We start from the raw sequence: 57,671 nt of genomic DNA, 5'->3' as shown, positions 1-57,671 counted from the left end.
AATCGCTTCCCCCCCTCCTTGCTATGGTTGACCCTTGGTGCCTTCGCCATCGGCATGACCGAATTCGTCATTATGGGACTTCTGCCCAATGTAGCCCATGATCTTCATGTTACGATTCCGCAAGCCGGGCAGTTAATCACCAGTTACGCGCTTGGTGTGGCCATTGGCGCACCTGTGCTTACCGTATTAACCCATAAGGTACCGCAGAAAAAGCTGCTATGCCTCCTAATGACCATATTCATTTTAGGCAATCTTTTTTCCGTCATTGCTCCCAATTACGAACTTCTGATTGCGGCCCGTATGGCTACTGCATTATCGCACGGAACCTTTTTGGGAGCCGGTTCCCTGATCGCTGCCAGACTGGTTCGTCCTGACAAGCGCGCGGGTGCTATTTCTATGGTGCTGACCGGTTTGACCGTGGCGAACATTATTGGCGTGCCCTTTGGTACCTTTATCGGACAACAGCTCGGCTGGCGTGCTTCCTTTGGAGCCATTGTGGTCATCGGCTTGATTTCTCTCTTTGGTATCATTCGCTACATTCCGGTGATTCATCAGGACAAGCCTTCCAGTCTCAAACAAGAAGTCAAAAGCCTGTTTAATCCAAAAGTGCTACTGATGCTGCTCACAGGTGCAGTCGGTTGTGGTAGCCTGTTCACTGTCTTTACGTACATTACGCCTTTGCTTACGGATATTAGTGGCTTTGCCGAGCATAGCATTACCTGGATTCTCGTCCTGTTTGGCCTAGGGGTAACGATCGGCAACATCGTTGGCGGCAAGCTCGCAGATTGGAAACTACTTCCATCCCTGATCGCAAACTATGCTGTGCTGGCTATTATTTTGGCCATTCTGACATTTACGCTTCAAAGCAAGGTATTGGCCGTCATCACGGTCTTTATCTGGGGCATTGCTGCGTTCGGCATCATGCCGGGTATTCAGGTTCGCATCATGAATCTGGCCTATGAGGCTCCTTTACTTGCCTCTACCTCCAGCCATTCCGCATTAAATCTGGGCAACGCAGGCGGTGCTTTTATCGGGGGAGTTGTTATTAATCAAATGGGGCTAGCCGCTATTCCATGGGTTGCATCGCTAATCACTGTCGGCGGTCTGCTACTCATGATAGTTAGCTACATTGAGGATCGCAAGACGGCTCATACTGAAGCGATAGCGGAGATACAGACATAGAATCATTTAGCAAGTTGGACGTAAACGATTGGTTCATTTTTCATAGATTGAGAGATATTGTCCACTCTCTTCTTCTAAATTCCTCATAGTATGACATTGTAATACAAATTTATGAGGAAAGAAGTGTGTATGATGAGCCTTTTTTTTACAAACAACACGAGTAATACCATCTATGCCGCCTATGCTTATCCTAGTTCCGACTGTCATCCCACCAATTATTCTAAAATGGGCTGGTATCGGATAGAAACTGGTGATACGAGAGAAGTATGGAGCGGTTCTGTCGGGGGAACCACATTCTATTATTATGCTGAAGATCACTCCAATTCGTGGCGTGGTACGTACCGCACACGGCTTCCGAGAAGCACTAGCAGTGATTTTCATTGGTGTTGGAACTATAGTAGCGGATCATCCAGACGAGTGGGGATGCGTAGACTTTCCATTGACTCATCTGTAGACAGTTACACTGTCGAGTTCGGCAGAACCAGCCAACTGTCAACAAAGACAACTCATAAAGCATTACCTTCTAAATCGGAGGACTCCGGCATTCGCAGAATTCCGAGAAGACCGGCTCGCTTTAAAAAAGGAACCCCGGTTCCAGTAAAGTCCAAACGATAAGTCAAAGAACCGTAACCCGCATGATGGATATTTGAAAAAAAGTGACCACCTTGCGGGTTATTTTTATTTCACTCTGGACATTCAGACGCTTGTTGCAACCACAGTGTTTTGCCTCGCCGTTCAGCTTAACCAATGATCAAAAAAGTCCCGATAGCCCTGCTTCATCACCTGACTTGAAAACTTTTCCATAGCGTATGCCTGATTTTCTGTAGAAACCCGACGCGGTGAGGCGGCAGCCATATTGACCAGCTCGAACCAGTTTTTCTCATTCCCTGAAAAAGAATGCGTAGAGCTGATATGTCCATAGCAAGGATGCTCTGGCTTCACGACGATTTTACCCATAGCCAGCGCTTCGGTCAGTGGCATCGCGAACGTATCGAATTTGGAGCAGCTCCAATACACCTTTGCCGTGTTCATCAGTGCAAACACCTCATCTTGCGTCAACGCAAATTGAAGTTTAACATTGTCCGGGATATCGTACTTCTTCATACTTTCCTTGTAGCGTTCACCGCCAAATACCATATAGACATCCTTGTCAGGATTATGCCTCGCATACTCCAGCACCAAATCCGGACGTCGGTTCTCCTCATCTCTACCAATCCACATCACCCGGTTCTCTACCACTTGCGAGGGATCAAAATGCTTTTCCACCAGCCGCTCATTAAATCCGATCGGGATGACTGTCACGTCGGTTACGCCAAACTTCGAAGCCATCTCCTGCTTGAGAAAGGCAGTCTGTACGATAGCCTTGTCCACGATCTGATAAAAAGGCTTCATCATCTCGTAGCCTGTAAGTGCCGGATCAGGAAAACTATGCGGAAAAAGCACGCTGTTTTTAAAAAACATGTTCAAATAGGTAAAGCCAGATACCGTATAAATAACGTGCTCAATCTGCTGCTCATGGAGTTGGTCCAGTACGACGTCATAGTTGACCAAGTCGCCCTTTTCGTGCTCATAGCCCGGAAGCCAGTCATGGCTGCTCACATGGCGCTCTGGTGATACAAATACGATGTCCACCCCCAATTCCAACCCGATCTGCTTCAGACGTTCTGCAAAAATACGAGGACCCTGTGCTTCAGCAAATTGTATTTTTCTCATGACCAAACCGACTTTTTTCATGGATTTATTTCCCACCTTCTTTTACTAACTAAATACAGTCTATGTCTTAAGCTACTATCTACATTGTTGGGCTTGTCCCCAATCCATCATCGCTGCACATTGGTTCAAACAGGCTAACGTTTCATCCAACTGGGACTCTAATTGCTCTTTTGACCATTTATCGCCGTTTCTATGCAGGTTCGTTCCAATCCTTTGCAAATCACTTGTGATTAACAACAGCATCCAGAGCGAAAATACCACCGCAAACATGCCATATTCCAGCATAAATGCCGTTCGATCCACTCTTATCCCCAACAGCTCCAGCTGCTCCACGTATGTGTCCAGTATACGAATACGCAATTCGGACGTCATCCGTCGGGGAAACAACGGATGGGACATGTCGATCAGGTGATATACATCCCACAGCGGTGTGTTCAGATGAGCATGCTCCCAATCCAGTACCATAAGCCGTTCCCCGCTCAGCGCATAGTTCCCCGGATGAAGATCACCATGAGACAGTACTAGCTGCTGTGAAAAAGATAAATGCTCCAGCTGTACATACATACGCTGCATCTGTTGCTTAGATAATCCCAGTGAGCTGCAAAGCTTTAACACATCCGGCTTGCGCGTGTATAGCTCGGAAACCATCTCCTGAATGAGTGGCTTCGGTCCCCGCAGCGGCATTCCAGCAAAACGATCCGTCGGCAAAGCATGCCACCATGCAACAAGTCCAATAGCCCGTAACAGGGTTTCGTCTGCGTGTAGATGATGTAACGGACCAAGGTCCTCAAAAACCATCCATTCTCCTCCGCCATCCGCGTCTGCGTCAGACCAGGCTAGCAATCGGGGATAGATTGGTGATAACGCAGGAAGCACATGCTCGTACACCCATCTCTCCCGCCCCTCCTGATCATCGTTGGTTAGAGGTTTGAATATATAACTTTCAGAGGAAGACACGTAAAAACGTTCCACATGCCGACCATTCGTACCTGTATATAAAATTTCACGATTCCGCGCCAGCGTATCATTCAAAGTGCCGTCAACATTCACATATTGATGAAAAGGATTCATAGCTACCCAACTTTTTTGTATAAAATGTAATAGCACGATCATATCACAGTCCTCGTTCCGAACGAAGTCCAGATCATCTTGGGGAAACTCGCCGTACCAAAAAAGAGGCTTGTCCAATCAGATCACAAGACCTGTTGGACAGCCCCTTATCATATCTCTACTCCTATCTTACTCCGATTAATATTGAGTATTGCCGGACTCGCTCGTATTACTGGATTTAAAGCCTTTGAACAATTGTTTCACATTGTGATAACGAGTGTTCGTAATTTTAGCTTTGCTGTTAGGACCGTCCGATCTCAGAATTGAATCCTTAACGTTGGAAATATCCGAGTTATCCAAAGTCATATTCACTCTGAATGTAGAGCCCCCAAGTTGGCGAACCAACTTTCCGATATCATCGGCTCTAAAGTTCTTAATGTTAATCGTGCCTTCGGCATTAATTTGGAATACTTTATCGTACGCATGGAACGCTCCACCGCCCGTAATGTTTACCGTGCCTGGCTCTTTAAGCGTCAAGGCATCTTCACCTACATCCTCCCACGTTACGTTGGAAATAGTTCCGTTGCCATACACATGTACACCATCCGCAGCAGGGGCAGCGATGATCACATTTTTCAAAGTTGCATTATTTTCAAGCTTGAAAATAGGCTTTTGAGCCTCTTTCTGGCTTCCGTCTCCCAAGGTATCGGGATCAGCCACTACAGTCTTGCCTTTACCATCGTATACTTCTCCAGCTTTAACAAGTATGGTCTTATGAACGACTTCTGGAGCTGCATGTGCAGAATAATTGCCGACAAATAAAGCGACCAACATTCCTGATAAAGCGATACTGATTCCCTTTTTCAATACTTTAGCTGTGTTTGTTTTCATTTCAATTCATCCCTCTCGTAGATATTTTTTTATTCTTGTCAATTCTTCGTTGACTAGAGCGCGTAGACCGTATCACCACCTTCGTACAATGAACCCATTGACCGATACACGTCTAAAAGTCGTTATTTAACTATTTGCATATGTATACTTGGTTTTTGGTTCAAAGCAATTTTGTCTCCTAATTAATATAAAGCACAAATTGTAAATAGAGCGATTACATTTACAATTTGCATAACTCTATTATAATCATACTTCCAGTAATTTCAATATATTTTCCGCCAAAATATGTCCTTTTTTTCAATTAAGTACACAATATTGCCTCTTTTATACTTGTACAAGTTTATTTTTTGACAATTTACGCATCAAATTACTGAGTATCTAGTCTCTAATGCGTGCTCTATGTCACTACAATGGTAATCAGAACCTTATTTCGTTCTATACCTCATTTTTGATGTAGTCTATACTATTGAATGACACGTTTGATGAACGTATAATGTATTTAGTGCTTTGAAGCGTCACATCTCAACATTACTGGTGAGAAAAGAGTGGTTATCGTGCAAAACAATAGTGAGATTCCATTAAAAGAACAAAATATTGTGCTCATCGGCTTTATGGGTGTAGGCAAAACAACGATCGGTTCCCATCTAGCGCGCAAGCTGTATCGCGATTTCGTGGATATTGACCAGGAGATTGAACGAGAATACAACATGCCAACAACAGAGATTTTCAAAACTTATGGAGAGAAGCGTTTCCGTGAGATTGAAAAAGAGCATATTTTGAAGCTATGCAGCAACACACGCCTCAAAATCATTTCCGTTGGCGGTGGTGCATTTTTACAGGAAGAGGTGAAGCAAGCTTGTTTGGCTTCATCGATTGTTTTCTTCTTGGATTTAAATTGGGATTCCTGGAAAGATCGGCTCAAGATGCTGATTGACACCCGTCCCAATCTACAAAACAAGACTTTAGGGGAAATTGAGGATCTCTTCCGTTCCAGACAGGACATTTACGCGGTGAATCACTCCAAGATCGATACGGATCAGTTGGATGCGGAAGAAGTCGCAGACTATATTATTCAAACGCTGAATCTAGGTTGGGAGTTGTATGAACCTACTCGGGGATTGAATTAAGAGTTACACAAAAAGGAGGGCTCGCATGCTTACCGCATGGGGGCCTTCCTTTTTGGTTCACTGCGGATATATTACTGACTAGCGAGTAATGCCTATCCATCTTTTAAGAATGGTTATGCAGCACCGTCAATATCTCTCTCAGTTCAGTGACAGGAATCTGCCCCGGTGCGGAAGCTTTCTTAGCAGCACCAAAGGTCAGAGCCGAACCAAACACTTCTCCGGTCAGGCGGCTCACAACACCTTTCCCCGCCATCGACATCGTAATAATCGGCCGATCTGCATGCTCTTCTGCCATGGTACGCGTGGCATCCAGCAAAGTGAGCACATCGGCTGTATTGGTTGGCATCACTGCTATCTTAGGCAGATCGCCTCCCAATTCCTGCGCCTTACGTAACCGGGACACAATCTCCTCCTTCGACGGCGTCTTATGAAAATCATGATTAGATATAATCACATATACGTTATGCTTATGTGCTGCTTCTACCAGCGTCTTCACATCAGCTTCCTCATTAAAAAGCTCTACATCAATAAGTTCGACTTGCCCCGTTTCGGCTACTGTACGGTTCAATTCCACATAACTCGCTGCACTGATTTCCTTTTCTCCGCCTTCCCGAGCGCTACGGAACGTAAATACGAGCGGAACATTTGCTAAAATAGACCGAATTTCATGTAAGGCAGCTTTAACCTTTTCCAGATCCTCCACATGCTCGAAAAAATCGACTCTCCACTCCACGATATCCAGGTCGAGCGTACGTAAATAAGTGGCCTCTTCCTTCAACTGCTCCAACGTTTCTCCCACCATGGGCACACAAATTTTTGGCGCTCCTTCACCGATCAGAACATCTTTCACCTTTACGATTTTAGCCATCTCTATCTCACTCCCAAATTACAGTTTCAAGTCGAACATGTACAATAATTCATAGTATAACGCATTCTGAATAAGCATGCAGATGATTAGGTCCAGTCGTCATTTATTTGGTATCAAGTACGATTTTAGGGGACAATTTGCGACTTGCTGGAAAAACTAAACTGTACCGAAAATTAACAAACACCGCTAGTACGATCCCTAGCACATTCACAATAATAGCTAGCATAAAAACACTCGATATCTGAGAATGTTTCAAAAGAAAGCCTGTAAACACAGGAATGACCGTGTATGACAGCGAGGTTGCTGTATACACAAACCCGGTAATCTGTCCTTTTCGTTGACTAAAAAATTCACTCATTACGGTTAATGTCAGCTGAAGTACACCTGATATTGAAAACCCAATGACACTCGCACAAATAATGGCCGCCGCCCCTGACTTGAATAGGAGAAGCGCTCCAAAAGCCAACAGGGAAATACATGGATAAATAAGAATAATGTGAACAGGTTTAACCCATTTTCTTAACACAATTACCAATACAAACACGGAAATCAGTGAACCGACATTGTAATAAACTAATAATCTGAGAGACTCTGATTGGGTCATACCGATAAACTGTTGTCCAAAAGTAGGCAACCATAATTGCACAATATAAAGCAAGGTAGGTCCGGTAAATCCGAGCAAGATAAGGCATACTCCTTCCTGCCAAAACCGCGGCTTACTCCGATCATTTGCCTCCAATTTTCCCGCTTGCTCAACGCTCGATACAGAAGTATCACCAACTGGCTCCTTGGGTGACTGAACCCGCATGTCTGGAAACTTCATTCTGAACAAGTAGATTGCATTCAAAGTAAATATGAGGGCTGGTAAAAAGAAAGAGAATCCGTAGAAAATGTCGTGATTCATAAAAAAGATAATCATTAACGGTAAAAATGCCGCCCCGATGGATATAAAACCTCTTACCAACACTGTAGCCGAACCAGAGGATTGGGGAAAAGCTTCGATCAGCGCTGGATAAGTACCTGAATCAAGAAAAGAATTCGCTACGCCTGCCAGCACAGCCAGTACGATCGCCATCTCAAAGCTGGGACTTAGCGGTATACCGACCAAGAATACAGCCATTAGTAGCCCTGCTACCACAATAAACGGCTTACGACCATAACGATCGGAGAGCACCCCGGATATGTACAGCGTAAACAGCCTGCCAAATCCCATCGCAGAAACCAAGAGACTGATGCCCGTCTGATCTGTATGCAAATGCTCTGTTAAAAAGGACATGTGGGACGCCAGCATAATATTAAACATGCCGAACAAAAGATAGTTTACATAAAGGCCTGTCGCCACTGGAAAAGAAGAACGTTTCATCATGAATTCACCTGCTTTTGTAAGTAAGTCTTGTAGTATTAAAAATGTGAATCATTTCACATTACCTGTGTCGATGATGAAGTATAGAACACATTTTAAGATTTATCAAGTTTAAATATTGCGGGACCCCAACCTAGACGCGCTGATGCGTTTTCAGATAAAACTCCTTGCCGTAGCTTAGTGCAAAGTTCCGAAAGTCCACTACTGCCGGGGATAAATATCTATTTTTGATGCTGGCCAGGTAGATAAAACGCTCGTATTCTGGATTTACAATAGGCAATGTTTTGACGTTAAAATAATCTAACGATGAAATTCGAGGCATAACCCCAATTCCGTAATTGACAGACACCAGCCCTGCCATTGCTGTATCCTCTTCAATCTCGCAAATAATCTGTGGCGTGACGCCCGCTTTGACAAACAAATTCTCAATAATGGGCCGAACCCCACTCTTTTTGTTGAAGAAGATCACCGGATAATCCGCTGTATCCTTGAGATCAATTTGGTCTAGAGTCGCCAGTGGATGATCAGGCGAAACAATGACAACCAGTTCCTGCTGAGCCAACGGAATAAACTCCACATCCGGTTCATTTTCCATGTGAGAGCAGAACGCCACATCATAATGTTCCTGCTTCAGCCCCTTGATAATATCGTTCGTATTCCCTTGGTGAAACGAAAAGGAGATATCTTTACGGGCATCTAGAGCTGAAAAGGCCTGAATGATCGCTGGAATGAAGTGTGAGCCTAACGTGTAAATGAACGCCAAATCTATATTTCCATGGCTTGGACTCACTAGCTCCCGTAAATTGTGTTCTCCCTTTTCTAATTCATCCATCGCGTGCTCCACATACTTCAGGAAAAATCGTCCGTATTTGTTTAACCGAATATTTCTCCCCTGCTTCTCGAACAGATGAACTCCCAAATCTTTTTCTAATTCTGAAATCGCATGACTTAAACTGGGCTGAGTAATACATAGTCGCATAGCTGCCTGGGTAAAATGCTCCATCTCAGCAAGTACACGAAAATATTGTAAGTGCTTCAGGTTCATAATTATGTAATCTCCTTCTTTAATTCATATTTTAAATTATAGACCCAAACTATGAAAAACGATAGAAATATGCATTGGATTTATAATAACACTCCTTATATAATAATGACATAGAAAGAATGTGAATAATTTCACTTATCTGTAGGCGTAATGCAATACCGCTGGACGATGCCTACCTAGGCCATTGATCTAAAATTTAAGTTGGGAGTTACACTTATGAAAAATCCTTATATCAGAATGGCAGCAGGGCTTTACATCAACTATTTTCTTCTGGGTATGATCAATGTTATTCTCTCGTCGAATATGAGCTTCCTGACCGTCCAATTGAACACGGATAAAGCAGCCATCGGCTATCTGGTGTCCGCGATTGGGATCGGTAAGCTGCTCGCTCTCGGGGTAGCCGGAAAAATGTCAGACAAATACGGAAGAAAACCACTCATTGTTATTGCATCATTTGCTTATTTAATCTTTCTGATTGGCATTCCGCTTGCACCTAACTATTCGCTGGCATTCGTGTTTGCCATTATCGCAGGGCTTTGCAACTCTATGATGGATTCAGGAACGTATCCTGCATTAATTGAAGGCTTTGGAAAAAAAGCTGGATCTGCAACTGTACTGGTCAAAGCATCCATCTCTATCGGTGCTATTGTGATTCCGTTCATGATTGCATTCTTTATTAATCACGATATGTTCTATGGATATTCCTTCTTTATTCCAGCAGGGATTTATCTGCTGAACGGTATCTTCTTATCGATGACAGCTTTCCCCAACCACAAAGCTGAGGAACAAAAGGCTCCAACCGAGGCTGCTCAATCCACAGATACTTTCCGCAGCGAGCCTAAGTTTTGGCAAGAAGGTTTATCTCTGATTATTATCGGTTTTACTTCTACTGTATTGTTCATGATCGTGCAGCTATGGCTTCCTACCTTTGGACAAGAGGCCCTGGGCATGGACAAAGCCAGTGCCATTAAACTGCTGAGCTACTATAGTATAGGTTCATTGGTTTCCGTTATTTTGTTAGCAGTGGTACTTGGTAAATTCATTAAACCGATTACTGTCATGATTGTATATCCGCTTATTGCCCTACTTTCTTTGTTGGCTTTAATTACATGGCACAATCCTGTCGCTACTTTGATCAGTTCATTCTTGATCGGCTTGTCTACCGCAGGCATATTCCAAATTGCCCTCACGGTTATGACGGAATTTTTCCGCAAGAACAAAGGCACTACGACTTCTCTCGTGAACATAGCAGCCAGTCTTTCGTTCATCCTGATGCCTTTGGCTACCGGGGGCATGTCCAAAAGTTTGGGAATTACCTCGGTATTCATTCTGGATATTGCGATTGCTGTAGTCAGTATTTTGCTGGCCGTGTTTGTTGCTTATCGATATAAAAAAGTATTTCATTAAACTACACAGATTACTTGGAGGCTTATATCATGAAAAATGCTGGACGTATTGACGGAAGAACACAACTAATCGGACTGCTTGCTACACCAATCGGACACTCTTTGTCCCCGGCTATGCATAATCTTGCGTTTGAAAAGCTGGGCCTGAATAATGCGTATATGGCCTTTGAAGTAGGAAATGAACAACTTGAAGAAGTGGTACGGGGGATGCGCGCTCTGAACATACGCGGTTATAACGTGTCTATGCCTAATAAAACAGCTATTCTACAGTATCTTGACGAGCTGGACGACAGCGCTAAATTTACAGGTGCCGTCAACACCGTCGTGAACACAGATGGTAAACTGAAAGGCTACAGTACAGATGGATCTGGTTATGTTCGTAACTTGCGTGAACACGGCATTGACCTGAAAGGCAAGAAAATGACACTTGTGGGCTCTGGCGGCGCAGCTACACCGATTGCTATTGAAGCGGCTCAAGCAGGTCTGGCTGAAATTTCAATCTTTGCCCGTAACGATCAGTTCTTTGCTCGTGCAGAAGAGAATGTCCGTATTATTAATGAAGATATGAAACACACCCAAGTTAAGGCGAATATCTATCCATTGGAAAATCAAGAACAGCTACGTGAAGAGATCCGCACAAGTCACATTCTCGCTAACGGTACAGGTGTTGGTATGAAACCACTGGAAGGCAAAAGTGTGATTGAAGATGTGTCCATGCTTCGTTCCGACCTGATCGTAACCGATGTAGTGTACAGCCCAGCTAAATCCAAGTTGATGGAACAAGCCGAATCCGTAGGTGCAACTGCCATTAACGGTCTGGGCATGATGCTGTGGCAGGGCGCACTTGCCTTCGAACTGTGGACAGGCCAAGAAATGCCAGTCGCTTATATTAAAGAACAGCTTTTTGCTGACAAGCTGTAAACATAAAGCTACTAACAAACGCATCAAGCAATGAATTCCTTCTATTATATACTCATTTATGTACTCAAAAGACTATGCTCGGCGAATGAACACTTCTGCCTGGCATAGTCTTTTTATTAATCCTTATAAGGGTCAAATTCATTAGCCCCAGCCATGCATACCCCAATGGGCTTCAGTTCATGCATAACTTCCACGGTCTCGGAATGAGCGTCCAGTACCTCGCGCAGTTTACGGTAGACGAACGGGCTTTCATCTGTACCGGCTCCGCGCAGCTCGACACTATAGTTCAGAACGGCCTCCTTCATCTGTATGTCCGTGATTTGTCCACCACTCCGTGTGCGGGTTTTCCAATTCATTTTACCAGCTGCCTGGGTACGACTCATAATACGACCTGCCCCATGAACTGTACTATAGTAGGAATCCCGATTTTCTACCGAATCTTTTCCGCGTACAATCACCGAAATATCGCCCATGCTTCCTCCAATAAAGCCCATCTGGCCAGGTGCCGAGGGAGTAGCGCCTTTACGGACCACAATGGTGTCACGCCCATCATGCTGTTCTTTCCATGCGTAATTATGGTGGTTATGCACAGTAAAGTCCGCTTCGGTCCCCATAATACCAAGCACTTGTTCTATCACATAGTCACGTCCCGCATACGCATAGCGTCCGGCAAGGCGCATCGCACGGTAGTACATATCCCCCAACTCACTGTTCATATCCAGCAGCACAGGCGGCTGATCCATATGCTCTCCCGGCGCCTTTCCGAGAAACTCTCGTCCAGCGGCCAAATTTAGAAACCCACTTGCTGTTTTGTGTCCAAAGCCCCGGCTGCCGAAATGATTGGCAATCCAGACCTGTCCTGTCGCTTCCTCGACGAATACATCAACAAAATGATTACCACTCCCTACTGTACCCAGCTGTTCTCTCGCCAAGGACTTCAGTTTGTCATGTTCTTGTTTCCCAATCGCCGCATATACTGCCCAATCCGGGTCATCGAACAGCTCATGGTCTATCTGAATTGCATTCACACGACCTACGCCAAACGAAATATGACATGCAACCTCATCCATCACGGCTGAAATACGCGGCATAATATCTGCTGCAAACAGCTTGGTTCTTACCGCCTTATTTCCGCAACCGATATCATACCCGACACCTGAAGGCGAAATTTGTCCGTCATACACCATCACACCGCCAATCGGCTGACTGTAGCCTTTATGATGATCTGCCATCAGCAGCGCTTGAATTACATTACCGTTTTCGGCACATGTACGAGCTTGAGATAATGCCCCTGGATCAGGTGCTCCCCATACGCGTACTCCATTGATTTCTTGATAAGCCATCGTCGTTTCATCCTCCTGTAAGTCACTCCATGTTTAAACTTGTAAAGTCGTTAATTGCATTATGTACGTTTTACCAGCTTCCGAACAGGGCGTAAGTATTACAAGTACAATAGTAGATATCCCCTAAGAAAATGAAAAAGGATACCCATGCAGCCAACCAGACTGTAGGATATCCTTTTATGATCATTTAGAAACTATTAAATCAATTATACTAATCTTTTTTGATGATTCCGAATTGATCCACAATAAAAGGCTTGGCATCATTTTTGTTTTGATCAATTTCATACGTTACGGCTGTAAGTTTGTTTCCGTCTATGGTGATGCCAACAAAATTCTGTACCTGTCCACGTGTTGGTCTACGATTGTCACTCGGATCTGGGCCATATACTGCCGCATGATTCTCTTCAGCTAATTCAAAGAGATTATAGTACTTATCTCCAAGTTTTTCACTTGGGTTTTTGTAGTAGACTTTGGGGCCAGCGGTTGCTGGGATGACATAGATACTTCCATCTGGATTCACACTATATTCAATCGTCTTATCATTTAATGTATCTTTTAATTTTGTTGGCGTTGTTGCTTTACCCTCTTGGTTGATTGGTTTCGTACGAGCGTAAATATGATCGTGCCCTTGCACAACAAAGTCGATATCAAGTTCGGCCATTAGTGGAGCGATTTGGTTACGAACTCCATTCTTATCCATGATGTCAGAATCTGTTGCATGATTAGAGGTAGTGTAAGGACCTTTATGAATGTTAACAATGATCCACTTTGCACCTGCCCTTTTGGCTGCCGCCGCATCTTTCTTTAACCATTCGACTTGAGCTTCAGAAAAATTGGCATATTTCTCTGAGTCCTCATTGGAGTTCAGTACGATAAAGTGAGCATTGCTGTAATCATAAGAGTAGTACGCTCCTGTTTTAGTAGCGGAACCAGAAGGTTCGTTAATATTAAAGTGATCATAAAAAGCGTAGTTCTCATCCTCGTGATTACCCGCTGAAGGAACAATGGTTGTATTCAAAAGGCTTTTTTGTGAATGCCCCAGCAGCCAGTTCCACTGCTCTTCTTTGGTACCCGTATCTACGATATCTCCGTTGTGGACTACAAACTGAGCATTACCTACAGTTTGAAGTGCTTTTTCGAGCGTCTGTGAAGACAATATGGCTTCATCTTCGCTTTTTGCTTGTGTATCAGCTAGATCAATGAAGGTAAATTCACCGCTCTTAGGAGCCGTTTGAAACGTACCTGTTTCGCTCCATATCCCGCGCGCTGCATCACCCACACGATAATAATAAGCTGTGTCCGCTTGAAGACCTGTAGCTACAGCTTTATGGACAAGCTCTTCTGCAGAATTGGTCGATGGAGAGGAAGTGCCTTCAAATGTAAGAGCACTCGTATAATCAGCTTCAGAAGCCGTTTTCTTGATTACTTGAACAGTGCTGTTCGTGAAAAGTTTTGAAGTATACCAAGTAAATCCTTTGGAGACTTTTGTGTCTCCATAAAATGTAGCTGTAACTTTACTAATCCCTTGATCTGTGTTCCCTGGTGACTCAGCATGGACAGGTAAGGCTGACATGCCAGTAATCAAACCTAGTGCAAGAGCAACAGACATAGATGTTGCTGACCACTTTTGAAACTTCTTAAACATGTGTACACTCCTCTTTGCAGTTAATATGTAAAAGTTATAACTATAATCATAACAATCAAATGTTAATACGTTGTTTTTGGAAATATAGTACTTTGTAAAAATGAGGTTATGAGTGACCTAGCGATTGAGGAGCAATGATAGCAGCTTATAAGAAAATGAAAAAGGATATCCATGCAGCCAAACAGACTGTAGGATATCCTCTTCAACTATAACACTCATATTAGACGGCTCTGCTATGCCATGTGTGGACTTGGCTTACTGTGCCGCTGAATGCGTACGCTTAAAATCTTCCTTCACCGCAACCAGTAGTGTTTCATTCACCAGTAGCTCCAAGCCTGACAAGGCTAACGCCTTGGCTCCAATCACTAAGGCTTCCTCACCCTTCTCAGAGCCAGCCGCTTCCCTGAATTCCACCGTATGAGCGATGAGATCATCCGGACCGATCTTAATGTAAGCATGTGCAGTCGGGATAACATGGCTTACATTTCCCGCATCCGTCGAACCCAGTCCGGCACGAGGGCCACGATCCAACTGTTCTCCCAGCGCTTCCAGTTCACGACCTACTACCTCATCCAGGGTATCGTTCAGAATGAAATCACGCACTTCATTTTGAAAACGTTCGATTTTCACAGTGGCTCCTGTTGCCAAAGCAGCAGCATCTGCGATATGGCGAACTTTCGTGGAAACCTCCTCTGTGCGCTGCCAAGTACTTGCCCGAATGAAAAAGCGTGCCGACGCATAGTCCGGAATGATATTGGGCGCGTCTCCTCCATGCGTAATGATGCCATGAATACGCACATCGGTCGGCAGTTGCTGACGCAAAGCATTGATACCGCTGAACAACTGCAGCACCGCATCGAGCGCATTGATTCCCTGCTCTGGTGATCCTGCGGCGTGAGCCGCTTTGCCGTAAAAATGAAAATCTAGCGGATCAACTGCCAGACTTGGTGAGGTCAGCCGGGTCACACCGGATGGATGAACCATCAGTGCAGCATCAATCCCTTCGAACAGCCCGTGCTTCACGAAGCTGCCTTTTGCACTGCCATTAGGACCGCCTTCTTCCGCTGGTGTACCGAACACATACACCTCACCTCCCGTTTCGTCGATCACCTGCGCCAAGGCGATGGCTGCTGCCGTGCTTGCGGTTCCGATAATATTGTGGCCACAAGCATGGCCCAGACCGGGCAATGCATCATATTCAGCCAAGTATCCGATTTTCGGACCTGGTCTAGCAGAAGCCTTACGCGCAACAAATCCGGTTTCGTGTCCCGCTACATTACGAGTTACCTCAAACCCCGCTTGCTCCAAAATGCCCGTCAGTGCCTGGGAAGCCTGAAATTCTTGATTGCCGATTTCGGGATTAGCATGAATAAACCGGCTCGTTTCCGTGTAAAGCTGACGAGACTCCTCAATTTCCTTAATAATCCGCTGTCTATGTGTATCGACCGTATTCGTTGTACTCATCGCAATCTCTCCTCGTTTCGAAAATAGATTAGTATGCTTCCAACCCTACTTCTGTTCAACATTCTTATTTCTTTTGCGCTTTAACATCTGCTACCAGCTTATCCAATGTGGCCTGTAGCTCTTCGGCAGACTGGTCTACCACGACGTTAGCTCCTTTGGAATCCTGTTTTACCGCCTCGGCTACATCAGCATCATGGTACAAATCCACGATCGTTTTGTAAGTCGCATTATCCTTATCCTCCGCCCGGGCAGCAAACACGTTCACATATGGCTTCGCTTCTTCGCTGCTTGCATCATCCTTGTAGATGGCTCCATCCAGCTTGAGCCCGGCATCTGTAGCAACACCGCTGTTCACAGCTGAAGCGGCTACATCAGACAAGACGCGCGGCGTCTGCTGGGCGACAACTGGGACAATCTCCAGCTTTTTAGGATTCCCTTCGATTTCATCCGTGGTCGGATACAGGCCCGCATCCTGCTTCAACTTAATCAGCCCTGCAGACTGGAGAAGTTTTAAAGCCCGTCCCTGATTGGAGGGATCATCCGGTATAGCAATTTTGGAGCCGTCAGGAATATCCGATACGTTTTTGAATTTTTCAGAGTACAGTGCCATCGGAGCGATAATCGTTGCACCAATAGGGACGATATTCACATCATTTTCTACATTAAACTGACTGAGAAAGGCCAAATGTTGAAAGGAGTTCAAATCTACCTCTTTATTGGCGAGCGCCTTATTGGGTAATGTATAATCCGAGAAACTGATCAGCTCAATTTCAATATTTTTGGCCTCTGCTTTCTTCTTGAGCACATCCCAATACGTGTCCTCAGATCCTGAAACCCCGATTTTAACATGTACTTTTTCATTTGCATTTGAGCCCGAACCGTTAGCTGAGCAAGCAGATAGAACCGCTACACTAAGAATAGCCAGTAAACCCAAGCGAAATATTTTTTTCATTTTCATTTCCCCTTTAATCGTTATGTATAATACTCTGTTCCCATTAGCGCCGTAGAAATTTACGAGACAAGTAATTCCCCGCATATTGGGCGACCTGTACAAAAAGGATCAGCAAAACAATCGTGACAATCATGACCGAAGTATCGAATCGTTGATAACCATAGGTCATTGCCAGGTTCCCAAGGCCTCCTCCGCCCACCGTACCAGCCATGGCAGAGAAATCAATCAAGGCCACGGTAATAAACGTCAACCCTAGAATCAAAGGTCCCAGCGCTTCCCGAATCAACACACCCGTGATGATCTGAAATGGAGTCGCTCCCAGTGCCTTGGCAGCTTCTATCATGCCCGGATCAATGGAGACCAGATTATTTTCCACAATTCTCGCTACAGCAAAGGCCGCTACAATAGTCATTGGGAAAATAGCCGCCGAGGTTCCAATCGTGGTTCCCATGATTAAACGCGTAAACGGGCTAATCGCCACTAAAAAAATGATAAACGGAATCGGGCGAATGATATTAATCAGCAAATTCAGAAACATAAACACAAATTTGTTTTCAAACAAGCTCCCTTTACGTGTCACATACAGTACTAAACCAATCATAAGCCCCAGAATACTGGCAAAAATCAGCGTGACAACAACCATCAAAAGCGTTTCCCCTGTAGCCTCCACTACCTTGAGCCAAAATGTATCCCAATTAACTCTCATGATCGACGACCTCCCTGACCTCCACCGTCGTTCGTAGTTCCTCCACGACCTTGTTAACTTCATTGTCTGCACCGATTAACTCGACAATTAAGCTTCCGAACAGCGCTCCCTGTAGCTCATTAATACTTCCATATACAATGTTGTAATCCAGATTATGCTTCCGTGTCGCTCTAGAAAGCACCGGTTCACTGGTCGCCCCACCCCGAAAAACAAGTCTGTACAATCGGCCAGCGTGATGCTCCCGAATCTTGCTCAGCAGTTTGGGTGAAAGCTGATCATTCAGTACAGAGCGAATAAAATTTTTCGTCGTCTTCGTCTGTGGATTGGCAAATACATCGAACACACTGCCCTGCTCAATCACCCTACCATTCTCCATCACCGCCACACGATCACAAATACTGCGAATCACATTCATTTCATGGGTAATGAGCAAGATCGTAATCTGGTACTCTTCATTTACTTTTTTCAGCAGCCTCAATATATCTTCTGTCGTTTCCGGATCGAGGGCCGAGGTCGCTTCATCACAGATGAGAATATCGGGCGAATTCGCCAGTGCTCTGGCAATGCCGACCCGTTGCTTTTGCCCTCCAGATAACTGCTCCGGATAGGAATCCGCTTTATCCTCCAATCCAACAAATTGCAGCAGTTCCTTAACACGAGCATCTATCTGTGCCTTGGGCAGTTTAGCCAGTTTTAGAGGATAAGCCAGATTCCCATATACAGTACGAGAGTTAAACAAATTAAAGGTTTGGAATACCATCCCGATCCGTCTTCTTAAATTTCTTAGTTCCTTGGGTCGTATCTGAGTAACATCCTGATCATTAACGACAATTCGTCCCTCTGAGGGGCGTTCCAGTAAATTCACAAGCCGCAGCAGCGTACTTTTACCTGCACCGCTAAAGCCAATCACGCCGAAAATTTCTCCTTTTTCAACCGATAACGAAACCTTTTCGAGTGCATTTACCTTACGATTGGGTAAGGTAAATATTTTGCTAACTTGTTCAAACTTTATCAAACTGCTTCCTCCTTACGTCTACAATGTATGTATTCCTCCATCCCATTTAAGTAATCCGGTGGATTTAATCGGATTTACACCCTAAAAAAACTCCCTAATCTTCGTTTGACCGAAAGTGGGATTATTTAACTGTATATTGCATTGTTAACACCTTAAGACAAGAAGGAGAATCTGTCAATAAAAAATGAATATAGCCTTCTGACTCCTGTCATCACAATTGCTTACACTTTTAGGGCTACAAAGCCAAATAAGGCTAACCGTATATTTGCAAAGTTTGCAAAATCGGCAGCCCTTTGTGCATTTTAATCTTGATCATTCCACTGACTAATGTGTAGAAGTATTTTTCAAATCTGCTTCATAACGAAGGCCGAATTGTTGTCTTGCCTCCTCCATCACTTCAGCGACTGTAAGTGAACACTCCAAGGAGTTAATGGAACTGTTGCGTTCACCACTCTTGATCAAATCAATAAATTCCTGAATTTCATAATACATTGGCTCACGCGTCTGAGCTTTGGTCAGATCTTCAATCGTGCCGTCCCGATAATGAATTTTCACCTCATAGGGCTGACTGATTTTGTCGATCACCATCGTTCCATTCTCACCCTGAATTTCAGCAGGCAGATAGGAATCTGTAATTTTGGAATACATGACCGTAGCATCCATATCAGGATACTTCATCACGATACTGCCCTCGCCATCGACACCAGAGGATAAAAGTACACCAACCGCCCGAACCTCCTCAGGTTTGCCGAACAAAGTCACCATAGGATACAAACAATACACTCCAAGGTCCATCAAGGAACCATTGGAAAAGGCCGGATTAAACGCATTCAATACCTTACCTTGCTTAAAAGCATCAAAGCGTGAGGAGTATTGACAGTAGCTTGCAAAATAACGCCGAACCCGGCCTATTTTATACATATGATCCTTTATTATTTTAAAGTTAGGCATAAGTGTGGATTTAACGGCCTCCATCAGCAGAACATCGTTGTTGCGCGCGGCTTCGATCATGCTCTTCACCTCTGCTGTATTAGACGCAAAAGGTTTCTCACACAACACGTGCTTTCCGTGATTCATACATAAGATCGCCTGCTCCGCATGTAAGGAATTGGGGCTGGCAATATATACGGCATCGACCTGATCACTTGCGGCCATTTGCGCCAGGTCTGTAAAAACCTCCGGCTGGCTGTTATATTTGTCAGCAAAAGCTTTGCCCTTATCCTCTGTGCGTGAGTACACCGCCGTCAGGGAAAATTCGTCCGTCTCCATCGCAGCTTGAATAAACCTCTCTGTTATCCAGTTGGTTCCAACAATACCAAAACGCATCACAGTATCCCATCCTTCCCGTGAGTCATTACAATTCATATGTACCTATTCTCGCATTCCAGCCTAAACTTGTCCACTATACCGTTAGTCATATCTCATGCTTTAACATGTTCATTCGACAAAAAAAGACTGTAGTCTATCAGCATAATTTATACTGATTGTACCACAGTCCCTGTTATTTATTTGGGGTTATATCTCTATTTTTTTGATATTACTTTTCCTACTTCTTCCAAAATGGCATCCATGGAAGCTGGGTCGTGTACATCATATTCATCAATGTTCAGACGCAGTACAGGACAGGCATCAAATTCGTTGATCCAATTGGAATATCTGCGATGCATTTGCTCCCAATAAGAACGCTCGGTCTGGATCTCCATCTCGCGACCGCGCTCCTCAATCCGACTCAGTATGGAGGGCAAGCTGCCTTCCAAATAGATCAACACATCAGGGTGCGGGAAAAACGGTGTCATCACCATCGCCTCAAACAGGCTAGTATACGTTTCATAATCGGTAGGGTTCATCGTTCCCTGATCGGCATGCATTTTCGCAAAAATGCCTGTGTCCTCATAAATAGAACGATCCTGCACAAAACCTCCACCAGACAAGAAAATATTCTTTTGTTCCTTGAAGCGTTCCGCGAGAAAATAAATTTGCAAATGAAAGCTCCATCTTTCGAAATCGTGATAAAATTTCTCCAGATAGGGATTATGATCGACCTGCTCCAAAGAGGTTTTAAAACCAAGGCGTCCGGCCAAAGCACCAGTCAGCGTGGATTTACCTACACCCACTGTACCCGCTACCGTAATCAGGGCATTCGCAGGAATGTTGTAATTATTCACTATATAAGCTCCTTTACATCGGAAACAATTTGTTTAAATTGTGCCTGGTTTTCTACAAAATCAATTTCATTCCCGTTCACGGTCAATATACGAGGGGAAGGGGACTTTTCAGCGAGAAACTGAATGCCTTTATCATAATCTATGATTAATTGCTCCAGATAGGCGGGGTCCATCTCCTGTTCAAAAGAGCGTGCACGCTTGCGAATTCTCCCCAGCAAGGTATCCAAATCTGCTTTAATATAAATGATAATGTCTGGCTTAGGCATATCATCCGTGAGCAGATGATAGATTTGACGATATTTTTCGAGCTTCACACCCTTAAGCGTACGTTCAGCAAAAATCAAATTCTTGTAGATATGATAATCAGAAATAACGGGCTGAGCTTTCTCGATATATTGCAGACCAGTATCCTCCAACTGCTTATACCGATTGCAGAGAAAGAACATTTCCAGCTGAAAACTCCACTCATCTATATTTTGATAAAATTTATCGAGAAATGGGTTCTCCTCGACAATCTCTTTGATTATCGGCAAATGTAGCTCGGTTGAAAGCATCGAAGCCAACGTCGTTTTACCTGCTCCGATTGGCCCTTCAACGGCTATAAATGGGGCTTGTTTCATGCAGTTCTGCTCCTCCTTGTACTCCAGTCCATCCTGTGGACAACTATCCTATTGTATCACAAGGTAGTACGCTAAAGGCATACCAAATCTATGGATAATACAAAAAAACAGAGCGCTACATTTTGCTTCATAGCGTCCCTGTTTCTCACTTAAACCAACCTTTTTCATTAAAACGTGTAATCGCCTCGATCCGGTTACTGACACCCAGCTTATCGAGAATGACTGAAATATAATTGCGCACCGTCCCTGTCGTTAAATACAGTTCACCAGCAATCTCTTTTGTATTCTTTCCGTCAGCAATAAGCGCCAAAACGGTCTTTTCACGCTCTGTTAGCGGGTTGACTTCGGCATAAGCATCATCGACCAGTTCTGGAGCGTAAATACGTCGACCTGCCATAATACTTCGAATGGAGGAAGCCAGCTCTTCACTGGGACTGTCCTTGAGCAGATAACCGTGTGTCCCCGCCTTGATCGCTCGTTCAAAATACCCGGGGCGAGCAAACGTAGTTAAAATCAGTACCTTGCAGTTCAAGGCTTTGAGTTCCTCAGCCGCATCCAATCCGCTCTTAATCGGCATTTCGATGTCCATAATGCATATATCCGGCTGGTGCAGCTTCACCAGTTCTATAGCTTCTTCCCCGTTGCTTGCTTTTCCGACTACTTTCATGTCCTCTTCCAAGTCTAGCAGGGAGGCTAGAGCACCCAACAGCATACGCTGGTCTTCTGCAATAACAATTCGAATCATGGCCCCACCTCCTCATTCGGCTTTTCAGGGATATTGGGCACTTTAATGACCAAGGTCGTTCCCTGATCTGAGCGCAGCTCCATACATCCGTTCACGAATTCGAGCCTTTCCTTCATTCCTTGCAGGCCATTTCCACGAAGGGTTCCATTTTCTCTCGTAGCACCGACTCCATTATCCTGAATCCGAAGAGTTAGTTCCTTACGAGACGGCTCAATAGTGATGGAGCAAGCGGTGGCTCCACTGTGCTTAACCACATTTGTCACTGCTTCCTTCATACACATACTAAGTACATTTTCATTCATTAATGATGTATGCTCCAGCTTCGGGTCGCCCTCCAAGGTCAATTCAATGTGAGCAGCCTTTAAGATCTGCCGAATACGTAACAGCTCATCCTCTAGTCGCATACCTCGCATTTGAGTAACCATTTCCCGCACCTCTTTTAACGCGCTTCTCGCCGTGAGACGAACATCGTTAATTTCAGCATGAGCACGCTCCGGGTACTGATCCATCAGTTTGCCCGCCAAATCGCTCTTCAGCCCGATGAGTGACAGCTTCTGACCTAAGGTATCGTGCAGGTCACGCGCAATTCTTTGCCGTTCCTCCAGCTTAATCAATTCCGATATTTTCTTATTGGCATCCTCTAATTGGACTTGGAGCCGATCGCTTTTGTTGCGATTAAAATTCGTAATCGGAAGGAGAATCACACCGATCAGATTGAGCAGGATAAAAGGAATCTGTTTAATAAAAACGGGATTCTGAGATACAAAACCGTAATTGATCAATCCAATCGTAATAACCATTAAAATGATATACAGCGTCGTAAATGCAGCCTTACTTTTAATATTACCGATCAGATAGGCGATAAATATGGAAAAATACATATAGCTAAACAGCAGTGTCATGGTAATCGATATGGCAATCTGTACACTGGTCCAAAAGTATATGAGCCAGCCTTTTGAGACAAAAGCCAGTACATAACATGCAAAGAATACCAAGATAATAGCAGTACCCAGAATAATATGACTTGTAGATGAAGAGCTAAAGTAGTAAAAGGGCAGGATATAAAAGACGACCCACACATAAGGACTAAGCCCTGTATTTCTTTGGAAAATCTGATACCACTTTTGCATTCTGCCACCCTCTTCTACTTCACATGACTTATATCCCTTATCTTATCATACCACTGTTTCGTCTGCTCGAAAGCACCAAAGGTAAAGCCTTTCCTGTGAACCGCAAATGAACACTTTGATTAGAAGCCGTCCATTTTGCGGGAACTGATCTCAAACTTAAGCCATTCGCTGTACACTCCACCCACTGCACCAGATCGTGCTTTGAAATGGGACTGGTCTATATTTCTGATCAGCTCGTTCATGAATTATACATACCTAACGTTATTAAATTTCTTTTCTATATCTTTAGCAAATTTTCCGCCCTCATCGGCTAAATGTTTTCTCATAAAGAATCCACCAAAACCATTTATCCATGCTGCAAAAGCCAGTAGCCGAGATGGAAAGTCCGCTCCAATCGTACAACTAAATTCGCAAGAGTTGTTATCAATAGGCGTGACCTTCATTTCCCATGGAACTCCAACGATGGCGGGTATCCATCGCCATATATATGCTTCTGTCTTGTCAGAGTAGAAACGCAAATGATCCTTTGTGTGCTCTTTTAATTGATAGTGCTGAACAATCATCTCATTCCCCATATTTTCCACATTAACCATATAGAATTCACCATCTTCAAAATAACTGCCCATTGCCTTGTGAGCTTTTGAAAATGATTCATATTCAGCTGGAGTCATCTCAGTTACCCATTTGTACAAATCCACATTTTTAGCTGCAATCTGCAATTTAAATTTCTTTGTCATTCTCATCTTCATTATCCTTCTTTCCTGTAATTTTTCTTGTGAGTTCATCGTGCCAATTCATAATCATTTGAAAATATTCTTTGCCAAACATCAACGTCGCGTGCTCATATACGCCCATCTCATGAACGTGCTTCTCTTCTATCAAGGCAAGCTTGTTATATTCACTGGCGACAGTAGTTTGAAAGCTGGCAATCAAACGAACAACCTCAATGTCGTCAAGATATTTATAGAAGAAAAGCTTACTCAAATACTCATAATTAAAAGGGGAAAAAGTACATGGTGTTTTTAACCATTCTATAAATTCACTCTTCCCTTTTTCCGTAATACCATATGATTTTTTGAATCTGCCTTCCTCTACCACTTCTTCATACTTGATAAGCTCCCCCTTTTCCATTTTTTTCAGCATAGGATATATGCTTCCGAAGCTGGCATCAATAAAGTTGGAAGTGCTTATCGTCATCTTCTGCTTGATTTCATATCCTGTCATATCCTTTTCGCAGAGGAACCCAAGTATTACATAAATCAACATAAAATCTATTCCTTCTTTCCTGGCATAGTGAATTATCCTTCTGAAATCAAAGGGAACTTATCTCTGTTTACATGTAGCTAATTTATATATATATAATCGAGATATATCGTTTCGATATATAGAATGTAAAGGTTGACAATCGATTTGTCAATAGCGCTTGCTAAAACAAAGAATGAAAGTACTGCATTTTCAATATAAACAAAAAAATCTAAAAGGATGTTATCCCTTTAGATTTCTAAAAGTAAACTGCAATTTTTCAACATCTCTTCAGAAGAGTTTTGTACAAAGTTATTTTCTTTCTGTGCTTACAACAGGTGTAGGGATGGGTTTCGTAACTGCAACACGTTTGCTGAGGAGCGGCCTCACTTGTTTAAAGGTCAAAAAGGTTTTCGTATTTTCATCCCAAAGTCGGAACTTCAAAGATTGCAGACTGCTACTTACTGTGATCGTGGTCGCCTTTTGAAGTAACGGTGTCGCTTCATGTGCTTTCTCCAAATTGTAATTTGGCACTTTAGGACTCAAGTGATGAACGTGATGAAATCCGATATTGCCCGTAATCCATTGCAATACTTTAGGAAGCTTGTAGTAAGAACTGCCTTCTACGGCCGCATTAATATAGCTCCACTCTTCATCGTGCTCAAAATACGAATCCTCAAATTGGTGTTGTACATAGAACAGCCAGATTCCCAACATACCAGATACAAAAAAGATAGGTGCCTGTACGAGAAGGAAGGCCTGCCATCCAATAGCCCATGACAACAGTGCGTACAATACAACGATGGATATATTCGTCACATAGGTGTTCATTTTTTCCTTGCGTTTGGCTGTCTTGATATTAAACCGATAGGAAATCAAAAAAGTATAGATCGGACCTAGTCCAAACATAACCCAAGGATTTCGATATATGTGATAGGCCAGCCGTGTCCATGTGGAAGCCTCTGTGTACTCTTCTACCGTAAGCACCCACATGTCACCTGTGCCTCTTTTATCCAGATTACTGCTGGTTGCATGGTGGATTGCGTGACTATTTTTCCATTGGTGATAAGGACAGAGCGTAATAATACCTGTAATCGTTCCCACAATGTCGTTCAGCTTGCGGCTTTTGAAGAAGGATTGATGACCACAATCATGAAAAATAATAAATGTCCGTACCACAAACCCCGATGCAACAATGGCAATTGGAAGTGTCAGCCAGTACGAAACCGACAGACTAAGATAAGCAGCATACCACAATAGGATCAGTGGACCCAAGGTATTGATGAGTTGCAGAACGCTGGATTTTGTGTTTATTTTCTCGTAGGGAGCCATATTTTTTTTCAATTGGGCTAATGGGAGTTGTGTCATACTCATTATGATCCTCCTTTAAAATGACGCCTATACCTTGATCCTGTTAGGCGTACATGTTGATCTAATCTCAGTATAAGGTAAAGCCTCTAGGCGCTGTAGTCATAAACGTCAGCTCGGGTATATGACATTTGTCATATAGACAAGTAACACAACCCGTTTTCCAAATGTTCGCGGGTTTCTTTTCTGATGATTATTTGTTAAAATATAAGGTATAATAACGCTGTATGTGACTGGCGAAGTCAGTGGAATGAACCACGAGGGAGCATACAAAAAAAGCGTACCGTTCGCCTGGGAGAAGTATTTGCAGAGGATTCGTCTGTCTTGACGACCTTGTGCAAATACTTTTTTTTCGTTTTAAGACCATGACACCCTGTTGATAAATCATGCGATAAATTCAGAGGAGGCTCGGACTATGGCTATAATCATGAAATCCAAAGAAGCAGCAGAGCAAGTATATGCAACGATCCGTTCACAGGTAGAAAAAATGAAGCAGCAAGGACACCGTCCCCATCTGGCGACCCTATTGGTAGAAGGCGATCCGGCATCTGCATACTATGCCCGGACCAAGCAAAAAATAGCGGAGAAGCTGGGCATCTCATTTCATCTCCATACTTTTGATCGTCATGTTAGCGAAGCCGAGCTACTGCACCTGATCGGCAGTCTGAACGATGCATCCCATGTACATGGCATTATGCTGGAACTGCCGCTTCCCCAACATCTTTCTGCCTCCGTTATTAAACAATCCATCGCCCCCTACAAGGATATTGATGGAATAACACCTGATAACAAGCTGGCTACCGTAACAGGTGACGCCGGACTATATCCCGCAACACCTCAAGCCTGTATCGAGCTGCTCAAGCATTACGGTCACACCTTGGCAGGCAAAAATGTCACGCTCGTGGGCATCGGGCAGACAGTGGGACTTCCCCTTTTCCACATGTTGCAAAGAGAAAATGCCACCGTTACCGCCTGTCATGCAGGTACGCGTGATATTGCAGAGCATCTGAGCCATGCAGACATTGCCTTCGTCGCAGTCGGATGCCCTGATGTGATTACGCAGGATATGGTCCATCCCGGTCTGATTCTCGTGGATGCAGGAATTAACGAGACACTGGAAGGAAAAATCGTGGGTGACGCTGCTTCAAACGTGGGTGAAAAGGTACATGCCATTTCTCCGGTTCCCGGCGGTGTTGGCACCTTAACGACTGCGATTTTGTACAAAAATCTGCTCAAAGCGATACATCTGCAACACTACTCCAGAGAGGTGGTCTATTCATGAGTGAACTGTCTTGGAACAATTCCATCGGACATTTTCTGAAAGAGACTGCAAGTGCAGCGCCTACCCCCGGCGGAGGAAGTGTATCCGCACTAGCTGCGGCACTAGGCGCGGCTATGACCTCCATGACCGCCAACCTTTCACAAGGAGAAAAATATGCGCACATCCATGAAAAAATCACGGACGTCATTAGCAGCATGGGAAGATTGTCTACACATTGTGAGGAACTAATGGTCGCAGACATCCAATCCTTTGAACAGTACATGACCGCGCTGCGTTTGCCCAAGGAAACAGACGAAGAAAAGCGCTATCGTACCCATTCCCTACAGACAGCGGTGATCGCTGCCATTGAGGTACCCATGCGCCTGCTGGAAGTATGCCGGGACGGATTGTCGCAAGCCTACAACATTGTGGAAATGTCCAATAAAAATGTGATTTCAGATCTTGGCATCGGCGCGATCCTGTTCGAAGCAGCAGCTCAATCTGCCCTGCTTACCGTCGACATTAACCTTGCTTCGCTGAAAGACTTGGATGTCAAATACTCCTATGAAACCAAGACAGCCGCACTCATCCGTGAAATCGGACAAATCAAAGAACAAACCTTGTTGATGGTACGCAGTCGAATAGCGAATTAGTCTGCTCATAACCGTGTTTAACCTGTTCTAACCAACATATTTCTGCTTACTCGTTAAAAGAAATAGCCTCCAAATCCATCTCTAATCGTGGGTTTGGAGGTTATTTTATTGAAATTCATACATTTTGGAAAACTTTTCTATATTATATACGTCTATGGATAGGGGGATATTCTCGAAGGTATCATTTTTTATCTTATACACATTGATCAAGAAATGAGGAAAATCGTATGAAAAGACGGACTCTATTACTCAGTATAATCACGTTATTGTTATTCAGTTCTAACGCGTGGGCGAACGAAAAGGAGTCTACATCCCATATTCGTTCCTATGATTCTGGGAGTCTGATTCAATCCGATGGAAGCTTGTGGCTGTGGGGCTATAATCAATCCGTACCGACTCGTGTAGAGGGTAAGTCGGACGTTGTAAAAACATTTTCTAATATCATCAACGAGGGCGATCTGGTATTTTCCTTACAAGACCACTCTGCTTGGTATGTGCCTAGAAATAATATTGCTGAATCCGTGAAATTCGTTCCTCTGGAAGGATTACAGAACCTCGCAGCTGTAAGTAGTTTGAATGATCATGTGCTCGCTCTGAGCAGCGAAGGCAGCATATCTTCCGCTGATCGACTCGACAATGGAAACATCTCTAGTCCTTTTCAAACCCTATCTGGCCTCGACGAGGTTGCCAATATAGATAGTTACTATGAGGAAAGACCGGATTATGAGGAACGCTGGATATTTCTAAAGAAAGACGGCAGTGTGTGGAAAAATACAAAAGCCTTGCAGGGCTTCGAACCTATTTCATCATTAAAAGATATTACGGCAATCGCTAAAAACATAGCCTTAAAAAAAGATGGCACCGTGTGGACGTGGCCCAAAGAATTTGATAAAAATGTAACTCCGTCCGAAACTCTATCCGTATCGCAAATTCAAGCCTTATCGGGCATCAAGACAATCAAGGCCGATAGGTATTCCAATCTCGCGATTGATCAGCAAAGTCGACTTTGGTTCTGGGGTGCTACAGTTACAGGTTACTCAGATAATACAACCTATCACAACGAAAATACCCCTGTACTATTAACAGGAGTAAAGGATGTTAAAGACGCCTTTTTCGCCGAACGCTCCATACTTGCCCTAACCACTGCTGGGAATGTATATGTTGCGTCTCTAGATGGTGAAAAGTTACCATCCAATGCCCCCTTTACATTACTTGCTAAAAATATTCAAAACATCAAAGCAGGTCCACGGCACGTAATCATGCAAAAAGCAGATGGCGCCCTATGGGGCTGGGGTGTCAACAAACACGCGCAGCTCGGTATAGGGGACTATGAGTTTCTTTATAGTTCACCAGTTCCTGTACAAAAACCGATTCTTGTCCGTCTCAATGGTTCGCCTGTCCCTCTGAGTAATGGTGCCATTACCCGCAACGGGCAGGCTTTTATTCCCCTTCGTTCTGTTTTTGACAAACTGGGGGCCGAGATCGCTTATGATTTCAACAGCAAAATAGCGAATATGAATCAGTCTAAGACAGAAGACCATCCTGTCTCTCTAGAAGTAAATTTCAAAACCAGCCAAACAAAAGTGAACGGTAAAGCCGTAAAACTCACCAATCCGCCCTTCATGGTGAATGGAATTGGTTATCTTCCACTAAGGCTACTCAGCGAAACGCTGGGGGCCAAGGTAGATTGGATACAAAAAGAAGATACTATTGAAATTACAACGAAATAGTAAATAAAAACCAGTCCAAACATGATTCGTGTTGGACTGGTTTTTTATGCTATATACTGCGTGTATTATGCGACTTCCCATCTGTTTTGGACAATTCGTCACAACGCAGAATCTCACACCTATTGTTTAACTTTATTCTCTTTTTCTCTTTCGACCAGCATATCTACGATCATATCAATTTGCCCGGTAATAGCGATTGGATCATAGCGATAATACGTATCAAAATCGTTAAAGAACACTCTATTGTTCTTCACCGCAGGAAGATTCCCCCACACAGCGGACGATTTCAGTTGCTTGAGCGCGTCACCCTTTTTCTCCGGGTCATACGTAGTCAGGAACATATAATCTGCGTCATACTGTGGCAATACCTCCATCGAAAGCTGCACCGTTTGTTCCTTGGAGTTAGCTGTTTTCTTTGGCATATTCAGTTTAAGCGCATTGTACACGGCTTGTCCGCCCCGCCCCGCATTGTCGCCAAAGATCCAAAGTGCGTGCTTGTCCGTCAGCTCATACAGACCGAAAGTTGCCTTTTCGTCAATCACACCTTTAAGACGTACGCGACCTTCAGCGGCCTTTTTATCAAATGCAGCAATAAATTGCTCAGCCTTCTCCTTTTCCCCGGTGATATCTCCGAACAGCTTGACCGTATCATAGATATTAGTCGTCGTACCGTACGGAATGTACAGGGTAGGTGCGATTTTAGACAAAGCCTCATAATTCGTATCCTTCATAACCACGATCAGATCGGGTTTGAGTTCCAGCGTCTTTTCCAAATTGGTCGGATCACCCACCTCTTTGGTTCCTTTTTCCTTCAGCAAATCGGTCAGAAAAGGATTTTGAAACGCAGTCGGCTCCACACCCACCACGTTAGCACCCACGGACAGCAATTCTCCACCGTAAAAATCCGTTACAATGCGCTGTGGCTTCGCAGGAATTTGAATATCCCCTTTAACCGTTTTAAAGCTTCTAGTCTCTCCAGTAGAAGCCGACTCTTGCTTATCTCCTGAAGATGAAGCCGGATTACTTCCATTATTATTTCCGCCGCAAGCGCTGATGAATACAGACAATACAAGTAACATAGCTGTTATCATAAAATACGATTTTCTTTTCAACTGATTAGCCCCCTATATATTGTGAAGATGATCTTCCCGATACACATGATAATGATTATCAATATCGTAAGAAATATATCAAGCGTCGTCCTTACTGTCAACTGAAAAACGAACTTTGCATCATTTCACTTTAAAAATGAAAAGACCTGCCAAAATGATGGCCAGGTCTTCTTTGTGGAGCCGTCTCAAAACCTACACATTTGGGCTAGGTTGCTGGAGGCTGCTTTCTGGTGATCGCTGTTTTGTTTTATATTCTTCTCCCCAATCCTTCATCAGGTTAATAATCGGGATCAGCGTTTTTCCAAATTCAGTTAGAGAGTATTCGACCTTAGGAGGAACCTGTTGGTAGACTTCACGGTGAACGACTCCGTCCTCTTCCAGCTCGCGCAATTGGAGTGTCAGCATACGCTGAGTAATTCCCGGACAGATCCGCCGAAAATCACTAAATCGCTTAGTCCCATACATGAGATGATATAAAATAATCCCTTTCCATTTGCCCCCAATCACGTCCAGCGTGTACTCAACAGGACACGCCTGATCATTTCCAGCGGTACATTCCCCAAAGCCGCCTTTCCGATTGCGCATAGGCTTTTCTCCTCCTTGGTATCATTTTATATACTACAGCACATTAATGTGCGTACTTCAAAAACAATCATGTATATTCTAATATTAAGCATGTTACTTGGTAAGCGTCAATTTTAATCACATCCATAAGGAGTGGAATAACGATGGAAACCTTAACTACTACTAAAGATCAAATCTTATCTGCATACGAGTTCAGACATGCAACGAAGGAATTTGATAGCCATAAGAAAATTAGCGATTCTGACTTCGACTTTATTCTTGAAACAGGCCGTTTATCCCCGAGTTCGTTTGGCTTTGAACCCTGGAAATTTGTTGTCGTTCAGAGTAACGCTATGCGTGAGAAGCTGCTGCCTTACTCTTGGGGGGCCCAAAAACAACTGCCAACAGCCAGCCATTTTGTACTCATCCTCTCTAGACTTCCTGAAGATATGGTAGCCTCATCCGATTATATCAAGAGTATGATGGAGAACGTGCAGCAATTACCCGCTGAAGTGATTCAAGGCAGAGAGAAAGTGTATGATGCCTTTCTAAAGTCAGATTTTGGGCTGGAGGAAAATAAAAGAGCCTTGTTCGAGTGGGGCTGCCGACAAACCTACATCGCACTGGGCAACATGATGACTGCCGCAGCTCAAATCGGCATTGATTCCTGCCCTATCGAAGGTTTTAATAAACAGGAAATCGAACGCATCCTCTCCGAGGAAGGCATTATGGATGCCGAGCATTTCGGTATTTCTTGTATGGTGGCATTTGGATACCGTCTCAACGAACCGCGTGGCAAAACTCGGCGATCTGTAGATCAGGTTATTGAATGGGTGTAAAACCTTTTTTCTAAAACAAAGGGGCGTCCCGCAACCATTTCCATGGCTGTTGGGACACCCCCTTTTCATAAAACCTCAAGTCTTAAAAATTCTGTCATTCCAAACCCTTACTTATAAGTTACTTCTTCCGCGAAATAGATTTCCTTTAAACGATCCTTTACGCGCTGAATTTCATCTGCTGTTAACGGAGCTGTAGGATGCAGCTTAAAGTTCCTTCCAGTGACATAGCTTACATCTGTGTTCTTACCCAGATTGTAGGCCATCTTCGGAACCGGATTTCGGGTATAGTCAGTAAAGTCAATAATGGACCATGCCGCATCTCCATCCTCCTTGGATAAAATAATCCGCTGTGAGGCGTTTTCAGTCCACAAGTAACGCAGATTGGCTGGTGAATTATTGGAGTCCATAACTGCCTTAAAACCTGAGCCTCTAAACATGAGTGAAAACTCCGTATGATCATTACTCAATCCAGCTATCGATTCATAAATCTGTTTCAGCCCGTCCACGCCCACAATCTCAACCTCACGGTCAACAGGGAAGTGCTTCACAAAGTTTTCCCATATTTGAGACATGTTATGGTTTTTGGCAAGCCAGTTGACATCCAAAATAATGGACATGTAATTTACTGTATTCAAACGTTGATACGGGTTATCTAAATATTGCTGTGCTATATACAGTTGTGGTGCCGCATCCGTTTCCGTCACATATGGATCACCTGGATGGAGAGTCCAGCGTGAAGAATCTTTGGTATAACGCGACCCGATGGGATCAATCGAAATCGAGTTCATAAATACGATACCGCTATTATTTGTAAGCCCCTGTGCCGGAACAATCGGATTATCCTTATGGGACCAGTAAGGCATCAAAGGTGAACCCTCACCATACATGTTGTTCACATTATACTGTGTAGCCGACCACCCCATCGCTGAGGTAATCTTAAAATGATCCTTAAGCCATTGGGCCTGCTCAGGATTCACCGTAAAGCCGGTCAATGATTTAGGCAGATACTTCCGATATTGGTCTGTATCCATACTTTCAAACACCGAAGGTGATCCCAACGAACCAGATTGGTGCAGCTCATTGAGGGCATTATAACGATACATATACAACCACTCGTTCATCTGTGCTTCCCATTCAGGAAGATCAAACAGATTATTCGGATACCCATCCAAAATCCCGACTTCATCGCCATACTGATCCACGTATTCCAAAACCTTTTTAAGCTGCGGACGATTTGATTCCACAAAAATAAATCTATTTTCCATGGCCCACGTCACTTTTAAGTTGGTACCAAAGTGATCCATCAGCAATTGACGCGACTGCTCAATTTGCTCTACCGTGGTCGTACTGCCCGCATCTTTTCCCTGTAGCATCATGGAGATAGCAAAATATTGCTTTTTGCGTGCTCCTGGTACTACAGTTAACTCGGCATCGGATATGAAGTGAATTCCCTGAGAGGGTGATTCAACCTCAATCTTGAATGGAATGACAGAGTTCAATGCAGGAATCAGATGCAGGTTGGCAATATGTCCATCCTCGTCAAATATCCCTCTGGAATCCTCTATACGAAGCTTCAAGTCTGACGGCAATAGACCGGACGGTATGACCTCTCCCTTTGCATTTTGAAATACATAGGGCATGCTCCAGGCTGTAGGGTCTAGAGTAGTGGCCTGTGAAATGGTGTACGTCGCCAAGTATACGGACCTGATTACACTCGGGTCCTCTACCGGAGGAGTCTTCCCTTTCACGATCAGCTTGGTCTGTGCTTTAAGTACCCGATAAGGTTTAGCAATGGTGACTTCCATCTCTACAGGAATATAACCATCAGCAGCAGGTATATTTTCGGAATGCGCAATTTTCCCATGTTCATCAAATACACCTAATGTATCACTAAATGTGTAGGTGACACTTGTGACGCTAACAGCGGGAATGCTTACCAAGTGCCCTTTATTGTAGAGATCAAAGGACAGCTGATACGAAGGATACGTTTCCGGTTGATTGACCAACTCGGGCGCCTTGATTACTACCTCATCCACCACGAAATCCGACGAATGATCCGGTGGTTCTGACGGAGTCACTGGCGGTATGATTGGTGGTATCACTGGCGGTGTCACTGGTGGTATCACCGGTGGTTTGGGACTAGGTTCTGGTCGTATAATTGGCGGTTCCGGCTTCGGCTCTGTTGGTGTTACCGGAGATACCGGTGGATCGGGTCTTGGACTATGGCTTTTAGGCTCTTCGATCTCCGGATTCGCACGCTGGTGACTGATTTCCGGCGCCAGGTCGACCACGATCTTCTTCGATTCCGTTGGACTGGCTGGCTGATTCGTCATTGCAGTTCCATTTCCTAATGATTCCAGCAGACGCTTAGCACGTTCTCTCAGACCGTCACCGCCTAGCCATATCCGATATGCTACCAGTGTAGCATCCTGCCGTCTCACAGACTCTTTGGGATGGAAATAATGATTCGTATCCCCCTCGATCAGCTCCAACCGTTCCATCAGCCATACGCTCGTTTGTGCATAGTCTGATATATCAGCCTGATCCACAAAACTAGATCTATCGGAAGCGCGGGTATCTTCAGAAACGCCGAAATACCTGGCATACCACACCGCCATATCCTGACGGGTCATATTATGCTTTGCACCGAATAACTGATCACTAATTCCCTTGGTAATGTTCTCTGCTTGCAAGGTCTGCACATAGGGTAGAGCCCACGGTGACACATCACTAAAAGAAGCAACGCTTTTGTTAACCGAAGTTCGTTTTAAGGTTTTAACGAAAATGCTCGCCCATTCCTGCCTCGAAATAAAATGCACAGGTCGAAAACTACCATCCTGATAACCCGTAACATACCCTTGAGCAGCCATGGCTTCAATTGCATCAGCTGCGTAGGAATGTTCGATATCGTTAAAGACCCTATCTGCAAAAACAGGCACAGTATGTATACAGAACAACCAAACAGCCAGTAAAGCAGCGATGTACTGCCTAATTTGTTTTAACTTTTTTTCACATTTCATATTATTTGGATCCTTGCACCTCCTTTACGATATAGCATCAGGTCACTTCCACCTGCACTTCTGTTTCAACTCTGAAAATTATCTCTTTTGTTTTCAAACGGATTTCATTTCAATTAACACCAAACTGTATATACTTGAATTATCGGAATAATATCCCTAGGATTGAATAAAGACAGCAAAAAAAGTAGTTATAGATTACGGTTCCATCCGTAAAATTGTCATTATTTTAAAGGCATATATCCCGATCTTTTAAAATGGTTTTCATTGGGAATTAAATTTCCAGCATTTTTTCATTACTAAATTTTCTAATGCGAGCATCACAATAAAAAAGATAACATCATGTATAAAGCACCATACACAATGTTATCTCTTCTTTTGTTTTTATTGGCTATCTCCATCAGCTGTTGATTCTTTGTTGCCAGCACCCTTAAAAACATAATAATAACCTTCTGAAATCCCATCTTGCGGATAAGCTGCAGGATCTTCGCTGGTTACTTGACCTACAAGCTCCCGATTCTTAAACGTGTGAGGACCTTCCTCTATTAGCGCCTCAGCAGACATCCCACTGATAAGTCTTACGGTACTGGACCAGAATGTAACTAAATATATATCGTTAGCATTAAATTGAAAGCGTCCTTCACTGGGTGTCCCCTCATAAAACAGCTCAGACAAAGAAGACGCTTCTGACCCTCTCATAAAAATTTGAATATCACTAGTTCCATTCCATCTATGAGGAATTCCGCCTCTGGGATTGATATACTCTACAACCTCAGGCTCTTGATCGCGAAGAAAATCAGTAACTGTAAATTTGTACACATCATCCGTTATACTCTCGGTTACAACTCCAGTTGTTTTCCCTGTTTTATAGCCACTGAAATCTCCATACACATTTGGGGTTTGACTTAAAGCTGCAAAAAACCTTTCCTGATCCATATATTCGACTCTTCCAGGTACCGCAGTCAATCTATATGTCTTGACCTCAGTGCCCTTGTACTTATCCCAAGTATATTCTGTAGCTGCATAAGATACTCCACTGTTCCAGCTCACAGATGCCACCATGAGAATACCTATCATCAATAATAATGGCCATTTTTTCAACACCATACCCTCAACCTCTTTCTCAAAGTACACTCAAATCATTAATAGCATTATAGCTTTTCAATAATTCTATTAACAGTTAAATATTAGAAAAAAGTGTGGATAATTTTTGTCACCTATGAGCTACAAAATTTCCTTGAACAACTGGCAGCCCCTGTCCACTTTACTTTATGATGGATGGGTAGCAGAACATAATAAAGGCATTATGGAGAGAGAATACTGGGGTCTATAACGGCTTTCTTCCAAGCTAGGATTTTCGGAAATTTATACGTATTGGTATCAAGTTAAAACATGCATTGAATAAGCTATTTCCCTGTATTCTGCTGATCGGTTGCTGCTTTGAGACGTTTTTCCATTTCCGTAGACACCATAATGTTTAACAGACCCATGAGATTATTTGTCTCATCTCTTGCTTTTCGATAGGCCGCAGTGAAGACTTTTTCATTTGCAGCAGGATTTTTAAGATCGCTCAGTTTCTTCCACTCCGGTTTGACTCGTTGATCATACATATTGTACAAGCTGATGTCTGTGGGGGTTTGTGCAACAGGCAGTACAGATTCAAATTCCGAGGCAACCTTAAAGAAGCCCAGCGCGTTTTGGACAGATGGACTAGAGTAATCATGCGTCTTCATCGCTTCTTCTAAAATATGAAGTCCCTCGCGTGACAAATAGAGCATTTTGACGAGTCCTCTTTCTGTATTAGAGGTTTCCTCCCACTTCTTGTAGGACTCACCTGGAGCAACTCCCTCTGTAAAAAAAGTATAAGCTTCATGAATAAATTCATCTGTATTCAGGTGGATGGGCTCTTCTGTATATAAATTCACGACAGAATCACTGTAATTTGCAATGTTTACCTGTTTCCCGGTTGGATCGGAAACCCGCCGAATCGGATGATCCGGTACTCGTACCAGTCCATAACGATCCGCAAAGGTAAGAAGCTGCTCCTGCGTCGTATTTAACCCTATTTGTCCTGCTGGCTGCTCGGGTTTCGTTGCTTCTTTAGCCACATCTGAGTACGTCTTCCCATTACTTTTTGCAGCTTGGTCTGTAGTATTGCTCACAATACCATCCACACCAGCCTGTTCCGCATTGTCCGCCTTGGTATTCTGTGTAGTCGTAGTCGTTGCTGCTCCAGTCGTAGATTCACCTTCAATTTGCTTTTTGGAGTCACCGCATGCGTTCAGCATAGCAGTTAAACTTATTACAGCAGTCAACAAAATAATATACGCTTTTGCCTTCATTCAGTATCTTCCTCATTTCCTTATGTATCATTCTTTATACCTTCGCGGTCTGATTGTAACCTTCAATAATATGGAATTAATCTTATCAAAAAATAAAAATGAGGGAATACTGGACCATACTCCTGATTATCTTCGATGATTCTATAGTAATTCGTTGTTTTCTGAACTAAAGTCGTGGCTCTCAACCTATATAATGGGCAAATTGCCCGTTGACTTTCGGAATACTTGATCCTCGGTGCTACTCCTGCCTGTTCAAGTTACATTATAGTTGGTTCCTAGTTTTCAAAAGCCGATCGTTCTGTTTTAAATCAGTAGGTTGTAGTAAATCGAATATTACAAACGAAAGCACCTGTAATTCATATAGAAATGGATGAATTACAGATGCTTTTCTATTAGTTAGTAAAGAGACTCCCAATTTTATTGTTTTTATGAATATTTTCCGTTCCGGCTTCCAACGCAGTTTTGTAATATGAGCATTTATGTTCAATTACTTCCATTGTTTTTTTAAGTTCTTCCATTTGTACTTCTACAGTAGCTTTTCGTTCCATAAACATGTCATATCTTTGTTGTAGTGTGGAATCCCCACCAGAACACCAATCAATAAAATTTTTAATTTCTTTGATCGGCATCCCGGTGGATTTTAGACATTCAATTATTGTTAAAGCGTCGATATCGGATTCTTTAAATAATCTTGTTCCGCTAGATGTCCGTTCTACAAAAGGCATAAGTCCTTCCTTATCGTAGTAACGTAAGGTATATGCTGTAAGATTCAATTCTTTTGCAACTTCGCTGATAGAATATGTCTTCATCATGTATCTCCTATTTTTAATGACATAGACTTCGAGTTAACTCTAGGGTGTAAGGGGAATTCTATCAAGTTATTTGTTGAATGTCAAAGTCCCCTTATAGGAAAAGTAGAATCAGATGCAATCTAACGAAATATAATTAGCTGTAATGAACCTGAACCTGTACGAGCAGAAATTCCCAAAAGGAATATAAACTTGCGCTTGACTTAGAGTTAACTATAAGGATTAACATTGATTTGCAAGAGAAAAAGTATAAATGGAAATGAATGAAGGGTAACTTCAACCGACTTCAGCTAGTTTTCAATTTATACCGATATAACTGCATTCTCTTGAAAAATACAAATAATAGGAGGCTATTTATGATAACTGCTAAAGCACGCGCTGTCGATGGCCCAGACAAACCGTTTCGATCGGCTGAAATTAAACGACGGGATCTTGATTCATACGATGTTCTGATTGAAATTAAATATGCCGGAATATGCCATTCTGACATCCACACTGCTCACGGTGAATGGGGACCAGTGAACTACCCTCTCGTACCTGGACATGAAATTGCAGGGATTGTCACGGAGGTAGGATCTAAGGTTACAAAGTACAGAGTTGGTGACCGGGTAGGGGTTGGCTGTATGGTCGATTCCTGTGGAGAATGTGAGAACTGTCGTAAAGGAGAGGAACAATACTGCCTTAAAGGAAATGTCCCTACCTATGCTGGTGTTGACAAATACGGCGAGCCTACACAAGGCGGATATTCTACCCACATTGTCGTAACTGAGGATTTTGTAGTGAAAATTCCAGATAACATTGAGCTAGACGTGGCTGCTCCATTACTTTGTGCAGGTATTACGACTTATTCACCGTTGAACCGCTGGGGTGCTGGTCCAGATAAGAAAGTGGCCGTTGTGGGAATGGGAGGCCTTGGCCATATGGCTATCAAGATTGCACATGCTATGGGTGCTGAGGTAACCGTTCTATCACAAACATTAAAGAAAAAGGATGATGGCTTGCAATTTGGTGCGGATCACTATTATGCTACAAGCGAACCAGAAACATTTGAAAAGCTTGCTGGGCACTTTGATTTGATTATTAACACGGTAAGTGCTGCCATCGATATGGATGCTTATTTTGCACTACTCAATCTAGATGGAACTTTGGTGAATGTCGGTGCCCCTGGGGAGCCGTTGTCACTAAATGTGATGTCCCTTATCGGACATCGCCGTTCATTTGCTGGTTCAATGATAGGAGGCATCCGTGAGACACAGGAAATGTTGGATTTTTGTGCAAAACACAATATTGTTCCTAAAATTGAAGTGATATCGGCCGACCAGATTGACGAAGCCTACAAACGAGTGTTAGCTTCTGATGTGAAGTATAGATTCGTGATTGACATTAGCACAATGTAAGCTATGTAAATCATAAGTTGTACAAGTGATTTTAATTTTGAAGGTGTCCCCAAAGTATTACTTGGGACACCTTCACTTTATTCTGTGTACCATCCTATTGTCTATTTCCTCTTTTTTGTATTTATTTGTAATTCAAAGATTCTACCCTTAGAATATAATACATTAGGAATAAATAGGAAGGGGGAACTTATCTATGTTCAAGAAAATGGATATTTACAGAATCCTCACTTTAATATTTGCTGTAGTTGTTATGATCTCTTCCTCTTTATCACTCGCATACCCAGACACCTATAGGGACTCATACAAAATCGCGCAATTTTTTCTAGGGTTTATATTTTTATTTTCTGGAATTACAGAGTTTAAGGCTAACCGTAAGAGTATTGCAATTATCAACTTCTCAGTTTCCCTTCTCACTTTTTTTGTCTCTATATTTACACTTGTAGTGCGAACAGGATAACCACACGGTTCTATACCTCAGTAACAACCCTTCCGTAGCTCCTCCCTCGTCATGTAAAAGAAAAGCCGAGCGAACTCAGGATCATCTGAATTGCGCTCAGCAAATGTTACGTATTTAGCAATCTTTTAGTTTTCCTCTAATTCTTCAATTCTCTGCCGCTTTCCTATGCCAAAGACAAAATATCCAACAATGACGATCGCCATGAATGATGCCCCGACAATCAACGACAAGCGTGTGTCTGGATTAAACCACATTCCAACGATCACAAGCAACAAAAAGATAATGGTAATGTAATTACTGATCGGAAAAAAACGAGATTTAAAGGTGTGATCCTTCATTTCGTCTTTCCACTTTTTCCTGAATTTAAATTGACTGATGGCTAATGCAAACCACGGTACCATGCCTGGAAGAACACTGGCGCTGTAAATATACAGAAAAAGTTTGGAATCAGGCATTAAATAGTTAAATAACACCCCTACCAGCAGCAAGGAAATGGTCGTTATTATACTATTTCTAGGGACGCCGCTTGGAGAAACTTTCCCGAAAAACTTGGGAGCTTGTCCGTTCTTAGCCAACGTGTATAACATTCTTCCCGCACTGTAAATACCACTGTTACAACCAGACATCGCAGCTGTAAGTACAACAAAGTTAATGATACCCGCAGCAGCCACAATTCCTACCTTGGCAAAAGTCAGAACAAATGGGCTACCGATCTCGCCTATTTGGTTCCAAGGATAAATCGTAACAATGACAAAGATTGCACCCACGTAGAAAATCAGAATACGCCAGATGATGTTTTTAATGGCTTTTCGCAGTGTCGTTTTTGGATTTTCAGCTTCACCTGCCGTAATACCCACCATTTCTATCCCTTGGTAAGCCGCTGTTACAATACAGAGTGCAAACAGAAACCCTTTCAAACCACCTGCAAAGAAGCCGCCATGGCTGTACAGATTGGATAGACCTATCGGTTGTCCACCGTTACCGAGTCCAAAGAAGATCATCCCCGTACCAACTACTAACATGAAGATAATGGCGACAATTTTAATCATCGCAAACCAAAACTCAAATTCCCCATAAAATTTCACAGCCGCCAAATTGGCCAATGCAATAATAATTACACCTGCCAAAGCCGGCAACCATTGCGGGATATCTGGAAACCAGTAGCCCACATATACCCCAATCGCAGTAACTTCCGCCATCCCTACGGTAACCCATAAAAACCAATAGCTCCAGGCGGTCAAGAAACCGGCTAAAGGGCTGATATATTTATGAGCAAATGTAGCGAATGAGCCTGTCACCGGTTCAAGAATCAGCATTTCCCCCATGATCCGCATGACAAAAAACATAATAATCCCAGCTAAGAGATAAGCCAGCAGCACTGAGGGACCTGCCCATTTTATCGTACTTGCCGATCCCATAAACAAACCGACGCCAATCGTACCTCCAAGCGCAATCAACTCAACGTGCCGTGGCTTTAGCCCTCTCGTTAATTGTTTCGATTCCAAAAGAACGCTCCCCTTCGTATATGTTCATCATCAAACGCTAATGATCCGGAAAACTGTCCCCAAACATTATTAACTTTTCAGACTGACGTGGTCGTGAGTGAACGACAACAAAGTAGTTCCACGATTCGTAAATATACCAGAAAACCACGTCCTATTTACCGTCCAAACCTTACTGTTTCTAAGACCGAGTCCGTAGCATTAGATGCATTGTATGACAAAAAACGCCTAAATACAACTGCTAATTAGCAGACATTTTTATGCATGAAATGGAAAGGAAGGCTATTCATATTTTCTGAACAATGGTCAATTTAATGTAATGCATTAGAGTGCTAAACAAACATATTTCTTCAATGATAAATATCACGATATTAAGTCTATTTGAAATCCCAGATGAAGATATAACTGGTCAATGGATTGATGCAAGTGGCGGATCTCATCTATAAAATTGAAGGGTTCAAAGCCTAGCTAAAGATCAGGCTTTTGAACCCGCTTATTCAATGATGAATGAATATGTATTTATTTGAGATTTTTTATAAAATTTTTCTGATCCTTGGTAAACATATAGCCACGTCGTTCATAGAACCTGTGAGCCTGTATCCGACTTGGGTGAGATAATAGTTTGATCCCAGAAAATCCATGGGACTTTCCCCACTGTTCAAGACGCTCAATCAACATGCTACCTACACCTTGATTTCTATACTTTTCTTTAACGACAAATCCTAATATATTTACCAAATATTCGGAAAAAAGTAATTCATATGGGCTTCCATGAATATATCCTAATACCTCGTTATTTTCTTCATAAACAAAGATCATATCTTTTGATTCCTTTGTAATCAATTCAATCTTCTCTTTTACTTTTTCTTCAGGAAATAGATATAGATTGGGGTTAAAATCTTGGTTCAACAAATAAATGTCATGATAATCAGATACCCTAATTTCCCTAACATTTTTTTCTTTCACTTTTGAATACCTCCTATTTTCATCATACGATGCTTTATGTCTAAACTCATTAATCCTCACAATCTTGACCGTTAAAACAATTCAGCATCCCAATAAATGCTTCAAGTTTGGAATCCTCCCATGTTGAAATACGTTGATAAAATTCTTTTTCTTTTTCTTTTAAAGCTTCCAAGGCTTTTCCACGACCATTAGCTGTCAGGGATATCAACACACCCCGGCGATCCTCAGGGTGAGTTTCACTTTTTACATATTCCAATTGCTTAAGCTGAGTAACAAGACGGCTGACAGAGCTTCGATCCATAGCGGTGGATTCTGCCAAAAATGTAGCGCTTACCGGGCCGTATGAAAGAAGACAGCGTACGATCAGAAAAGCCGCAGGTTGTAATGATGGATCGAAAAGTGCCGCAGTTTTTACATTGAGTGCATGTGACGCGCTTATAAGTGCATTAAGTTGTTCACCAAGATTCAGTTCTAATTTCTCTCTTGTAGAATTTGGATGTTGAGTTTTATTATCCATATGTCTCCACCTTATTCAAATTAGTACGAATATATTTGACATATATCAATCAAAATACATATACTTGATATATGTCAATCATATTTTCAACTTTGGTAAGTGTCAAGCAGAAGATCTACAGTATAAAGCATCCACAACCGTAAAGCGTGGACATGAATAAGAATGTAATTAGATCGAGAATTTGGAGGATGATGTATATGTCGACATACCCGATTATTGTAATCACTGGTGCTACTAACGGTCTTGGACAATGGGTAGCAATTGAATTAGCCCAACGCGGAGCACATCTAGTCTTAACAGCCAGAAATGAAAAGCGTGCTGAAACGACTAGAAATATTCTGAGAGACTTGGCGCCAAGTACAAAGGTAGACTTTTTTTTCGGGGACCTGTCTCTTATGAAAGATGTCAAACGTATTGGGGATGAAATTAAAGCTAATTATCCAAAGATTGATGTATTAGTGAACAATGCTGGATTACATGGATTTGAACAGCGAATAACCTCAGAGGGTTTGGCAGAAATGATAGCCGTAAACTATCTTGCCCCGTGGCTGTTAACGCATACACTACTCAATTCACTAATGGAATCCACAAATGCTAGGATCGTCAATGTAGCTTCTGAAGCGTCACGCAACCATGGTGAATTAAAATTACCGGAGGATTTAATAGATACATCTGCATTTACCGCAAGAGGTTCATCTAAGATATACGGAAAGACTAAACTTCTTAATATCATGTTTACAGAAGAACTTGGACGTCAATTGGATGGAACCGGAATCGTAGTTAACGCACTTAATCCAGGCTTTAACGTTACCGGCCTTGGCCGTGAGTTAGGATTTTCTTCGGTACTTGCAAAAATATTGAACGCTTTGCATATCGGAGACCCACGGAGAGGAGCAGAAATTATTATTCGTTTAGCAACAGAATCCCAATATCAAGAAGTGACAGGCGGGTATTTTAATGTTGGTACTGGTAAGCTGATTGTGCCGGCATATCCTGGTGGGGATAGCAAGATGCAACGCCTACTTTGGAGTACTACAACCGAATTATTACGGCAAAAAGGCGTTATGGAATGAAATAGAATCTAAAATCGAACAATGTCCCCCCAACGAATGGTTCATTTTGTAAACTAAATCTCTCTTTTAACCGATAAATACATATGTTGGTTCTGTACTTAAATATCTCCTCCCATCTTTACATATTCAAGTACAAACGTGTATTTTTCTAAAAGGGGGCTTTCTATGAACTATCTAGACGAGCATATACTTAGCCTCAAAGCTAAAATGGTGGATCAGAAGACAGCTAATAACGGTAATGTGAAATCCATCTCAGCTCAAACCCAGAAATCGGAACTGGACGGTTCCATGTTTGAAGAAACAAAGCTACTTCATATTGAAAATGATTATCTCACGTTGGAGCCCATTACAATACTACACGGAGAGATTGGTTTCTACATCCCCAAGTCCTTTACTCCTATGCCAATGGAGCAAGCTATAATCAAATATCCTTCAGAGCATCGACCAAAGGTCATTTATACCTCATCTGAGGAGACCATCAATATCACTTTTAATCCTACAGATACCGCTCTGGAAGCGGAAGAACTGCCTGATTTTGTAGAGCAAATGGCGGATATTTTACGGTCTGTACAACCGATTCGCAACTGGTTAGGTACCGAAATGGTCACCAACTGTTCCGGACTTTCAGTTGGGCAGATTCGTTTTGTGGCGGCGGGGATCGACGGTAATCTATACAACAAAATGCTGCTCTTCATCCATAATGGACGAGTTGTCATAGGTTCCTTTAGCTGTCTGGAGGCAGATCTCGAAGTCTGGTTACCTGTAGCAGAATACTGGGTTCAATCCCTTTCTGTCCTTCCACCCTCCATCTATTCTACAAATGAGAAAGGAATGACTACACCATGAGTCTGGGATACGATCAAATTCAAATTCACCCTTATGAACAAATTGATCTGGAGGAGCTTACCTTAACGAAAAAAATTAACGAGCATACTCGGCTTTATTTTACAGGTATTATCCCCGAAGACTTGCAAGACAGTTATGTGGAAACGACAGAAAAAAATACCATCATTGAAGTCAGTCAACAAGATGAATCTGGCGCAAGCAAACCGCTATTTAGTGGGATTGCCCTCTCGGTCGAGGTAAAAGTCGTGCGAGGTGTGTACTATCTGGAGGTGGAAGCTATTTCCCATACTTACCGGATGGACATGAAGCAGCGTACTCGTTCTTTTCAGTATACGAAAATGACGATTCCTCAAATGCTGGAGCACATAGGTAAGGACTATGAAGGACTGGATGTGATCGACGGGGCTACCGGCGGAGAAGCCATCGGACGGCTTGCCATTCAGTATCAGGAGACAGACTGGGCGTTTTTAAGACGCATAGCCTCCCGTTATCATACGAGTCTGATGCCTGTAGCCCGTTTTGACAGTCCCAAATTTTATTTTGGTATTGAGGACAGCCCTGCACAGGCGATACTGGATCATACCCGTTATACCGTACGTAAGCAATTGCTTCCTTTTCGTTATTTTCAGGAGAATGAGCAAACCCAACTGAGTGAACACGATTTTATTTTTTATGAGGTAGAAACGGATGAGGTACTCGACTTGGGCGCTCAGTTGAATTTTCAGGGGCATAACCTGTATGTGATGGAAGCCTACACCGCCATGAGTCAAGGACTGCTGCGGCATCAGTATGTGTTGGGTTCTTACCAGGGATTTCGGCAAAAAGGCTACTACCAGGATAAGCTGGCAGGAGCCTCATTAAGCGGTATTGTGCTGGACGTACGTCAGGATCAGGTGCGCATTCATCTGGATTGTGATGAACAACAGGACACAAACCAAGCACACTGGTTCAACTATTCTACTGTGTACAGTGGCGGTGGCCATACCGGCTGGTACGTCATGCCAGAAAAAGGCGATTCAGTTTCCCTCTATTTCCCCGGTAGTCGGGAAGAAGACGGCGTTGCAGGTAGTGCCGTGAGAAGGGCAGATCGCAAGAGTACGCATAACCATTTTTCCAATCCGCAAATGAAAATATGGCGTACCCCGCATGGCAAGGAAATTCGACTGGGACCGGATGAACTGGTCGTTACAGGTAAGGACGGCGCTATTTATATCAAACTGGACGATAAAGAAGGCATTCATATTGCGAGCAGCAAACAGGTGAATATTACGGCGGGAGGCAATCTCAGCCTGTCTGCGGGAAAGACGATGAGTCTGTCCGCAGGTAGTCAGCTCCGTATGGATTGTAATGGTAGTCATATTGAATTAAGCGGATCGGCGGATATGAAAGGCAGCGAAGTGAAGTCGAATTAAGGATGATTAGACATGGAAAAGCAAACAGATGTGTTAGATCAACAACAAACGGCTCTTCATCAGGCTTGGTCTTTCATTCGCAAAGAATGGGCGTTGACATGTAAATCAACACAAACACAAAGATTACAGCATATAGTAGAACATTTTCGCGCCTTTTGTGAGCTGGTTCGGCAAAAACAATTTACAGGCCGTAAAGGTCATATCGGTTACATCACCTACTCTATGCTGCGCACCACATGGCTTGAACAGAAGCCCGTTTATCTTGTTGAAGCTACGGATGCCTTATGGATGCTTGATGCTGAGCCCGTTCAGTTGGAGTACGATGCAAGTTGGATTTTTCTCTATTGGACTCAATTACGTGAACAACTTGGGGCTGAAACTTTGAAGCAACAAGTCTCCCTTTCCGAACTTGAATTGGAACAGATCATGCTGGAAGCAGCGGGATATCTTCATACGATGATCGTTAGTCTAGTTCGTCAGGCTATGAAGCAAGCAGTCCACCTACCAGAGTTTGAGGCGTTGGATCGTGAAGAAGCTTTTGAGATTCGCGTCGGAGAGTATATGGATCATAGTGTCTCCGTGTATCGGGAAGATCGGAGACCCATGGATGCAAACATAGTAAAGTCTTGGCTGGAGGAAAAAGAAGAATCGGCCTACAGCTACCAAGCACTGTCTCAAGTTCAACTGTCGGATGGAGATTACAGTTCCTTGGATTTTCGCTATACAGTCTTTCGCCAGATCGGGATGCAACAAAGTCGATTGCATCACTGTATCCTCGTAGGCACGGTATGGCAAGAAGCTCAGCTAGATGGAACCGACCTTTCACACAGCCTGCTTCACGGAGCCGATTTCAGTGGCTGTTCCCTGCAAGAGGCTGTACTGGACGAAGTAATAAGCAATAGCGAATATGGATCGGATGCTTGGCTGGATTGGGAACCGTTAGGATTGGATGGAGTGAATTTTACAAGAGCTAATTTACAGGGAGCTAGTTTTCAACATGCACAGCTTCAAGGAGCTACTTTCCAAGATGCCGCGCTGCAAAGAGCTTTATTTAACGGCGCGGATCTAACAGGTGCCTGCTTTGTAGGAGCCGATGTTACTGACGCTTCGTTTATAGGTGCATGTTTAGTAAACGCTAATTTTACAGGAGCAAAACTACACCGGGTAAGCTTTACAGATGACCAACTAAGCGAAGCCATTGGCCTTGCTGCTATAGAAGCGCCCCTGGCTACACAGATAACAGATGCAGTGAGTAAAGGGGAGTGGATGTCATGAGGTATTACCGACTCATGGTGGACGAGCGCGTAAAGCATCGGGTGGAGACTGCGCCCCTGTCTCCCTTGCAGGTGGAGGATATCCTTTCGGGTCATACCCTTCAGGCGGAGGATACTCCCCTGTTTCTAGCAGTACATACAGATCCACGAACCGTATATCCGGATTTTCTGGAGTTCCCTTTGCCACTGGTTTCAGACTCCATGAAAGCCCTGTTGGAAAAATATATGCCGGAGCTGGAATGGAAGGCCGCTATACTTACCGATTTTCAGAAAGCCAGGCAGGATGTGTACTGGGTACTGCGTCCACCTGTGGTGGATTGTCTTTCCTCACAAACCGAGTGGTATCCCGACCACACCTTGAAGCAATTGGTACTTAAACACGGGAAAATCGAATCCTCTATATTTCGGATTGCCGGCTTGTTGGAAGCACGTATCTATATCAATCTCGCGGTAGCGGAAAGTCTGCTGCGTCGTCCATTTACAGGTGTTCGTGTGCAAAAAGTAGAGATGGCCACAAAGGAGGAATAATCCGTATGGAAGAAGCAAGTGTGCAGCCTGGAACAGGTGCGAAAAAAAGCTATGTCGTGGCAGGTGCGATTTTAAGCTGTAGTTACGGTACACAGCCCACGCGTTTGAAGCGCCCTTTTAGCCATGGGGTGTATGTCAAAAATAAAGCTCAGATGAATATTGGAGATTATGTGCCCGGAGTGAACATAAAATCTTTTGGGAATTGCTCCAGTCCGCTGAATCCGGCTGTGCAAGCCAGTGAGATGGTCGATATTTATGGGGTGAAAAAGGCACCGTGTATTCCTGTCCTTACGATGCCTTGGCTGAACGGAAAAAGCGACATGCGCATCGAAGGCCAGCCTGCTCTTACGCAGAACTGTACGCATCAATGTCTTTATTGCGGACACATACAGATCGAAAATGACGGTCAGGAACTGGATTAATCAGTCGCAACCTACCACTATAAAAACAAAATGCGTTGGTGAGAGATTGGCTATCTTCTCCACCAACGCATAATATAGGTTATCTTCAAATAGTTCGCTCCACATCAGGTACCGCAAAAGGTTCGGTAAGGACAGGTGGATTCCTCAGGCAATGTAGAGTAAATTTCCTGTTCGGTAGAGTAGGCATAAGGGTTCGAAAGAACTTCAAGAAGCCGCTCCATCACACGGTAGTCTTCTCGTTCCACCGCAGCTTCCAGTGCTTCTTCTACCCGGTGGTTGCGTGGAATGATTGCAGGATTGCTGCTGCGCATCAGCTGATACGAGGAGGCTTGTGATTCCTGCTGTCTGCCCAGCCTCGCCTGCCACTGCTCGTGCCACTGGGTGAATTCCGCAGTGCTGAACAGAACCGTATCCTCCAGCTTGTTCAAAGTTAGGGCACGGAAGGTATTGGTGTAGTCGGCACGATGCTTCTGCATGATACTCAGAAGCTCCTCAATAAGAGATTCATCCTCCTGCTCTTCGTTAAAGATCCCTAGCTTCGCCCGCATTCCTGCAAGCCAATGATGGTGAAACATTTTTACAAAATCTGAAATTGCATCCTCAGCCAGTGTGACAGCCTGCTCCCTGTTGTCATGCAGCAGTGGCAAGAGCGTCTCAGCAAATCTCGCGAGATTCCACGCAGCAATATGCGGCTGATTGGCATAAGCATAGCGTCCCTGCCTGTCGATGGAACTGAACACCGTCTCAGGATCATAGGTATCCATGAAGGCGCAAGGTCCATAATCAATGGTTTCTCCGCTAAGGGTCATATTGTCGGTGTTCATCACCCCATGAATAAAACCAACTAGCTGCCATTTGGCAATCAGCTCGGCCTGACGCTTAATCACTTCCTGAAGAAGTGAAAGGTAACGGTTTTCGTCATTGGCAACTTCCGGGTAGTGTCTTTCCAATGTATAATCAGCCAGAGCACGGAGATCTTGAGACGTGCCCCATGCTGAGACGTATTGAAAGGTTCCGACGCGAAGATGACTGGCAGCCACACGGGTCAGAATGGCTCCGGGCTGCTCGGTTTCCCGGATGATCGACTCACCCGTGGATACGACCGCCAAGCTGCGGGTGGTAGCAATACCTAGCGCATGCATCGCCTCACTGATGATGTATTCGCGAAGCATCGGACCAAGTGCCGCACGACCGTCACCACCACGGGAGTATGGCGTTCTGCCTGAGCCCTTGAGCTGAATATCAACCCGTTCACCCAAGGGATTGATCTGTTCGCCAAGCAGCAGAGCACGTCCGTCTCCTAACATGTTAAAATGCCCGAATTGATGCCCTGCGTAAGCTTGAGCAAGAGGCATAGCCCCTTCAGGAACCTGGTTGCCGGCCAGCTCCGCTACGCCATCATTCCCTTGCAGCGCCGTGCCGTTCAACCCCAGTGATGCTGCCAACGGATGATTAAGAATGATCAGCTTTGGTGAGCGGACAGGAGTTAGGTTGAGCTTTGTAAACAATGATTCCGGCAAACGAGAGTAACTGTTGTCGAAGTTCCACCCTATTTGATCTGCTATTTCTTTTTTCTCCGTCATAGTGGCTCCTTTTCTGCTGCGGTATCTTAGGTTTTCCCATTTTAGTTTTTACTTCTGCCCATTTATTATCCAATTATGAAACATGGAACATACAATATGCTTTTTTATTATAATCGATTATCAAACATTAATTGTATTTGAATACCGAATGGGTCTTCAATAATACCGTAGGCTTGGCTAAACACATTATTAGATAAAGGCACAATAATTTTCACTCGATCATCTGTAATTAAGCTATCATAAAAACGTTTAATTTCTTCTAGGTCAGCACTTTGAATACATAATGAAGTATTATTCCCTACTGTATATTCTTCACTGGGATTCATTGTATCTTCTGCTATCATTACTTTTGTTTTTCCGATGGATAAGACTGAATGAGAAATATAATTTTTATTTTCATCCGTAAGCTGTATGGAGCTGTCACGTTGGGCCATGTCTTGATAGGTAACAAGAAACAATTCCTCTGCGCTGAAGTGTTTTTTGTAAAAATGTATAGCTTCTTTTGCCTTTCCGTTCATGGATAAGAAAATAGCTACTTCTAATGTTGTACTCATGGTATCAATCTCCTTTTATATGTGCTTTTAGTCAGATATCTTATGAATTTGATATATTCCCTTGAACTTATTATCATACAAAAAGGTATCAAAACATGACACCTTTATAAGGAGATTTAGATGAAGAAATCGGAAAGATTAAATGACATGATCAGATACTTAAACAGTCGAGAGTTTTTTAATTTAAATGACCTAATGGATAAATACCATATCTCAAAAAGTACAGCTCTACGTGATATTAGTTCATTGGAACAATTAGGTATGCCTATTTTTTCGGAACATGGCAGACATGGACGATATGGTATCCTAAAAAATAGATTGTTATCCCCCATTATTTTTACGATGGATGAAGTGTATGCTCTGTACTTTGCAATGTTGACGTTAGAAGCTTATCAATCCACCCCCTTTCATTTAAGTGTTAATCAACTGAATGAAAAGTTTGAACACTGTCTTTCTAAAATACAAATAAACCAGATTCATAAAATGAAAAAGGTTTTACAATTTGAAACATATCAGCATAATCATGTTAGTCGTTATTTAGATAAAATTCTAACAAGCATTCTTAATGAGAGTACCTGTAAAGTTAAATATGTAAAAAATAATCAGAAAAAAAGTTACTATATTCAATTTTTCAAAATTTCCGCTAAGTTTGGTCAATGGTATGCTACTGGAATAGAGTTACATACGAATAAATATAGAGTTTTCAGATGTGATCGAATAACCCTTATAGAAGAGGAGAACAATTCTCGCTTTTCTATAGATGAACTTCTTAGTCGTTCATTAGAAATGTATCAAACTGAGAAGAGCATTGACTTTGAAGTAGAGATTGTAGAACAAGCCAAGGATATTTTTTATAAAGAACATTATCCTTCTATGAAAATAGAAAATGGTGATAAGACAGTCATTAAGGGATTCTATAATCCAGGAGAAGAAGAATTTATCGCTCATTATTTTATGAGATATGGTCATTATGTACGATCAGTGAAGCCTGAATCTTTAAAACAGATTATTAAAGATAGAGTTGAGCACCTCTTAAACCACTATCAAAAATTATAAGGTAAAAAGGCTTTTAAGGCAGAATCCAGAAAACTTCACACCCTTTAGGAGATCTTTGGTCTATTCATTTACATTCTAGTAAAGAAAAGGAACCTGCAAGCTCCTTTTCTTTACTAGCTATGACATTTGAATCATGGCTTCCGTTTGGCGATAACAGCATAGGATACCGTTCTTGTGAATCCAGTTGGATTCCATGCAGTAAATACCCATCTGTCTTCGGCCGCGGAATAATTATTGAGAAGAAACCCTTGTTCATTTCCAGAGAAAGTCCATGCACCGCTAATCAGATTGTAGGCGTTACCGTTAATCGTAGTGCTTCTAAAGCTATTAGGAGAAATAGTGATCGGTGCGAAAGTGAATCGTGCGAACCCATCTCCAAGTTGAGTTACACGAATGGCTTTTTTAAGATTCATAATCACGTGACTATTTTTTTTCAGTTTTTTTCCCAACTTTGCTTCTGTTTTTTTAATTTTCATTAAGGTTGCCTTTCTCAAAGAAATCATCTCCTTAATTGTTTTACTTATAGTTAATGATGGAGTAGATACTTTTGAATGGACAAAATCCCCGGTAAATTGGCTTGATTTTCTGGAGGTGCTGGAACAAAAAGCCCTTCCTTAAAATAAAGGAGGGCTTGATACCGCTACTTCTCATTATTTTCCGTTCCTATACCGATTTTGTTAAGCCGATATGGGTGATCATGGTGTCATACGGTTCTAATTCCATGGTTTGTTTGCCATATTCCGTTTCAATCGTCGTTCTTTGAAGTTGATCGCTATTGTTAATAACAACCAACATTTTACTTTCTGGATAATAAGCACACTCTGTATATAGGTTATCCGTAATGTACTTCGTTTCATGTAACTCATTGCCTGCAAAGCGAATCAAATTCAGCAGCAACCTTGTGTTTTCCCAGCTGAATTCGAAAGAAGGAAGGTATATCCCCTTTCCTTTACCAAAGGCATGAGTAGACAGTGTTATCATACCACTCGTTTCTTCCACTACCGCAGCTGACCCATCAGTAAGATAAATGCTATTCTTTGGCGTTATACTGGCTCCTTCAGGCACCAATCCATGCTCATCCCTAACCTCATAAGTCCATCTTCCATGACCTACTCTGGAGCCTGTATCCTCATCCAGTCCAAGAACATGTGCCATTCTGAAAAAGCTGTCGTGACCTTCAACCGCAGAAGGCTGGTTGATGCCAATAAAGGTACCACCCTCATAAACCCATTTCGTCAGTAAGTCCACACACTTGTTGTCATTCCAGTACTCCCCACCACTCCATGCTGAACCAGCAGAGCCGGCATTGATCACTACATCACAATCCTGTAGAATTCCCTGACGGATATCTTCAAAATCAATGAATTGCACTTCAATCGGCAATCCGGATAAAGCCTCATTGACATGAATCAAATCATGCATATACGTTTCATGGAAATGTCCGGACAATGTCCACGATCTCAATTTTCCCCAACTATGCAGAATAGCTACCTTCGTCTTCATGTGATAGGGCTTGCCTTCATGGTGCAGTTCCTTAATTTCTCTGAACTCATTGGCAATCTTTTCGATGTAATCGCAAAAATCCGGGTAAGGCTCTACAAGATGCAAATATCCGCCCAGTCCAATCCGGTCAATAGGCTCCCGCAGCAAGGCGCGCCGAATATTAATCCAATACTTTTTGGCATCCAGCGTGGGGTTCCCCCCTTCCATAAAGGTAGGAAGTCCGCCTAAACCAACCGGAAATAAGTATGGATGCAGCCGAATCTCATGCGTATTCACTTTTACACCTGAGCAAAGTCTCGCCTCGTAACCTGAGAACACACATTTAATCAACCCGTCAAATCCAAACTCTTGAAAACGGTCATTGTAAGGCTCCATACCAACCCAACTGTCATCATAGAAAACATAGGCCAGCTTGTCGTGCCTATGCACAATGTCAATTAATTTCTTGCCAAATTCGATTACAAAATCATTGATAAATGCCATCCAATCCAGCTTGCGCTGCTCAGCCGGGATATGACTGACGCGGTATTTCCCACCATTCACAAAATCCTCGGCAGTCATCGAATACCCGTATTTCTTGGCAAACAGATCAAGCGCTCTTGAACTTACCGTAAAATCGTATGAACCCCAGTCAGAGAACAGATGGCGATTGCGCTCATTACTGCCCCAGATCCAGGCGAAATTATAAAATAAGGAGGTAAACCGAACAACCGTGGTTTCCTTATGATGGAGACACCAATCTTCCATCCAATCCAGCAGATACTTTTGCGTTTCTACATAGACGGGATCAATCTGCATCAAATGCTCTTTGTTCCAATGATTCGTTGTGTGATTGTACATGGAAATCTCTTCCCAGATCCGGTAGGCCATGAAGCTTACGGTGTATTTATGCCAAGGAACAATTCCGGTAATGACTACATTTCCGGATTCCCTTTCATAATTCCACTGTTCTCTTGGAACTTCCTCCCCGGTCGTTCTGTCAAAAACCTGCCAATAGTTAAACGCCTCTTTGGAATCATTAACTTTGAATTGTTCAGCAAAAAAATCCTCCATCAGATAGATGGATACATAATCTTGTACAGCTACCTTCGGATTTGTAATTAAAAAACACTGCTGCAGCTTGTCAAGATTGTGGGACGCCCACTCGTTATGATCTCTGATGATACAGATTGTCGAATATATGCCGTACCCAGCGTTAATAATCTCGTCGGACAATTGCGTGCCGTCACTATCACGAATGACATCGGCACCCCACCGTTCAGCTAATTTTAGGGTCAGCGCCTCATAACCAGATTCTCCCGGTAGTGTAAAGGCCCCCGTTGTTTGTTTAGACAACTTCGATCCCTCCTAATTCAACATATCGGATAGAAAAGCCAACGCCAAGCCTTGTCCCCAGCCCTGAATCCAGTCTTTTGGAATATTGCGATACCCATCCCGATCTTTCATAACCGCTGTGCCGCCCGACACACCTAGTACCCGTCCGTCCTCGCTAATATGGTTCAAGATGCCGTCCAATGCCTTTTGCACGTATTTGGTATGCAGCGGATTGCCGTTATTGATCATGGCTGCCGCGATTCCGCAAGATGCAGACACCTCCTCGTAGGACTCCTCGTCATCCAGTACCGTCCGCCATAGGCCGTTCTCCGTTTGAACACCCTTTAGTGCCGCCAGTTGATCCCGAAGCGAACACTCCACGTCCATGCACTGCGGATATAAATACCAGTCCTTCAAATGAATTTTAACTTGCGACATGGTATAGGCTCCCCAAGCATTCGCTCTCCCCCAGAAAAATCCGGACATGTGATCCTGCTTGACATTATTGTAGCCATGGTACCAGAAACCGCTACTAGGGTCTTGCAGGTATTTGATATGCCAGTAATATTGGTTTAAGGCGTCCTGGATCATTTCCTCATCCTTTAATTTGGTTCCTACACGGAGCAGAAAAAATGCCGCCATAAACAATGTGTCCGCCCATGCCTGTTCTGGAAAATCATTAGCAACGGATACCGTATGCTGCAGAACATTGTCTCCGAACCTGAGAGCATGGTTCCGAATATAATCCACCTTGCTCATCACAATATCCCAATATTTCTGGTCCCCTGTTTCTTCATACAATGTGATCAGCATATGACCCATAGCACATGTGTTTACCGTCCAATGCGGCAGCCCCAGCTCGATATATTCATCTGCCCATTGCACAAGCATATTCAAATACTCTTTATTTCCAGTTTTTGTATAGGCTCTGGATACCCCATAATAAGCCACACCGCAAGGCCAGTCCCACGTCAAATCCATCGCCATTGTTTTTCTGACGACTTTGTCGATAACTATTAACATCTCTTCCTTGTCATAAGTTAATTGAAGCATCTATGTTCTCCTCTCTTTCGCACACGCCCCCAAAGGCGCTTGAGAGCTGTTCGTCACCGTTTTGAAAACGCTTTACTTATTCCATTGTACGCAGTAAAATAGTCTCTATCTAAGCATATTCGCAACAAAACTGTGCAATTCCAATCATTTATGTGATGATTTTGCAAAAATCCAATAAGCGACTTCCAATAAACAGTATATAGATCGAAATGGTCTAGTTCGTCTATATATTGCACCTTGGAGCGATTGGAATCGAATTTTGCAAAATCCTGATGTATATCTGCTGGTTAAAATCAAAGTCATGGGGGTATTGAATATGCCCAGAAAAAAGAAGCCCGTTATAGAATATCGGCACTACAGCTTGCCTATAAATTTCCCTGTCTTGCTATTAAGCGGTGAGCGTTGGAAGATTTCAGATATTAAAAGTGAGCATCTCCATTTCCATAACCATTTAGAGATTGGTATATGCTATTCAGATAGCGGCATCATGGAGATCAAAGGAGATTCTGTACCCTTCAAAGCGGGCGATGTGACCTTCATCCCCAGGTATCTTCCTCATACCACGTATAGTTCGCCAAATACAGCCAGTCTTTGGTCTTATATCTTTTTTTCGCCAGAGGATCTCTTTCAACATTCATTTAAAAGTGCTTACAGCAACTTCGAGCCGAATTTGTGGGTGGTTAAGGGTATGAACTGTATATTGGATAAGGAGCAACATCCCAAGGTTTATACACTTGCGACTTCAATCGTAGAGGAATTAAAACAGCAGAATCCTTACTATCAGGAAAGTGCCTACGGCTTATTGCTATCCCTTTACATAGAACTCCTTAGAATTCATTCCAGGAATGAACTGTTGGCAGATCAAGAAACAGAGCATAGTCTGAAAAGCGATTTTGTCATTTCTCCGGTTCTGGAGTACATCACGAAAAACTATATGAACCCCATTACCATGGATTTTTTGGCCGACCTGTGCCATTTAAGTACAACTCATTTTCGAAGAAAATTCCATGAAATTATGGGGACGTCGCCTCTCGATTTCCTAAACAGCACCCGAATCGAAGAGGCTTGCAAGCAGTTAAAAAGCACGGAGGATTCTATTCTTTCGATCTCCGAACAAGTCGGTTTTCATTCCATTTCCAGCTTCAACCGTTGCTTTTCCAGGCTTATGGGAAAGCCGCCAAAAGAATGGCGTAAAGGGGCGCAATCCGAAGCGCAATCTGCAAAAGCGTCTATACTGGAGTTTACGGGGTGGGTCTAATTTTACCAAACGGAATCAAGCAGCTCGTCCACTTCTCGAATTCTGGTCACCGATGGTGTTTGTATAAGATTGCCTTTGACCATGACCATAGCTACATCCGACAAAGCTTTTATGTTGTTCAAAGGGTTTTGCTCCATCACGATTAAATCCGCCTGTTTTCCGACATCAATGCTCCCTGTAAGGTGATCAATGCCTAAGATTTCCGCATTAGATTTTGTTACCCGTTCGATGACCTGACCCGCGTTCAGTTTCGTTTGTCTCATAAAGTGGTCCAGTTCCCGCCAAATATCATAGTGGGTGACGTAAGACATTGCGGCATCCGTTCCAACCCCAATTTTGATATGATGTTCCACAGCCTGTCGCAGTCCCTTCAACATCGAGTCGTACACAAGCCGGGAATTTTCCTTAACAGTCTCATTCACCTTCGTTAGGCTCGTGTCCAATTTCGCAGCGGGATACGCAGCCTGCATCGTAGGAATCAAGGCGGTGTAGCCATTTAATGCCCTAGGATTGTTTTTGTACAGACTTATGATCTCCTCATCCATCTCCGCACCGTGTTCAATGGTATCCACCCCGCCCTCTAGCGCGATTCTTACGCCTTCGGTACTTTCCACATGGGCCGCTACACGCATACCGATTTTATGGGCTTCCTCGCAGATGGCGGCAAC

55 protein-coding genes and 1 riboswitch (2 of these 56 only partly in view) are annotated in these 57,671 nt (G+C 43.3%); of the genes, 19 read left to right on the top strand and 36 right to left on the bottom strand.

The features are described 5' to 3' along the window. Both NSQ58_RS18370 and NSQ58_RS18365 read left to right on the top strand, forming a co-directional pair. Nucleotides 1-1,182: the 3' portion of an MFS transporter gene (locus tag NSQ58_RS18370; RefSeq protein WP_076295781.1), read on the top strand. The gene continues 27 nt to the left of window position 1, outside the view; 1,182 of the gene's 1,209 nt are visible here — the last part of the coding sequence; the start codon falls outside the window, past its left edge; the stop codon is at nt 1,180-1,182. A gap of 129 nt (nt 1,183-1,311) precedes the next feature. Continuing rightward, entirely contained in the window at nt 1,312-1,797 is a 486-nt protein-coding gene (locus tag NSQ58_RS18365) for a DUF1036 domain-containing protein (RefSeq protein WP_175405210.1), read from the top strand. Between the two features lie 120 nt (nt 1,798-1,917). Here the strand turns inward: NSQ58_RS18365 and NSQ58_RS18360 are convergent, their stop codons facing one another. From NSQ58_RS18360 to NSQ58_RS18350, 3 genes are all read right to left on the bottom strand, one after another. Next, nucleotides 1,918-2,916, bottom strand: coding sequence for a glycosyltransferase (locus NSQ58_RS18360; RefSeq protein ID WP_023987146.1), 999 nt, complete (start codon nt 2,914-2,916; stop codon nt 1,918-1,920). A gap of 54 nt (nt 2,917-2,970) precedes the next feature. Then, on the bottom strand, nt 2,971-4,008 hold the full coding sequence (locus NSQ58_RS18355) for an aminoglycoside phosphotransferase family protein (RefSeq protein ID WP_175405209.1): 1,038 nt from the start codon (nt 4,006-4,008) through the stop codon (nt 2,971-2,973). Between the two features lie 135 nt (nt 4,009-4,143). Beyond that, nucleotides 4,144-4,836, bottom strand: coding sequence for a pectate lyase (locus NSQ58_RS18350; RefSeq protein WP_023987144.1), 693 nt, complete (start codon nt 4,834-4,836; stop codon nt 4,144-4,146). Nucleotides 4,837-5,390: 554 nt separating this feature from the next. Here NSQ58_RS18350 and NSQ58_RS18345 point away from each other — a divergent pair. Continuing rightward, entirely contained in the window at nt 5,391-5,963 is a 573-nt protein-coding gene (locus NSQ58_RS18345) for a shikimate kinase (protein WP_023987143.1), read from the top strand. Nucleotides 5,964-6,066: 103 nt separating this feature from the next. Here the strand turns inward: NSQ58_RS18345 and aroD are convergent, their stop codons facing one another. The 3 genes from aroD to NSQ58_RS18330 all read right to left on the bottom strand — a co-directional run bounded on the left by aroD (nt 6,067) and on the right by NSQ58_RS18330 (nt 9,239). Next, a complete protein-coding gene (gene aroD / locus NSQ58_RS18340; RefSeq protein WP_071559254.1) occupies nt 6,067-6,831 on the bottom strand; it encodes a type I 3-dehydroquinate dehydratase in 765 nt (254 codons plus the stop codon). A 103-nt stretch (nt 6,832-6,934) separates the two neighbouring features. Next, complete coding sequence (locus NSQ58_RS18335; protein ID WP_340959960.1) at nt 6,935-8,197, bottom strand: MFS transporter; 1,263 nt, start codon at nt 8,195-8,197, stop codon at nt 6,935-6,937. A 130-nt stretch (nt 8,198-8,327) separates the two neighbouring features. Next, a complete protein-coding gene (locus NSQ58_RS18330; protein ID WP_023987140.1) occupies nt 8,328-9,239 on the bottom strand; it encodes a LysR family transcriptional regulator in 912 nt (303 codons plus the stop codon). Between the two features lie 216 nt (nt 9,240-9,455). Between NSQ58_RS18330 and NSQ58_RS18325 the strand changes: the two genes are divergently transcribed. Together NSQ58_RS18325 and NSQ58_RS18320 are read left to right on the top strand one after the other, a co-directional pair. After that, on the top strand, nt 9,456-10,646 hold the full coding sequence (locus NSQ58_RS18325) for an MFS transporter (protein ID WP_076160067.1): 1,191 nt from the start codon (nt 9,456-9,458) through the stop codon (nt 10,644-10,646). A 29-nt stretch (nt 10,647-10,675) separates the two neighbouring features. Then, nucleotides 10,676-11,566, top strand: coding sequence for a shikimate dehydrogenase (locus NSQ58_RS18320; RefSeq protein ID WP_023987138.1), 891 nt, complete (start codon nt 10,676-10,678; stop codon nt 11,564-11,566). Nucleotides 11,567-11,682: 116 nt separating this feature from the next. Here the strand turns inward: NSQ58_RS18320 and NSQ58_RS18315 are convergent, their stop codons facing one another. The 15 genes from NSQ58_RS18315 to NSQ58_RS18245 form a co-directional block, all read right to left on the bottom strand. Next, nucleotides 11,683-12,909, bottom strand: coding sequence for an RtcB family protein (locus NSQ58_RS18315; RefSeq protein WP_341057977.1), 1,227 nt, complete (start codon nt 12,907-12,909; stop codon nt 11,683-11,685). Between the two features lie 211 nt (nt 12,910-13,120). After that, complete coding sequence (locus NSQ58_RS18310) at nt 13,121-14,554, bottom strand: purple acid phosphatase family protein (protein WP_023987136.1); 1,434 nt, start codon at nt 14,552-14,554, stop codon at nt 13,121-13,123. 255 nt (nt 14,555-14,809) lie between these two features. Beyond that, nucleotides 14,810-16,018, bottom strand: coding sequence for a M20 family metallopeptidase (locus NSQ58_RS18305; RefSeq protein ID WP_023987135.1), 1,209 nt, complete (start codon nt 16,016-16,018; stop codon nt 14,810-14,812). A gap of 64 nt (nt 16,019-16,082) precedes the next feature. After that, nucleotides 16,083-16,970: a MetQ/NlpA family ABC transporter substrate-binding protein gene (locus NSQ58_RS18300; RefSeq protein ID WP_023987134.1), complete on the bottom strand. Its 888-nt coding sequence runs from the start codon at nt 16,968-16,970 to the stop codon at nt 16,083-16,085. 43 nt (nt 16,971-17,013) lie between these two features. Further along, on the bottom strand, nt 17,014-17,676 hold the full coding sequence (locus NSQ58_RS18295; protein WP_023987133.1) for a methionine ABC transporter permease: 663 nt from the start codon (nt 17,674-17,676) through the stop codon (nt 17,014-17,016). Then, the gene (locus tag NSQ58_RS18290; protein ID WP_023987132.1) at nt 17,666-18,691 is read right to left on the bottom strand and encodes a methionine ABC transporter ATP-binding protein; all 1,026 of its coding nucleotides are present in this window, start codon (nt 18,689-18,691) and stop codon (nt 17,666-17,668) included. Before NSQ58_RS18290 ends, NSQ58_RS18295 begins: the two co-directional genes overlap by 11 nt. Before the next feature lie 324 nt (nt 18,692-19,015). Continuing rightward, nucleotides 19,016-20,017: a Gfo/Idh/MocA family protein gene (locus NSQ58_RS18285; protein WP_028542036.1), complete on the bottom strand. Its 1,002-nt coding sequence runs from the start codon at nt 20,015-20,017 to the stop codon at nt 19,016-19,018. Nucleotides 20,018-20,214: 197 nt separating this feature from the next. Then, nucleotides 20,215-20,856 (bottom strand): deoxynucleoside kinase, encoded by a 642-nt coding sequence (locus tag NSQ58_RS18280; RefSeq protein WP_013308920.1) that lies wholly within the window; start codon nt 20,854-20,856, stop codon nt 20,215-20,217. Further along, nucleotides 20,856-21,476 (bottom strand): deoxynucleoside kinase, encoded by a 621-nt coding sequence (locus NSQ58_RS18275; protein ID WP_341057976.1) that lies wholly within the window; start codon nt 21,474-21,476, stop codon nt 20,856-20,858. The genes NSQ58_RS18280 and NSQ58_RS18275 overlap by 1 nt, the downstream gene beginning before the upstream one ends. 145 nt (nt 21,477-21,621) lie before the next feature. Next, on the bottom strand, nt 21,622-22,221 hold the full coding sequence (locus tag NSQ58_RS18270; RefSeq protein WP_013308918.1) for a response regulator transcription factor: 600 nt from the start codon (nt 22,219-22,221) through the stop codon (nt 21,622-21,624). Beyond that, on the bottom strand, nt 22,218-23,351 hold the full coding sequence (locus tag NSQ58_RS18265; RefSeq protein WP_023987129.1) for a sensor histidine kinase: 1,134 nt from the start codon (nt 23,349-23,351) through the stop codon (nt 22,218-22,220). The genes NSQ58_RS18270 and NSQ58_RS18265 overlap by 4 nt, the downstream gene beginning before the upstream one ends. Before the next feature lie 119 nt (nt 23,352-23,470). Further along, nucleotides 23,471-23,593: a hypothetical protein gene (locus NSQ58_RS18260; protein WP_256026584.1), complete on the bottom strand. Its 123-nt coding sequence runs from the start codon at nt 23,591-23,593 to the stop codon at nt 23,471-23,473. 3 nt (nt 23,594-23,596) lie between these two features. Continuing rightward, nucleotides 23,597-24,094, bottom strand: a complete 498-nt coding sequence (locus NSQ58_RS18255) for a hypothetical protein (protein WP_076295784.1) — start codon at nt 24,092-24,094, stop codon at nt 23,597-23,599. Then, entirely contained in the window at nt 24,072-24,617 is a 546-nt protein-coding gene (locus NSQ58_RS18250) for a PadR family transcriptional regulator (RefSeq protein WP_341057975.1), read from the bottom strand. Before NSQ58_RS18250 ends, NSQ58_RS18255 begins: the two co-directional genes overlap by 23 nt. Before the next feature lie 288 nt (nt 24,618-24,905). Further along, nucleotides 24,906-25,967: a fatty acid desaturase gene (locus NSQ58_RS18245; RefSeq protein WP_341057974.1), complete on the bottom strand. Its 1,062-nt coding sequence runs from the start codon at nt 25,965-25,967 to the stop codon at nt 24,906-24,908. Nucleotides 25,968-26,180: 213 nt separating this feature from the next. Then, nucleotides 26,181-26,265, top strand: a riboswitch (ZMP/ZTP riboswitch). Between the two features lie 111 nt (nt 26,266-26,376). Here NSQ58_RS18245 and NSQ58_RS18240 point away from each other — a divergent pair. The 3 genes from NSQ58_RS18240 (at nt 26,377) to NSQ58_RS18230 (ending at nt 29,605) form a co-directional block, all read left to right on the top strand. Next, nucleotides 26,377-27,243, top strand: coding sequence for a bifunctional 5,10-methylenetetrahydrofolate dehydrogenase/5,10-methenyltetrahydrofolate cyclohydrolase (locus NSQ58_RS18240; RefSeq protein WP_023987125.1), 867 nt, complete (start codon nt 26,377-26,379; stop codon nt 27,241-27,243). Further along, entirely contained in the window at nt 27,240-27,875 is a 636-nt protein-coding gene (locus tag NSQ58_RS18235; protein ID WP_053324688.1) for a cyclodeaminase/cyclohydrolase family protein, read from the top strand. Before NSQ58_RS18240 ends, NSQ58_RS18235 begins: the two co-directional genes overlap by 4 nt. A 227-nt stretch (nt 27,876-28,102) precedes the next feature. Next, nucleotides 28,103-29,605, top strand: coding sequence for a stalk domain-containing protein (locus tag NSQ58_RS18230; RefSeq protein ID WP_341057973.1), 1,503 nt, complete (start codon nt 28,103-28,105; stop codon nt 29,603-29,605). Nucleotides 29,606-29,724: 119 nt separating this feature from the next. Here the strand turns inward: NSQ58_RS18230 and NSQ58_RS18225 are convergent, their stop codons facing one another. Together NSQ58_RS18225 and NSQ58_RS18220 are read right to left on the bottom strand one after the other, a co-directional pair. Beyond that, nucleotides 29,725-30,717 (bottom strand): ABC transporter substrate-binding protein, encoded by a 993-nt coding sequence (locus NSQ58_RS18225; RefSeq protein ID WP_254349078.1) that lies wholly within the window; start codon nt 30,715-30,717, stop codon nt 29,725-29,727. A gap of 192 nt (nt 30,718-30,909) precedes the next feature. Then, complete coding sequence (locus NSQ58_RS18220; protein WP_023987122.1) at nt 30,910-31,302, bottom strand: winged helix-turn-helix transcriptional regulator; 393 nt, start codon at nt 31,300-31,302, stop codon at nt 30,910-30,912. Nucleotides 31,303-31,445: 143 nt separating this feature from the next. Here NSQ58_RS18220 and NSQ58_RS18215 point away from each other — a divergent pair, with 143 nt between their 5' ends. Beyond that, the gene (locus NSQ58_RS18215; RefSeq protein ID WP_023987121.1) at nt 31,446-32,120 is read left to right on the top strand and encodes an NAD(P)H-dependent oxidoreductase; all 675 of its coding nucleotides are present in this window, start codon (nt 31,446-31,448) and stop codon (nt 32,118-32,120) included. Between the two features lie 107 nt (nt 32,121-32,227). Here the strand turns inward: NSQ58_RS18215 and NSQ58_RS18210 are convergent, their stop codons facing one another. From NSQ58_RS18210 to NSQ58_RS18195, 4 genes are all read right to left on the bottom strand, one after another. Next, complete coding sequence (locus NSQ58_RS18210; RefSeq protein ID WP_341057972.1) at nt 32,228-35,140, bottom strand: S-layer homology domain-containing protein; 2,913 nt, start codon at nt 35,138-35,140, stop codon at nt 32,228-32,230. Nucleotides 35,141-35,521: 381 nt separating this feature from the next. Further along, nucleotides 35,522-36,244 carry a hypothetical protein gene (locus tag NSQ58_RS18205; protein WP_075153778.1) on the bottom strand — a complete coding sequence of 241 codons (723 nt, stop codon included), beginning with the start codon at nt 36,242-36,244 and terminating at the stop codon, nt 35,522-35,524. 299 nt (nt 36,245-36,543) lie between these two features. Beyond that, nucleotides 36,544-37,479 (bottom strand): hypothetical protein, encoded by a 936-nt coding sequence (locus tag NSQ58_RS18200; protein ID WP_341057971.1) that lies wholly within the window; start codon nt 37,477-37,479, stop codon nt 36,544-36,546. A 392-nt stretch (nt 37,480-37,871) separates the two neighbouring features. Beyond that, nucleotides 37,872-38,288 (bottom strand): MerR family transcriptional regulator, encoded by a 417-nt coding sequence (locus tag NSQ58_RS18195; protein WP_028542028.1) that lies wholly within the window; start codon nt 38,286-38,288, stop codon nt 37,872-37,874. A gap of 356 nt (nt 38,289-38,644) precedes the next feature. Between NSQ58_RS18195 and NSQ58_RS18190 the strand changes: the two genes are divergently transcribed. Together NSQ58_RS18190 and NSQ58_RS18185 are read left to right on the top strand one after the other, a co-directional pair. Beyond that, nucleotides 38,645-39,685, top strand: a complete 1,041-nt coding sequence (locus NSQ58_RS18190) for an NAD(P)-dependent alcohol dehydrogenase (protein ID WP_023987116.1) — start codon at nt 38,645-38,647, stop codon at nt 39,683-39,685. A gap of 193 nt (nt 39,686-39,878) precedes the next feature. Further along, nucleotides 39,879-40,142, top strand: a complete 264-nt coding sequence (locus NSQ58_RS18185) for a DUF3953 domain-containing protein (protein ID WP_049828455.1) — start codon at nt 39,879-39,881, stop codon at nt 40,140-40,142. A gap of 125 nt (nt 40,143-40,267) precedes the next feature. On the opposite strand, the gene NSQ58_RS18180 is transcribed toward NSQ58_RS18185, so the two are convergent. From NSQ58_RS18180 to NSQ58_RS18170, 3 genes are all read right to left on the bottom strand, one after another. Further along, complete coding sequence (locus tag NSQ58_RS18180) at nt 40,268-41,647, bottom strand: amino acid permease (RefSeq protein ID WP_053324682.1); 1,380 nt, start codon at nt 41,645-41,647, stop codon at nt 40,268-40,270. Between the two features lie 516 nt (nt 41,648-42,163). Then, nucleotides 42,164-42,610 carry a GNAT family N-acetyltransferase gene (locus tag NSQ58_RS18175; RefSeq protein WP_341057969.1) on the bottom strand — a complete coding sequence of 149 codons (447 nt, stop codon included), beginning with the start codon at nt 42,608-42,610 and terminating at the stop codon, nt 42,164-42,166. A 49-nt stretch (nt 42,611-42,659) separates the two neighbouring features. Beyond that, on the bottom strand, nt 42,660-43,127 hold the full coding sequence (locus tag NSQ58_RS18170; protein WP_071559263.1) for a MarR family winged helix-turn-helix transcriptional regulator: 468 nt from the start codon (nt 43,125-43,127) through the stop codon (nt 42,660-42,662). 197 nt (nt 43,128-43,324) lie between these two features. On the opposite strand from NSQ58_RS18170, the gene NSQ58_RS18165 reads away from it, so the two are divergent. The 6 genes from NSQ58_RS18165 (at nt 43,325) to NSQ58_RS18140 (ending at nt 48,682) form a co-directional block, all read left to right on the top strand. Beyond that, nucleotides 43,325-44,200: an SDR family NAD(P)-dependent oxidoreductase gene (locus NSQ58_RS18165; RefSeq protein WP_023987111.1), complete on the top strand. Its 876-nt coding sequence runs from the start codon at nt 43,325-43,327 to the stop codon at nt 44,198-44,200. A gap of 165 nt (nt 44,201-44,365) precedes the next feature. Beyond that, the gene (locus tag NSQ58_RS18160; protein WP_340981539.1) at nt 44,366-45,046 is read left to right on the top strand and encodes a hypothetical protein; all 681 of its coding nucleotides are present in this window, start codon (nt 44,366-44,368) and stop codon (nt 45,044-45,046) included. Next, nucleotides 45,043-46,458, top strand: coding sequence for a phage baseplate assembly protein V (locus NSQ58_RS18155; protein ID WP_028542021.1), 1,416 nt, complete (start codon nt 45,043-45,045; stop codon nt 46,456-46,458). The genes NSQ58_RS18160 and NSQ58_RS18155 overlap by 4 nt, the downstream gene beginning before the upstream one ends. A gap of 12 nt (nt 46,459-46,470) precedes the next feature. Next, nucleotides 46,471-47,733: a pentapeptide repeat-containing protein gene (locus NSQ58_RS18150; RefSeq protein WP_341057968.1), complete on the top strand. Its 1,263-nt coding sequence runs from the start codon at nt 46,471-46,473 to the stop codon at nt 47,731-47,733. Then, the gene (locus NSQ58_RS18145) at nt 47,730-48,260 is read left to right on the top strand and encodes a hypothetical protein (protein WP_028542019.1); all 531 of its coding nucleotides are present in this window, start codon (nt 47,730-47,732) and stop codon (nt 48,258-48,260) included. Before NSQ58_RS18150 ends, NSQ58_RS18145 begins: the two co-directional genes overlap by 4 nt. Nucleotides 48,261-48,265: 5 nt before the next feature. Then, nucleotides 48,266-48,682 (top strand): DUF4280 domain-containing protein, encoded by a 417-nt coding sequence (locus NSQ58_RS18140; protein WP_013308879.1) that lies wholly within the window; start codon nt 48,266-48,268, stop codon nt 48,680-48,682. Nucleotides 48,683-48,786: 104 nt separating this feature from the next. Here the strand turns inward: NSQ58_RS18140 and NSQ58_RS18135 are convergent, their stop codons facing one another. Together NSQ58_RS18135 and NSQ58_RS18130 are read right to left on the bottom strand one after the other, a co-directional pair. After that, the gene (locus NSQ58_RS18135) at nt 48,787-50,265 is read right to left on the bottom strand and encodes a protein adenylyltransferase SelO (RefSeq protein WP_341057967.1); all 1,479 of its coding nucleotides are present in this window, start codon (nt 50,263-50,265) and stop codon (nt 48,787-48,789) included. 107 nt (nt 50,266-50,372) lie between these two features. Then, nucleotides 50,373-50,819: a VOC family protein gene (locus NSQ58_RS18130; protein ID WP_028542017.1), complete on the bottom strand. Its 447-nt coding sequence runs from the start codon at nt 50,817-50,819 to the stop codon at nt 50,373-50,375. 120 nt (nt 50,820-50,939) lie between these two features. Here NSQ58_RS18130 and NSQ58_RS18125 point away from each other — a divergent pair, with 120 nt between their 5' ends. Continuing rightward, nucleotides 50,940-51,875, top strand: a complete 936-nt coding sequence (locus NSQ58_RS18125; protein WP_028542016.1) for a helix-turn-helix transcriptional regulator — start codon at nt 50,940-50,942, stop codon at nt 51,873-51,875. Nucleotides 51,876-52,006: 131 nt separating this feature from the next. On the opposite strand, the gene NSQ58_RS18120 is transcribed toward NSQ58_RS18125, so the two are convergent. From NSQ58_RS18120 to NSQ58_RS18110, 3 genes are all read right to left on the bottom strand, one after another. Next, nucleotides 52,007-52,378: a hypothetical protein gene (locus NSQ58_RS18120; RefSeq protein WP_226887842.1), complete on the bottom strand. Its 372-nt coding sequence runs from the start codon at nt 52,376-52,378 to the stop codon at nt 52,007-52,009. 160 nt (nt 52,379-52,538) lie between these two features. Then, nucleotides 52,539-54,713 (bottom strand): 1,3-beta-galactosyl-N-acetylhexosamine phosphorylase, encoded by a 2,175-nt coding sequence (gnpA, locus tag NSQ58_RS18115; protein WP_341057966.1) that lies wholly within the window; start codon nt 54,711-54,713, stop codon nt 52,539-52,541. Nucleotides 54,714-54,725: 12 nt separating this feature from the next. Continuing rightward, nucleotides 54,726-55,745 carry a glycoside hydrolase family 88/105 protein gene (locus tag NSQ58_RS18110; protein WP_076160019.1) on the bottom strand — a complete coding sequence of 340 codons (1,020 nt, stop codon included), beginning with the start codon at nt 55,743-55,745 and terminating at the stop codon, nt 54,726-54,728. A 301-nt stretch (nt 55,746-56,046) separates the two neighbouring features. Here NSQ58_RS18110 and NSQ58_RS18105 point away from each other — a divergent pair, with 301 nt between their 5' ends. Then, a complete protein-coding gene (locus tag NSQ58_RS18105; protein WP_331280960.1) occupies nt 56,047-57,003 on the top strand; it encodes an AraC family transcriptional regulator in 957 nt (318 codons plus the stop codon). Between the two features lie 2 nt (nt 57,004-57,005). On the opposite strand, the gene NSQ58_RS18100 is transcribed toward NSQ58_RS18105, so the two are convergent. After that, on the bottom strand, nt 57,006-57,671 hold the 3' portion of the coding sequence (locus tag NSQ58_RS18100; protein WP_341057965.1) for a metal-dependent hydrolase family protein. It continues 588 nt past the right edge of the window; only the last 666 of its 1,254 coding nucleotides appear in the window; the start codon falls outside the window, past its right edge; it ends in the stop codon at nt 57,006-57,008.

It is taken from the genome of Paenibacillus sp. FSL M7-0134, from assembly GCF_038007865.1.
In the GTDB taxonomy this organism is placed as follows: Bacteria; Bacillota; Bacilli; order Paenibacillales; family Paenibacillaceae; genus Paenibacillus; species Paenibacillus polymyxa_B.
This window is presented reverse-complemented; position numbering and strand designations above follow the sequence as displayed.

What these genes read in the sequence shown, in the direction of transcription:
- NSQ58_RS18365 (WP_175405210.1), top strand. Translation starts at nt 1,312, where the DNA reads ATGATGAGCCTTTTTTTTACAAACAACACGAGTAATACCATCTATGCC.
- NSQ58_RS18360 (WP_023987146.1), bottom strand. Translation starts at nt 2,916, where the DNA reads ATGAAAAAAGTCGGTTTGGTCATGAGAAAAATACAATTTGCTGAAGCA.
- NSQ58_RS18355 (WP_175405209.1), bottom strand. Translation starts at nt 4,008, where the DNA reads ATGATCGTGCTATTACATTTTATACAAAAAAGTTGGGTAGCTATGAAT.
- NSQ58_RS18350 (WP_023987144.1), bottom strand. Translation starts at nt 4,836, where the DNA reads ATGAAAACAAACACAGCTAAAGTATTGAAAAAGGGAATCAGTATCGCT.
- aroD (WP_071559254.1), bottom strand. Translation starts at nt 6,831, where the DNA reads ATGGCTAAAATCGTAAAGGTGAAAGATGTTCTGATCGGTGAAGGAGCG.
- NSQ58_RS18335 (WP_340959960.1), bottom strand. Translation starts at nt 8,197, where the DNA reads ATGATGAAACGTTCTTCTTTTCCAGTGGCGACAGGCCTTTATGTAAAC.
- NSQ58_RS18330 (WP_023987140.1), bottom strand. Translation starts at nt 9,239, where the DNA reads ATGAACCTGAAGCACTTACAATATTTTCGTGTACTTGCTGAGATGGAG.
- NSQ58_RS18325 (WP_076160067.1), top strand. Translation starts at nt 9,456, where the DNA reads ATGAAAAATCCTTATATCAGAATGGCAGCAGGGCTTTACATCAACTAT.
- NSQ58_RS18320 (WP_023987138.1), top strand. Translation starts at nt 10,676, where the DNA reads ATGAAAAATGCTGGACGTATTGACGGAAGAACACAACTAATCGGACTG.
- NSQ58_RS18315 (WP_341057977.1), bottom strand. Translation starts at nt 12,909, where the DNA reads ATGGCTTATCAAGAAATCAATGGAGTACGCGTATGGGGAGCACCTGAT.
- NSQ58_RS18310 (WP_023987136.1), bottom strand. Translation starts at nt 14,554, where the DNA reads ATGTTTAAGAAGTTTCAAAAGTGGTCAGCAACATCTATGTCTGTTGCT.
- NSQ58_RS18305 (WP_023987135.1), bottom strand. Translation starts at nt 16,018, where the DNA reads ATGAGTACAACGAATACGGTCGATACACATAGACAGCGGATTATTAAG.
- NSQ58_RS18300 (WP_023987134.1), bottom strand. Translation starts at nt 16,970, where the DNA reads ATGAAAAAAATATTTCGCTTGGGTTTACTGGCTATTCTTAGTGTAGCG.
- NSQ58_RS18295 (WP_023987133.1), bottom strand. Translation starts at nt 17,676, where the DNA reads ATGAGAGTTAATTGGGATACATTTTGGCTCAAGGTAGTGGAGGCTACA.
- NSQ58_RS18285 (WP_028542036.1), bottom strand. Translation starts at nt 20,017, where the DNA reads ATGCGTTTTGGTATTGTTGGAACCAACTGGATAACAGAGAGGTTTATT.
- NSQ58_RS18275 (WP_341057976.1), bottom strand. Translation starts at nt 21,476, where the DNA reads ATGAAACAAGCCCCATTTATAGCCGTTGAAGGGCCAATCGGAGCAGGT.
- NSQ58_RS18270 (WP_013308918.1), bottom strand. Translation starts at nt 22,221, where the DNA reads ATGATTCGAATTGTTATTGCAGAAGACCAGCGTATGCTGTTGGGTGCT.
- NSQ58_RS18265 (WP_023987129.1), bottom strand. Translation starts at nt 23,351, where the DNA reads ATGCAAAAGTGGTATCAGATTTTCCAAAGAAATACAGGGCTTAGTCCT.
- NSQ58_RS18260 (WP_256026584.1), bottom strand. Translation starts at nt 23,593, where the DNA reads ATGAACGAGCTGATCAGAAATATAGACCAGTCCCATTTCAAAGCACGA.
- NSQ58_RS18255 (WP_076295784.1), bottom strand. Translation starts at nt 24,094, where the DNA reads ATGAGAATGACAAAGAAATTTAAATTGCAGATTGCAGCTAAAAATGTG.
- NSQ58_RS18250 (WP_341057975.1), bottom strand. Translation starts at nt 24,617, where the DNA reads ATGTTGATTTATGTAATACTTGGGTTCCTCTGCGAAAAGGATATGACA.
- NSQ58_RS18245 (WP_341057974.1), bottom strand. Translation starts at nt 25,967, where the DNA reads ATGAGTATGACACAACTCCCATTAGCCCAATTGAAAAAAAATATGGCT.
- NSQ58_RS18240 (WP_023987125.1), top strand. Translation starts at nt 26,377, where the DNA reads ATGGCTATAATCATGAAATCCAAAGAAGCAGCAGAGCAAGTATATGCA.
- NSQ58_RS18235 (WP_053324688.1), top strand. Translation starts at nt 27,240, where the DNA reads ATGAGTGAACTGTCTTGGAACAATTCCATCGGACATTTTCTGAAAGAG.
- NSQ58_RS18230 (WP_341057973.1), top strand. Translation starts at nt 28,103, where the DNA reads ATGAAAAGACGGACTCTATTACTCAGTATAATCACGTTATTGTTATTC.
- NSQ58_RS18220 (WP_023987122.1), bottom strand. Translation starts at nt 31,302, where the DNA reads ATGCGCAATCGGAAAGGCGGCTTTGGGGAATGTACCGCTGGAAATGAT.
- NSQ58_RS18215 (WP_023987121.1), top strand. Translation starts at nt 31,446, where the DNA reads ATGGAAACCTTAACTACTACTAAAGATCAAATCTTATCTGCATACGAG.
- NSQ58_RS18210 (WP_341057972.1), bottom strand. Translation starts at nt 35,140, where the DNA reads ATGAAATGTGAAAAAAAGTTAAAACAAATTAGGCAGTACATCGCTGCT.
- NSQ58_RS18205 (WP_075153778.1), bottom strand. Translation starts at nt 36,244, where the DNA reads ATGGTGTTGAAAAAATGGCCATTATTATTGATGATAGGTATTCTCATG.
- NSQ58_RS18200 (WP_341057971.1), bottom strand. Translation starts at nt 37,479, where the DNA reads ATGAAGGCAAAAGCGTATATTATTTTGTTGACTGCTGTAATAAGTTTA.
- NSQ58_RS18195 (WP_028542028.1), bottom strand. Translation starts at nt 38,288, where the DNA reads ATGAAGACATATTCTATCAGCGAAGTTGCAAAAGAATTGAATCTTACA.
- NSQ58_RS18190 (WP_023987116.1), top strand. Translation starts at nt 38,645, where the DNA reads ATGATAACTGCTAAAGCACGCGCTGTCGATGGCCCAGACAAACCGTTT.
- NSQ58_RS18185 (WP_049828455.1), top strand. Translation starts at nt 39,879, where the DNA reads ATGTTCAAGAAAATGGATATTTACAGAATCCTCACTTTAATATTTGCT.
- NSQ58_RS18170 (WP_071559263.1), bottom strand. Translation starts at nt 43,127, where the DNA reads ATGGATAATAAAACTCAACATCCAAATTCTACAAGAGAGAAATTAGAA.
- NSQ58_RS18165 (WP_023987111.1), top strand. Translation starts at nt 43,325, where the DNA reads ATGTCGACATACCCGATTATTGTAATCACTGGTGCTACTAACGGTCTT.
- NSQ58_RS18160 (WP_340981539.1), top strand. Translation starts at nt 44,366, where the DNA reads ATGAACTATCTAGACGAGCATATACTTAGCCTCAAAGCTAAAATGGTG.
- NSQ58_RS18155 (WP_028542021.1), top strand. Translation starts at nt 45,043, where the DNA reads ATGAGTCTGGGATACGATCAAATTCAAATTCACCCTTATGAACAAATT.
- NSQ58_RS18150 (WP_341057968.1), top strand. Translation starts at nt 46,471, where the DNA reads ATGGAAAAGCAAACAGATGTGTTAGATCAACAACAAACGGCTCTTCAT.
- NSQ58_RS18145 (WP_028542019.1), top strand. Translation starts at nt 47,730, where the DNA reads ATGAGGTATTACCGACTCATGGTGGACGAGCGCGTAAAGCATCGGGTG.
- NSQ58_RS18140 (WP_013308879.1), top strand. Translation starts at nt 48,266, where the DNA reads ATGGAAGAAGCAAGTGTGCAGCCTGGAACAGGTGCGAAAAAAAGCTAT.
- NSQ58_RS18135 (WP_341057967.1), bottom strand. Translation starts at nt 50,265, where the DNA reads ATGACGGAGAAAAAAGAAATAGCAGATCAAATAGGGTGGAACTTCGAC.
- NSQ58_RS18130 (WP_028542017.1), bottom strand. Translation starts at nt 50,819, where the DNA reads ATGAGTACAACATTAGAAGTAGCTATTTTCTTATCCATGAACGGAAAG.
- NSQ58_RS18125 (WP_028542016.1), top strand. Translation starts at nt 50,940, where the DNA reads ATGAAGAAATCGGAAAGATTAAATGACATGATCAGATACTTAAACAGT.
- NSQ58_RS18120 (WP_226887842.1), bottom strand. Translation starts at nt 52,378, where the DNA reads ATGATTTCTTTGAGAAAGGCAACCTTAATGAAAATTAAAAAAACAGAA.
- NSQ58_RS18110 (WP_076160019.1), bottom strand. Translation starts at nt 55,745, where the DNA reads ATGCTTCAATTAACTTATGACAAGGAAGAGATGTTAATAGTTATCGAC.
- NSQ58_RS18105 (WP_331280960.1), top strand. Translation starts at nt 56,047, where the DNA reads ATGGGGGTATTGAATATGCCCAGAAAAAAGAAGCCCGTTATAGAATAT.